The following is a 57671-nucleotide window of genomic DNA, read 5'->3' as shown; positions in this document are numbered from 1 at the left end:
GGCAAATATTCCTGTCCCATTCCTCCTGCAGAGAACGATCTGGAAATTGAAATATTTGCCGGTGTAAAAGCATTTAATAACTATTGATTAGAACGCATATATGGCTGCCAGGATGAAGGAAGCGAGATTGTCTGTAGCCGTAAGGTCCTGATCCAGGAAAACCTCCTCAGAAATGCTATCCAATCTAAATTCAGGTTTTATAATGAGTCCTCCTACCACATAACTTCCGGTTAAAGTAAAATCGAGGGAGCGCACATCTGCTCCGTAAACCGGACCGCCATCTTCAAGTTCCTTAAAATATTCAGCCCGTAGACCCAGACCGAAACTTTCTGTTAAAGCGACTTGAGGGTAAAGGGCCGCTCCGTAAAATCCTGTCCCGTCTGTTGTTTGATAGCTCCCGTTGAAACCTAGATAGAAACTTTCAGATAGATCCCAACCGGTAGTAAGGTCTATTTGAAATAATGCGTCGTTAGATAAAGATTGTTCACCATACAGAAGATTCAAAAAAGCGCTCCCGGAGGCATTGGAATAGCCCAGCTGTCCTCCGAATGAATATTTTCCAATTGGATTGAATTCCGTATAATCTGTGGGATTCATAACAGCCAGCATTCCTGTCCAGTTATCATCGAAGCTAAAATCTGCCTTTAGTCCGGTATGGGAGAAAGGGCCATAGGAGAACAAGTAGGAAGTGCTGTAATTAAAATTGGCAGCAGGTGAGATAACTTCATAGCCCAGAAAGGTATTCCAGTTTCCCAGGGTAAACTTCAGTGCGTCATTCACCTTGTAATAAGCATACAACTGATTAACAATATTGGTGGAAGGAGTGGAAAGAAATACGGCATCTTCACCACGGGGACCAAAAACCAGGTCGGCCACAAAACCAACTTTATCGTCTTCATATCCTAAAATTATGTTTGCCATACCTATGGCGAATCCGGGATCGTTGGCAAACGAAGTTGCCGGGGCTGCAGGAATAAAGGTTGCGGGATCTCCTCCTACAATCTCTTCAGATTTATTTAATCCATTAAAATTGGTTCTGAAATAGGCGTCTACGCTTCCATTAATGGAGAATCTGGAAGAAGGCTCTTCTTCCTGAGAAAATAAAATAGAAGTAGTAAAGGCAACCGGTAGTAAAAACATAATTTTTACTAATTTTGAAAAAGTAATTGCTTTCATAATAAAACTGATTAATGAATTGGTTTAACTTTTAGTTTAGCGACTTGGTTGATCTTTTATTGATCTAATATTAAAAGCTGTTATTTTATACGGAGCGTTCTGCAAAACGCTCCGTTTTTTGTTTAACAGAAAAGGTTTACTAATGCTGATTTAATCCAAAATCTGGATAGGCATCCATCCCATGTTCATGTATGTCCAGGCCTTCGGTCTCTTCTTTCGCAGGAACACGAATTCCAATACTTACCTTGAGAACATAGAAAATAAGGAAAGAACCTACTATGCATATAGCCGCATAACAGGCTACCCCGATTAGTTGCGTTATAAACTGATCGAACCCGGCAAGATTCCCAAATATACCTACCGCAAGTGTTCCCCAAATACCGCAGATCAAATGCACGGCCACAGCTCCCACAGGATCATCCAGCCTTATTCTATCAATCAGGGCTACGCCAAATACAATGATCGCTCCGGCAATACCGCCAATTAGAACGGCATCTGTAGGCGACATCTGGTCTGCACCCGCGGTAATTCCTACCAGTCCTCCTAGAATACCATTTAGGAACATGGTGATGTCATAATTCTTATATCTTAATGAAGAAACTATAAATGATGAGACTCCTCCAGCCGAAGCTGCTAAACAGGTTGTAACCAAAGTGAGTGAAGTTAATTCTGGATCTGCAGATAATACCGAGCCGCCATTAAATCCAAACCAGCCCAACCATAATATTAAAACTCCTGCGGTAGCAAAGGGCATATTGTGACCGGGAAAAGCACCAATTTTTCCATCTTTGAATTTGCCAATTCTTGCACCCAGTAACCAAATGGCTACCAGTGCTGCCCATCCTCCAACTGAGTGGACCAGGGTCGATCCCGCGAAATCATAGAATCCCATTTCATCAAGGAATCCACCGCCCCATTTCCATGATCCTGCGATAGGGTAAACCAGGCCAACATATAACACTACAAAGACCATAAAACTATTCAATTTGATACGTTCTGCTACGGCCCCGGAAACTATAGTGGCAGCAGTGGCTGCGAACATTCCCTGGAATAGGAAATCTGTCCAGTAGGTATAGCCTTCATTGTAAGCGAGGTCTAATGATCCATCTGCGATAGGACTGCTAAGCCCAAAACCGGCAAAGCCAAAAAAGCCGTTAAATTCTCCGGGGTACATTAAATTAAAGCCCAGAAGGCAGTAAAGGAGCAGGCCAACGGTGATAATAAAAAGATTTTTGAATAAGATATTGATTGTGTTCTTTTGCCTGGTTAGACCTATCTCCAATAATGCAAAACCAAGATGCATAAAGAAAACCAGGGCTGTACAGATCATCATCCATACATTATTTACTGTTAGTAATCCTTCCATAATTTTTTCTGTTAGTAGATTCTAATAATTTTACTTTAAGGAGTCTGCGCCCTTTTCTTTGGTTCTTATTCTGTAAGCCTCCTCGATGCTTGAAACGAAGATTTTGCCGTCTCCAACTTTACCGGTATAGGCAGCTTTTAATAATGTTTCCACGGTTTTTTCCAGGAATGAATCGGTCACCACGATTGAGAGATATCGTCTTTGAATATCGGCAGTGCTGTAGGTTACGCCTCTGTAGACATGACCTACTTTCTCATTACCAACCCCGGTAACATCCCAGTAACTAAAAAAAGTCACTCCTATTTCGTGAAGTGCCTCCTTGGTTTCATCGAATTCTGATTTTCGAATGATCGCTTCAATTTTTTTCATGATTTTTGTTTAATTATTGGTTAAATGTATTAAAATCAAGAACCTAACCCCTTAATAAATAGGGTTAATTGTTTATTTTTATCATATAAAAAACAAACACCCCTAAAAAATTAGGGGTGTTTATTTTAAATAAGTGTTTTTTCAGAATTCTATATTCTGAAAAATCTGTTTATAGGTATTTTGATATAATAATGCCGATGAGGATAGCTAGAATTCCTAAAATAAGACTTCCGAAGAAATAAACTGAGAAACTTAAATAGTCGCCTGACTTGATAAGTGAATAATTTTCAAATGAAAAAGTGGAGAATGTGGTAAAGCCACCACAAAAACCGATTCCTAAAAGGATATTTGCAGGACTGTTCAGTGAATTTGTCTTTAAGGCCCATCCTAATAAAATTCCCAGAATTAAGCTTCCGGCAACATTTACCAGAATTGTCCCATAGGGGAGAAGGTGCCCTGCATTCAGATATTTAGTAATGATATACCTTAGGCTGCTGCCCAGGCCTCCACCTATAAATACCAGTATCAGATTCTTGATCATTTAACAGGAGTTTCCTTTTTTAGAGGAATATAGATATGGGTGATCCATTTTGCCGGGTTCGCATTGTCTTTAGGCCCCGTTGCATATACCTCAAAAGCTTGTGCTTCAACGTCTGCCACCAGGCCGTTTTCCTGAATATAGGCGTAAGCAGTATCCCATGCTTCTTTTAAATTGGTATAGTCGCCTTTAAGTGTGATTTTCAAGGTTCTTTGGTTAGGCATAAAACCTGTTAGAACTGAACTTTCTGCCGGAACAATCACCTCACTGGGAGTAAAGAAGCCTGAAGAATAAATGGCTGTGCCCGCCTCTTCGTTCCACTGATTGTATAGTACAAATGGGTTACCCACCTGTTCAATATTATTTTCGGTCATATAGTTATCCACTTCATCGATCATCTTTGGCATCCTTTCTGAAACCTGACTTATTTTACTTGCCGTGGTAACATACATATAATATCCACCACCATGTTGGGTAATCCCGGCTATATTCACAGAATAGGTATCCATTTTTTCGCGAAGTACTTCCTCGAGATTATTGAGGCCTTTTGTGAACATTGGTTGCATCATATCATTAAGACTTTCATCCTGAAATAAAAAGGCGGCTTTTTCCATAAAATTTTGCTCTCCTTTCATTCCCCAGGTGACCAGGGTGCTATCGCCTTCTTTTTGAAATTCCCAGTATATATCACTGGTAGATTCGCCAAAGGGAGTTTTAAAAGTGATGATTTGCTCCAGGTTGGTAAATGGATTGGCTTTGGTTGTTTCAATTTCGCCTTCACCCATTTCTTCACTGCTCCACGAATAGGAAGCTCCTTCACCACTGGTTTTTTCTCCATAGTTAATGATCATATCTGTAGCTTCCTGAGACCATGGTTCCCAGCTCTTCCAGGTTGTAAAATCGTTTACTTCATTGAAAATCACTTCCTGGGGAGCAGCCATCATTTCCTTTTTTTCCACCTGGAATTTGCCGTCTTTGGTGGCAATATATATTGAGGCGCCAATAATAAATATGAGTAAAAGGAAAAGTAGATACTTGAAAATTTTCATGGTTAATTACAATTTGGTAGTGCTAATATAAGTAAATTCAGAAATCGGGCGTAAGTTAATTCCTATGCGACTAGTGGTTGAGTCTGGATTTTATTAGGAAAAGTATAAGGATAAATACAATGAAACCTACCAATACATATATACTTCCTTTGTAATACTTCTGGTGTAATTTAATATCCTTCCTGTAGCTGAAGATCATTATGATAATAAAAGCGATCACAAAAAGACCTGCGAAGATGAGCTGTCCGTTAGAAAACATTTTGACTATTTTTATGCAAAGTTAACTTTTTAATGCTTGAAACAATATGAAGAAAAGAATTGCCGCGGTAAAAGAATTTCATTCGGCTTTTGGTCTTGGAATTAATGAAAAACCGGTCGCTAACCTGGGGGAAGCAAAAAATTTGCTCAGGTTTAATCTAATGAAAGAAGAGAATGAGGAATACCTGGAAGCAGCGAATAGTAATGATCTGGCAGAAGTGGCCGACGCTCTGGGTGATATGCTCTATATACTCTGCGGTACTATCATTGAGCATGGTATGCAACATAAGATCGAGGAAGTATTTGATGAAATCCAGTCCAGTAATATGAGTAAACTTGGAGCAGATGGGAAACCTATTTATCGTGAGGATGGAAAAGTTTTAAAGGGGCCCAATTATTTTAAACCAGATATAGAAAAGATCCTCGAGAGTTAGGCAGTTTATTGTGATAAATTAAATCTTTAAGAGGCTGATTTATAATAAAAAATCCCGGTGCAGACCGGGATTTCTATATTTCTTAAATTGAATACTACTGCTTTACTTCATATCTCCAGCCAAATTTATCCTCGGCTTCGTTATATTGTATCTTCATCAATTTATCCTTAAAGAATTTTGCATATGAATCCTCGATCTTTGGCAGTTCAAATTTTTGATCTTTATGGCCAAAACCGGCGATGGGGTTTATAACCGTTGCGGTTCCTGATCCAAACATTTCTTTAAGCTCTCCTTTTTCAGCAGCTTCAACGATTTCATTAACACTAACCCGGCGAACCTCTGTTTCTATATTAAACTCTTCGGCCAGGGTAAGGACACTTTTTCTGGTAACCCCGTCAAGAATTCTATCGTTGGTAGGAGCGGTTACCAGTTTATCCCCGATTCTGAAGAAAATATTCATAGTACCCGCTTCTTCAAGATAATCGTGTGTATTAGCATCTGTCCATATTATCTGCTGAAAGCCTTCTTCCTTGGCCAGGTTTGTAGGATAGAACTGTGCTCCGTAATTACCGGCAGCTTTGGCAAAACCAACTCCGCCATCTGCAGCACGACTAAATTTTTCTGAAAACTTCACTCTTACCTCACCGCTATAATAAGCCTGGGCGGGGGAACAAATGATCATAAATTTATATTCCCTGGCAGCAGAGGCTGAAACACCGGCCTCGGTAGCAATTACGAACGGTCTTATATATAAACTGTTTCCAAATCCCTGTTTGATCCAATCTTTATCAATTTTTAAAAGCTCTTCCAGAGCATTGAAAAAATACTCTTTTGGAAATTCAGGAATTGCAAGTCTCTTACTGGATTTATTGATCCTTTCAAAGTTCTGGTCTGGTCTAAAGAGCCAGATCTTCTCATCCTTGTCTTTATAGGCCTTCATACCTTCAAATACCGCCTGCCCGTAATGAAAAACCCTCGCAGATGGTTCCAGAGACAGGGGGCCGTATGGCTTAATTTTTGGCGTTTGCCACTCTCCATCTTTATAATCACACTCCATCATATGATCTGTAAAGACCTGCCCGAACACGAGACTATCAAAATTTATATCGTTTATCTTAGAGTTGGGAGATCTTTGTATATCTATCATCGAGGTGAGATTTTTCATAATTTTTTGATTAGACACAAATTTACCATAATAATAGCAGAATCAAAATCTAAAGTTTTGGTAAATTTGATGCTGAAGGCCTTATAATTCCTATATATATGAAAATTTTACTACTAACTGGTTTGCTATTTCTAAGTCTTATCTCCTGCAAGGAAAATTCTTTAAAACAAAATAATGATCTGGCTCAGCTGGAAAACTCTCAGAATGAGTTTGAGAGTTATGGAGAAAAGATCTCGCCAGATAATAGTCTTTCAGCTAAAGAGATGCAGGAAGTTTACCGGTCCCTGAAGCCGGGGGATACTGTAAACGCTAAATTTAGTACAGAGGTTTTAAGCGTTTGTAAAATGAAAGGTTGTTGGATTACCCTGGCTTTGCCCGGAGAAGATGAAGACCCTATGGTGAAATTTAAAAATTATGGTTTTTTTGTGCCGAAGGATATTGCTGGTAAGGAGGTAATCGTAGAGGGTATAGCATTTATAGAAGAAACAAGTGTTGAAGATCGCAGGCACTTTGCACAGGATGCAGGGAAATCTGCCGGGGAAGTAGAGGCAATAACAGAACCATCCATATCTATGGGTTTTCTGGCTAATGGAGTTCTAATAAAAAAATAGTTTGGAAAGAAAGATTATAAAGACCGGTGATGGCTCGGTTACCATACACCTGCCTGAATGGGACGAACAGTATCATTCCAAACACGGAGCGGTGCAGGAAGCACGGCATGTATTTTTGAAAATGGGATTACATTACTTTCTGGAGTTTAACCAGACCTTGAATGTCTCCATTCTCGAGATTGGGTTTGGTACAGGTTTGAATGCTTTTCTAAGCTTTCTGGAAGCTGAAAAATCAGACCTGAAAGTCAATTATACTGGAGTAGAAGCTTATCCTGTGTCCTCAGAAGAAGTATTACAATTAAATTATCCTGAGGCTTCTGAAGCCGGTGATAAAACTACATATTTTAAAAAGATCCATGATATACCGTGGGAAAAAGCCGGTGAGATAAGTCCTTCCTTTAAATTAACCAAACAGCAAAAGAAATTCGATGAGATAATTGATGATAATTTGTATGATATCATCTATTTCGATGCCTTTGGGGCACGGGTTCAACCCGAATTATGGACAGAGGAGATATTCGCGATTATGTACCGGGCGTTGAAAGATAATGGCGTTCTCGTAACTTATGCTGCAAAAGGTAGTGTACGCAGGGCTATGCTGGCCACCGGATTCCTGGTGGAGAAGTTGCCGGGCCCACCAGGAAAAAGAGAAATGTTAAGGGCTGTTAAAAAAATGAGTTAAACTCGTTAAACCTCTTATAAAATCAAGCATTGCCATAATGTCTTATGTATCTTAACAGGAAAAACTTATGCGGGTATTAATTACAGGGGCAACAGGTCTTATTGGCTCAAAATTGAGTGAGTTATGCCGGGATAAAGGAATCAAAGTGAATTACCTCACCACTAGTAAATCCAAGATAGAAAAGAAAGAAGGTTACCAGGGCTTTTATTGGGATCCCAACCGTGGAGAATTGGAAAAGGGTTGTCTGGAAGGAGTGAAAACGATAGTTCATCTTGCCGGTGCCAGTATCGCTGAGCCATGGTCTGAATCTTATAAACGGAAAATTATCAAAAGCCGAACCGAAACGGCGGGGCTACTGTTTGAAACTCTTAAGAAAGATCCTATGCAGGTTGAAAATTTTATTTCTGCCAGCGCTATAGGAGTCTATCCCAGCTCGCTGGAGAAATTATACTTTGAAGATAATACAGATATCGCTGATAATTTTGTAGGCGAAGTAGTTAGAAAATGGGAGAATGCAGCAGATCAGTTTGAAAATTTAGGCCTGGATGTGGCCAAAATCAGAGTTGGTCTGGTTCTGGCTGAAGACGGTGGTATGCTGGAAAAAATCAAAAAACCTATATCGATGAATATGGGCGCAGCTCTGGGTAGTGGTAAACAATGGCAGTCGTGGATACATATTGAAGACCTGGCCGGTATCTTCCTGTATGCCATAGAGAATGATCTTACCGGCACCTATAATGCTGTTGCGCCAAATCCGGTTACCAATAAGGAGCTTACCGATGAACTGGCCCGGCAAATGGGGAAATCTGTATGGTTGCCTAATGTCCCGAAATTTGCTTTAAAGACTTTGCTGGGGGAAATGTCCCAGATCGTTCTTTCGAGTCAATTGGTAAGTAGTAAAAAAATAGAAGAGGTAGGTTATAATTTTGAATATACAAATCTATCGCGCGCTTTGGGAGATCTTACCTGATCGCAAAAAAAAAGGCTGCCAAAAAGCAGCCTTTTTTTAAAATTCAAATACAAACTAGGCCTTACTTGCGGTAAGGTTTATTTTTAAAGCTACATCGTCATTGATGAATTTATCACCCAGTCCGTCAAATACAGATTTAGAACCGTAGTTCACATTCCATTTAGTACGGTCTATAGTAAATTCTTCACTTTTAATGCTAATAGTTTCTCCTTCTCTGGAAATACTAACCGGGAAAGCGATATTTTTAGTCTCACCTTTAAGAGTAAGATTTCCCTGTAACATAGCCTGTCCTGCTTCTTCGGTAATTCCGGTTACTTCAAAAGTAGCTTCAGGATATTCATTTACATTGAAGAAATCACCTTCCTGTCCTTCCACAGTTCCTTTTAGGTGAGCTTCAAGATTGCTTTTTTGATCACCTTCAAGATCTGTAACCTCTATAGATTTCATGTCGATTACAAAAGTTCCGCTTTCAATAACACTGTCATTAGCTTTAAAGCTTCCATTAGCAACCTTAATTACTCCGGTATGAGTGCCGGTAGGTTTTTCACCTTGCCACTCGATCACAGATTCTGAAGTATTCACATTAAAAAGCATCGCTTCTTCCTGAGCAGTAGCTACTTCTTTCTCTTCAGCAACTTCTGCTTCATTATTATTGTCCTTACATCCGGTTACCGCCAGGCCAAGACCCGCGATCACAAATGCATTTAGAAAAATTCTTTTCATTTGATTATAATTAATTAAAAAGTTTAGCCGCAAAAATATGAGCTTTATTATTCGTCATTTCATAAATATTTCCTAAAATAAATCTTGTGACATTTTGACATTTTTAAAGAATTGGCAGTGAATTTGACCTGTTGTGGACGTAAGTAAAATTATAAGTAATGAGTCGAAAAGAAGATAAGATAAAAGACACTAATAAGGATATCAAAGACCAGATGGAAGAAGCGATAGATAATGCTATCGATGAGGTTGATGGAAAGGATGAAAACACAGAGGAGCAAGTGGATACAAAAGAACAGGAGCTTACCGAAGAAGAGCTGTTAAAAGAGGATCTTCAGAAGGAAAAGGATAAGTTTCTGAGACTTTTCGCCGAATTTGAAAATTATAAAAGGCGTACCTCAAAAGAAAGATTGGAACTGTTTAAAACAGCTAATCAGGAAGTAATGACAGCTATGTTGCCCGTCATGGACGATTTTGACAGGGCGATGAACGAATTGCAAAAATCTGGCGATAAAAACCTGCTGAAGGGAATAGAGCTTATTCACAATAAACTCAGGGAAACCCTCAAGGCTAAAGGCTTGGAAAGAATGGAGGTTGAACAGGGAAGTGATTTTGATTCAGAGATCCACGAGGCGATAACCCAGGTGCCGGCACCTTCAGATAAACTTAAAGGCAAGATTGTTGATGTAGTGGAGCCTGGATATAAGTTAGGAGAAAGGATTATTCGATATCCAAAAGTGGTGACAGGAAAATAAGAATCGCTTTTACAAAATTTGTAAAAACCCAACATGAAAGAAGATTATTACGAAATATTAGGCGTTAGCAAGGACGCTTCGGCAGCAGAGATTAAGAAGGCATATAGAAAAATGGCTTTAAAGCATCATCCTGATAAGAATCCGGGAGATCCTAAGGCAGAAGATATGTTTAAAAAATCTGCTGAAGCTTATGAAGTTCTGGGAAACCAGGAAAAAAGAGCCAAATATGATCGTTTTGGTCACCAGGCCTTTGAAGGTGGTGGCTTCGGCGGCGGCGGAGGTATGAACATGGATGACATTTTTAGTCAGTTCGGTGATATCTTTGGCGGTGGCTTCGGCGGCGGATTTTCAGGCTTTGGCGGTGGCTTTGGCGGCGGTCAGCGTCGTGCTAAAGGCAGCAATTTAAGAATCAGAGTAAGCCTTAATCTTGAAGAGATCGCCAATGGATGCGAGAAAAAGATCAAGGTAAAACGTAAAGTTCAGGCTTCAGGGACCACTTATAAGACCTGTAGTACCTGTAATGGATCAGGTCAGGTTACCCGGGTGACGAATACTATTCTTGGTAGAATGCAAACTGCATCTCCCTGTACTACCTGCGGAGGTAGTGGCCAGATGATAGATAGAAAACCGGAAGGTTCAGATGCTCAGGGACTTGTTTTGAAAGAGGAAACCGTTTCGATAAAAATTCCAGCGGGAGTTGAAGACGGAATGCAATTGAAGGTTTCTGGTAAAGGAAATGATGCTCCTGGTAATGGTATTGCCGGTGATTTATTGGTTGCTATCGAAGAAAAGGAACATCCGAGCTTACAAAGAGAAGGGGATAACCTACATTATGATCTTTACATAAGTTATTCTGAGGCAGCTCTTGGATCATCCAGAGAGATCGATACCGTAACCGGCAAAGTTCGCATTAAGATCGAAGAAGGGGTACAGTCTGGAAAAATTCTGAGATTAAGAGGAAAAGGTATAAGCAACATAAACGGCTATGGTAAAGGGGATTTACTGGTTCATGTAAATGTATGGACTCCGAAAACCCTGTCCAGAGAGCAGAAAGAATTTTTTGAAAGAATGGCCGAAGATGAAAATTTCCAGCCAAATCCTGAGAAAAGCGATAAATCGTTCTTTGAGAAAGTAAAAGATATGTTTTCTTAAAAAAACCCGTTTTAAGAAAAAATTTATATATTTGAGTATCACTAAGTCTATTAGTGATAATTTTTCTTTTTCATAGCAATTTTTTTCCCATCCTTAATTTTATTAAGGGTGGGTTTTGTTTTTAGGACCATTTTGTAATTTATAAAATCTTCTTAATGCCCTTTAACTCTCTCTGTATTTCTATATCTTTAACATTACTCAAATGACTATATGGAAAATCTTTTGGTTGCGGAGAATATCTACAAACGCTTCGGAAATTTTACTGCACTCAACAATGTTTCAATAAATATTCCCAAAGAAAGTATTTTTGGTTTACTTGGTCCCAATGGTGCCGGTAAAACCACGCTTCTTCGTATCATAAATCAAATCACCATGCCAGATGAGGGAATGGTTTACCTTGATGGCAGACCGTTGCACCCTGATGATATTGCTCACATAGGTTATCTTCCGGAAGAGCGCGGACTTTACAAATCCATGAAAGTGGGAGAACAGGCGTTGTATTTGGCGAGATTAAAGGGTTTGAGTAAAGCTGAAGCAAAAGAAAGACTTAATTATTGGTTTAAGAAGCTGAATATTGAAGAGTGGTGGGATAAAAAGATACAGGAGCTTTCTAAAGGAATGGCTCAAAAAGTACAATTTGTAATCACCGTTTTACACCGCCCAAAATTGCTGATCTTCGATGAACCTTTTAGTGGTTTTGATCCTGTGAATGCAAACCTGATCAAAGATGAAATTCTTCAGTTAAGGGAAGAAGGTGCTACCATATTATTTTCAACCCATAGAATGGAAAGTGTTGAGGAGTTATGTGATTATATTGCCCTAATCCATAAGTCCAATAAATTGCTGGACGGTAAAGTTTCAGAGATAAAGAAAGAATATAAGTCTAATACTTTTGAAGTTGGCCTGGATGCGATTAACGAGCCGGTACTGCTAAAAGAGCTGAAAGACAGGTTTCAAACCGGTCCTGCAAAATTTAAGAGTATCCAGGAGGATTTGAAGTTGAGCATTAAATTAAAGGATCATGAAAACTCTAATGATCTTATTCAATTTTTGTTGCCCCGGGCCACGATCAATCATTTTGTCGAGGTCATTCCTTCTGTAAACGATATTTTTATTAAAACTGTCACTCAAAATGCGTAACCTCAGGCTAATCATCAACCGGGAATATATGGCCAGGGTCAGGAACAGGACCTTTATCGTCATGACCTTTTTAAGCCCGCTCATTTTTGTGGGTATGATCATGCTTATTGCCTATTTGAGCATGCTGAACAGCACAGAACAAAAGATCATTGGTATACATGATGAAAGCGGACTTTTCGCTGAAGAATTCAAGGACGGTGCACAGGTACAATATCTCAACTATTCAGATAAATCACTGGTGTCTGCCCGGCAGGAAGTGCTGGAAAATGAATATTTTGGCTTAATCCATATTTCTGAGGTCGATAAGGATTTTGGGAAACCCGCGGTTGAATTCTTTGGTAAGGATACCCCCGGTTTTGGAACAATAGAGAATATTGAAAAAACCATTTCAGATAAATTAACCCGTGAACAGCTTATAGCCAAAGGCATAGATGTATCAGAAATAGACAAGGCACGCAGAAATGTGAGTGTGGAGATCCAGAACTTCGCCGGCGAACAGAGTTCTAAAATGTCTAATTATATTAAAATGTTCTTTGGAGGTGCTGCGGGTTACTTGCTAATGATGTTCATAATTATCTATGGAAACATGGTGATGCGCAGTGTTATTGAGGAAAAAACTAATCGTATCATCGAGATCATTGTGTCCTCGGTCAAACCTTTTCAGTTGTTACTGGGGAAAGTTTTAGGAACCTCTCTTGCCGGGATTACCCAATTTAGTGTCTGGATCATTCTGGGGAGTATCCTATTATTTGGAGTGTCTTCATTTTTAGGGATTGACCCATCCAACGCCCAGACCCCGGCAACAGCAGCCATAAACGGTGCTTCCCAGCCTGAGATCAATCAACTTGTTATAGACATACTTAAATTACCTTATGCCACTTTGATAAGTTTCTTTGTGGTATACTTTTTAGGAGGATATTTTCTTTACAGTGCGATTTATGCCGCAATAGGAGCAGCTGTAGATAGTGAGACAGATACCCAACAATTCATGTTTCCTATTATCCTGCCTTTAATATTAGGTATATACGTTGGATTCTTTTCTGTAGTTGAAAACCCACACGGGACAGTTTCTACAATATTTTCAATGATCCCCCTTACTTCGCCTATAGTAATGTTAATGCGTATTCCTTTTGGAGTACCATGGTGGGAAATTGCCATTTCACTTACACTTCTACTGGCGACAAATTTTGCCGTTCTTTGGATATCGGCTAAAATATACAGAGTAGGGATTTTAATGTATGGTAAAAAACCTACGTACAAGGAATTGTACAAATGGCTTAAATATTAGGTATGCAGGACGATCAAACCACTAAAGAGAAAGTTACTGAAGTGATCGAGCAGGATATCTGGGGCCTTATAAAGGAGATCTGGAATGCCGGTTTTAGCTATTCAATAGGTGGAGAGGAAATAGAGATCACGGTAGGACTGATGGTTCTTATTATCCTGGCATTTTTAGTAACCAGTGTGGTCTTAAGGATCGTTAGATCATTTATTACTTCTAAGCTGATGGAGGAGGACAAAATGAAATTCATTTCTGTCTTTAAATTCATCAAGTACTTTGTGTATGTTGTGGTGATCCTGATTACCCTTAGCTCTACCGGGATAGATGTAACCATTCTTCTTACAGCCTCGGCAGCGTTGTTTGTTGGTCTGGGTCTCGCCTTACAGGAATTATTTCAGGATGTGATTGGAGGTATCTTTATAATTCTGGATAAATCTCTTTTAGTGGGAGATGTGATCGAAATGGATGGAAGGGTTGCCAGGGTATTCGAAATAAAACTCAGGACTACCAGGGCATTGACCAGGGATGACAAAGTAATGATCATTCCAAATCATAAATTCATTAGTGATACCGTTTTTAATTACACCCAGAACCATAAAACTACCCGGGAAGCAGTTAAGGTTGGAGTATCTTATGGTAGTGATGTGGAAAAGGTGAGAGAAGTATTGCTGGAATGTGCCCGGGAACAAAAAGGGATTTTAAAAAAACCGGAACCTTTCGTTCTTTTTGAAGATTTTGGAGATTCTGCTCTGCTTTTTGGTTTACATTTTTATGTTTCAGATAGCTTTGTGGATCCAAAAGTAAAGAGTGAACTAAGGTTCAAGGTTAATAACAAGTTCAGGTTGAACAATATTACCATTCCTTTCCCGCAAAGAGATGTACATATGTTCTATCCCCGGGGAATTCAGGATACAGATGAACTGCAGAGTGATGATGAAGCATAAAATAATTTTTATAAGCCTGGTGATTTTTGGTTGCCTGGGTATGACCGCCCAGCAGACCGATCTGTTTAGATTTGAGTATACCTATTTCCCTCAGAAAAATTCAGATAATTCCTTCAGGCGTGCCCGGGCTATTGGGGCATTTCCTATAAAGCTGAAGAAAGAGGGAACTTACCTGGTGCCCAGTCTTGAATACAGAAATGTGAATTTTAAATATGAAGATCCTGAAGCCTTCGATACCAGTGAGCTGGATAGGTTTCAATCATTTACTGCTACGCTGGGTTATACTTTTAAGATCGGGGAGCACTGGCGGTTCGGTGCAGAAACGGGAGTAAAGATAGCATCTAATTTTTCTACTGGTGATGTAATAAGTGATGATCTTATTTATACGGGTACGGTCGTATTCGTCAAAACCAGGGAAGACCTTTTAACCGATGATGCAACTAGGTGGATTCTCGGTTTGCGCTATTCTACTACGGCCGGTTTCCCGTTTCCCCTGCCAATAGTGAATTATTATAAGCGCTGGGATGAAAAATGGTCTTTCGCACTGGGGACACCTAAATCCAATTTAAAGTATTATTTTAACTCAAAACATGAGATCCAGGCTTTTGTAACGCTGGATGGATTTTTCGCCAATATTCAAGAGAATTTTGATGCAACCCCATCAAATGCAGGTAATGATAACATTGCCGAGAATATTTCAATGACCATTGTGCTCAGTGGTATAGGTTATGAATATAGCCTTACAGATCATCTCAAGTTCTATATTTATGGAGGGCACACCATAAGAAATGATATCCGATTACGTGATGGTAATATGGATGATGTTTTACAAATAAATGAGACTAATACCTTTTATGGTAGAAGCGGAATAAAATTTACAATTTTCTAAATGGCAAAAATATTACTGATAGAAGACGAAGCATCTATAAGAAGAGTGCTGAATAAAATATTAAGCGAAGAGAGTAAGGACTATGAAGTTGCCGAAGCAGAAGACGGTCTGGCCGGAATGGAACTGGTTAAGAATGAAGATTTTGACCTGATCTTGTGTGATATTAAAATGCCGAAGATGGACGGGGTGGAAGTTCTGGAAGCGGTTAAAAAGATCAAGCCCGAAATTCCGGTTGTTATGATCTCGGGGCATGGCGATCTGGATACAGCGGTGAATACCATGAAACTCGGTGCTTTTGACTATATCTCGAAACCACCAGACCTGAACAGGCTGCTTAATACTGTAAGAAACGCACTGGATCGTAAGGAGCTGGTGGTGGAAAATACCAGGCTTAAAAAGAAGGTAAGTAAGAATTACCAAATGGTTGGTGAGTCTGAAGCTATCCATAATATCAAGGATATGATAGAAAAGGTGGCGCATACAGATGCACGGGTTCTTATTACCGGTCCCAATGGAACCGGAAAAGAGCTGGTGGCGCACTGGTTGCATCAGAAAAGTGATCGTTCCAAAGGTCCTATGATCGAGGTGAATTGTGCTGCCATTCCTTCAGAACTTATAGAAAGTGAATTGTTTGGGCATGTTAAAGGAGCATTTACTTCTGCCAATAAAGACAGAGCGGGTAAATTTGAAGCGGCTAATAAAGGAACTATCTTTCTGGATGAGATCGGGGATATGAGTCTCTCTGCTCAGGCTAAGGTTTTGAGAGCTTTACAGGAAAATAAAATTTCCAGGGTAGGTAGTGACAAGGATATCAAAGTTGACGTTCGCGTTGTGGCCGCCACCAATAAAGATCTCAAAAAAGAGATCGAAGAAAATAATTTCAGAGAGGATCTTTATCACCGCTTAGCTGTGATTCTGATAGAAGTACCGGCTCTAAAAGATCGCAAGGATGATATCCCGTTACTGGTAGATTATTTTAGTGAGAAAGTCGCTAAAGAACAGGGTACTCATAAAAAAGAATTTACTCCCGAGGCAATTGAGGTTCTCAAAAACAGCGAATGGCGAGGTAATGTAAGGGAACTGCGTAATGTGGTAGAACGCTTATTCATTCTGGGTGGTAAAGAGATCACCGAGGATGATGTAAAACTTTTTGGCAGCAGGTTTTAAGGCCTGTAATTTCTCGGATTTTTAGGGTCGTATTTCAGAAAGTACATAGTATCTCCACTGGGATGGTCCCATTCATGAAAAAGTTCAAAACCTACCCGTTGATAAACGACCGCATTCGTTCTTCCGCGGGTTTCTGCATATAAGGGTAAGCCGGTATCATGAGCCGTTCTAAAGAATACATCTTTCATTTCCTTTCCTACCTGAGTGTCTGCCCCGCGATATTCCTTGAGTATTCCCCAAAACCAGCAGTAGAGGTATTCACCTTCCTGTGGCCGCTGATTTTTTATATACTTCTGAGTTTTTAAGATATTTAAAGCATTTTTAACTCCGGTGACATTAAACACAAGTTTTAGCTCGGTCCATAGATCTTTCCAAAGATTATCATCTTTTTTGCTGGTCTTAAAAAGGATCGCAATTCCCTGTCCATTTTCAGAAACTATAAGGGCATCTTTAGCAATAGCCTTATCAACCATATGAGTCGCCAGGTATTTAAATCTGGCATCACGATTACCTCCTTTTTTTACGACATCCATGGAAGATGGAATCTCCTTAAGCAGAATGGTAACCTTATCAATGATATCTTTTCTTTCTATTGTCTCCAAGCTGATTGTATTTTGTTGCGAATATAAAAAAAATTAACTCTTACAAAGATTGTATATTTAACTATACAAACACTTAATATGAAGCAAATAGATACCTCCGGATTTAGAGTTACTTCAAAGATTGAACTTACCAAAGTAAAGACCAGGATCGACTTGGGTGTTCCCGAGGATAAAGTTAAGAAAGAGCTCAAAAAGATTCGTAAGGATCTTGGTGATTGGCAGGACACCCTTTATGCTTATGGTAAATGTTCAGTATTGATCTGCCTGCAGGGTATGGACACGGCCGGAAAGGACAGCCTTATCAGGGAAGTATTTAAGGATTTTAATAGTAGGGGAGTAGTTGTGCATAGTTTTAAGGTTCCATCTGAAAAGGAATTAAAACATGATTTTCTCTGGAGACACTATATAGCTCTTCCCGAAAGAGGGAAATTTGGTGTTTTTAACCGAACCCATTATGAAAATGTCCTGGTTACCAGGGTGCATCCGGAATATATTCTCAATGAAAACCTGCCGGGAATTAAAAAGAAAGAAGACATTAATAGCAATTTCTGGGAGCAGCGGTTTGAAAATATACGCCAGTTTGAAGATCATATCGCCGATAACGGAATGATAATATTTAAATTTTTCCTGCATCTTTCCAAAGAGGAACAGCGTCAGCGTCTTCTCAGGAGGCTGGATAAACCGAATAAGAACTGGAAATTCTCCCCGAGAGATCTTGAGGAACGTAAACTCTGGAATAAATATCAGGAATGCTACCAGGAGGCTATCAACAAAACTTCTACAGAAAAGGCTCCATGGTATATCATTCCCGCAGATGATAAATCAACGGCCCGGTATCTCGTAGCAAAAATACTGCACGATCAATTAACCAGATATCAGGATATACAGGAGCCTGAACTGGCTCCGGAAATCAAAAAAAATATTGCCGATTATCGTGAACAACTCACAAAAGAGGAGAATTAAAACGATCAATTCGTATAAATAAAAAAATAGCTGTTATTTAGCGCCAAAAGAAATTTTAATGAGATCAATTTATATAGCTGTCACCTTCTTTTGTATAGGGATAATGGCTTCTGCACAAACCTCTTCTTCAGACGATTCCCTTAACATCAGGAAGATCTATGATATGTCACTATTAAATGGTAAAAGCTATGAATGGCTGGATCATTTATCCAATGATATTGGTAGTCGCTTATCTGGTTCTTATGGTGCAGAGCAGGCGGTTAAATATACTAAAGCAGAGCTGGAGAAACTAGGCCTTGATAAGGTATGGTTGCAGCCGGTAATGGTTCCTAAATGGACCAGGGGAGAAAGAGAATTTGCTTATGTACAAACAGGACCGGGAGAAACCAGGAATATAAATATTACAGCCCTGGGTGGTTCTATTGCTACTCCGGCAGGCGGAATTAAAGCCGGGGTTCTGGAGGTTGAAGGGATCGAACAGCTCAAAGAATATGGACGCGAAAATATAGAAGGTAAGATCGTTTTTTTTAACCGGCCCATGCAGGCAGATCTTATTCAAACCTTTGAAGCCTATGGAGGATGCGTAGATCAAAGATATTCCGGTGCCCGGGAAGCGGCAAATTATGGCGCAGTTGGAGTGATAGTGCGATCAATGAATTTAAGACTGGATGATTTTCCACATACCGGTTCCATGAGTTACGGTGATCTCCCAGAAGACAAAAGAATACCTGCAGCCGCGGTTTCTACAAATGATGCTGAATACCTGAGTTCAATTTTAAAGATACAGAACGATCTTGAGCTTTATTATAAAATGAATTGTGAACAACATGAAGATGTTGAGTCTTATAATGTAATTGGAGAAATAACTGGTTCTGAATATCCCGGGGAGATCATGGTGGTTGGTGGTCACCTGGATTCATGGGATTTGGGAGATGGTTCGCATGATGATGGTGCGGGAGTGGTTCAATCACTGGAGGTTTTAAGACTTATAAAAGAAATAGGTTATCAGCCAAAAAGGACCATTAGAGTAGTACTTTTTATAAATGAAGAAAACGGTTTGAGAGGCGGTAACAAGTATGCTGAGGTTGCCAGGTCTAATTCTGAAAACCATGTGTTTGCCTTGGAAAGTGATGCAGGAGGTTTCACCCCCAGAGGTTTTGGAATTACGGCCACAGATGCTCAATTCAAGAAAATATTGTCCTGGAAAAATTTATTTAAACCATACCTTATTCATTATTTTGAAAAAGGTGGTGGCGGTGCAGACATCAATCCATTAAAAGGAGGGGATATGGTGCTGGCCGGGTTGAGACCTGATTCACAGAGATACTTTGATTACCATCATGCGGCGAATGATACTTTTGATAAAGTGAATAAAAGGGAGTTGGAGCTTGGAGCCGCTACCATGACCTCGCTTATGTATCTTGTGGACAAATACGGGCTGGATAATATTAGTAAAACCAATACTGAACTTGCCGATTAAGCAGTCTTCACCTGAAGAATTTAGATTTTATCCCTTTCAAAGAAATCTAAAGAGGCTACCTTTGCAGACTTAAAAAAATAGTTTTTGCAACTTTCGGCTTATACCAGAGAATTCGGAAAAAATCTTAACATCGCCTACCCGGTGATGCTGGGGCAGTTAGGTCACGTAATGGTTGGCCTGGTTGACAACCTGATGATAGGAAGGCTGGGTGCAGCTCCACTGGCTGCGGTTTCCCTGGGAAATGCCCTTGTATTTATCGCCATGTCTATGGGAATTGGTTTTTCCTTCGCCATAACTCCTTTGATCGCAGAAGCCGATGGAGCGAATGACCTCGAAGGCGGCCGTAGTTACTTTCATCACGGGCTTATTTTGAGTACGATCAATGGATTACTGCTGTTCATTCTTTTACTGGTGGCAAAACCCATCCTGTATTATTTGGATCAGCCGCCAGAAGTAGTGGAATTAGCTATTCCATATCTCAACATCGTTGCACTTTCAATGCTGCCGTTAATGGCCTTCCAGGCATTTAAACAATTTGCCGACGGGCTTTCCCAAACCAGATATGCTATGTATGCTACTTTACTGGCTAACGTGGTAAATGTTGTTTTTAATTACCTGCTTATTTACGGGATCTGGATTTTTCCTAGACTCGAACTGGAAGGTGCCGCCTGGGGAACCCTTATTTCACGATTTTTTATGCTTTGGTTCGTGTGGGAAATCCTGAGAAGGAAAACCAAGTTTGCTGAATATTTCAAGTGGTCCAAAAAGGAAATGCTTAAATGGGCCATCTTTAAAAGGTTGCTTTCCCTTGGATTGCCAACGGCCTTACAAATGTTATTTGAAGTGGCCATCTTTACCGCTACCGTATTTCTAGCCGGTAACCTCGGTACCAATCCACAGGCCGCAAACCAGATAGCACTTAACCTTGCTTCCATGACATTTATGATCGCCGTAGGCCTTGGTGTAACCGCCACAATAAGAGTGGGAAACCAGGTGGGTTTAAAACAATACCGGGAACTAAGAAGGATTGGATACTCCATATTTTTGCTGGTATTTCTAATCGAGGCGGTCTTTGCTATTCTTTTTATCCTGTTAAAAGATATACTTCCGGTTTTTTATATAGACAATATAGAAGTGATCTCACTGGCGGCACAACTGCTTATTATCGCAGCTTTATTCCAGTTAAGCGACGGTGTTCAGGTGGTTATCCTGGGGGCATTGCGTGGCCTGCAGGATGTAAAGATCCCAACCGTGATCTGTTTTATTTCTTACTGGATCATTGGTTTTCCGGTAAGTTATTATTTTGGTCAGGCAGATAAATTGGGGAGTATGGGAATTTGGCTTGGCCTGCTGGCAGGGTTGACCTCCTCGGCATTATTATTATATTTCCGGTTCAATTATCTTAGCCGGAAATTAATCAGAACTAAAGAATCAATACTAATTAATTAAATATATGGAGCTTCCAAAATTTATATTAGGGGATAATACAGATCATCCAGAATCTATTTATGTAATTCATACCGAATTCCCAAGATTTATCATTGATCTTAAAGACGATGAAGTAGAGTGGCTGGAAGATTTTGATAAGGAAGATGAGAAAGAACTTTCAAGCGAAACTGAAGGTCTTATTCTACAGGCCAGCGAATTTTATGACCGGGAGGTAAATCGTTACGAGGAGGATTAAATGGAAAAACTGGCCGAATTAGACAGGGAGCTGTTTTTATTTCTTAATAACCTGGGTACGGAAAACTGGGACTGGTTATGGATTGCCATCAGCGATAAATGGATGGCTATTCCTTTATATGCTCTTTTACTCTATCTTATATTCAGGAAATTCGGCTGGAAACCAACTCTTATTACGATGCTCGTTGTCGCCTTATTGATCACCGCTACAGACCAGTTGGCAAATCTTTTTAAACACGGTTATGAAAGACCAAGGCCCTGCCGGCAGGAAGGCGTTATGGAATATGCCCGCTATGTAGCTGAGAGGTGCGGGAGGTTTGGTTATTTTTCTGCCCACGCAGCAAACTCTACCGGGGTTGCGGTATTTTTAAGTTTACTCTTCAGAAAGCATTATCCCAAACTTTTAGTTTTTCTTCTATTCTGGGCGGTGGTCGTTTCTTACAGCAGGATATACCTGGGAGTGCACTATCCGGGAGATGTTTTAACCGGGATGGCCATTGGAGCTGTATTTGGTTATTTATTTCACCTGTTGAGAAAATATCTCAGCAAAAGATTATTACCAAAGGATCTAAGCGAGGCTTAATAAATATTTCGCCGCGGCGAAAGCAGTGGTTTTGTTATTCTCGATTAGTTCAAGTTGTTCCTTTAATGCAGCCCGTATCTCTGGTTTCTCATAGAACCTGCTTTTTAAATGATCATTTACGGTTTGGTACAGCCAGAATTTATTTTGCTCCAGCCGGTTATGTTTAAAATACCCATTCTCATCAACCTTAGACTTAAAATCTGAAATCATTTCCCAGATATCTTCCACACCTTCATTATAAATTGCACTGCATAATTTCACCTCCGGTTTCCATTCGCTTTCCTTAGCAGGATATAGCTGCAGGGCTCTGCGGAACTCAAGTTTTGCATCCCGTGCCGCTTTCCTATTTTCGCCGTCGGCCTTATTGATCACGATCGCGTCAGCCATTTCCACGATCCCCCTTTTAATTCCCTGAAGTTCATCTCCGGCACCGGCAAGTTTTAGCAGCAGAAAAAAATCGGTCATACTATGTACCGTAGTTTCACTCTGGCCCACTCCCACAGTTTCAATTAGAATTACATTAAATCCTGCGGCTTCACACAAAAGAATGCTTTCCCTCGTTTTACGGGCTACTCCGCCCAGGGAATCACCGCTGGGGGAAGGTCTTATAAAAGCGTTGGGTTTGGTCACCAGATTTTCCATCCTGGTTTTATCTCCCAGGATACTTCCGTGGGAAACAGAGCTGCTTGGATCTACCGCGAGCACGGCTACTTTTTTTCCTTTTTCGATAAGATAGGAGCCAAAGCTTTCTATAAAAGTGCTCTTTCCCACGCCCGGCACACCGGTTATTCCAATTCTCATGGATTTGTGCGCGTAAGGCAAAGCACCTTCAATCAGGAATTCTGCCTGATTCCTATGAGCTGGTTGATTACTTTCTATAAGCGTTATTCCGCGGCTCAAGGCTGTCTTATTCCCATTCAGCAGATCCTTCAGCAGGTCTTGTTCAGAAAATTTATTTTTCCTGAAATTTCTGATCTTTTTGGCAGATTCCGGGCTCACGTTTCCCGATGCAGGTTTGTTTCCAGACTCGCTTAAGGCTGATTTTTGCTGGTCTTTACTCAAAGTTAACTTGAATATTTATGACAAATTTATGAATTGCGGTTTCAGGCATCCTCAAATGCATGCTATATTGAGAAAAACTAAATTACTTAAATTATTTCACGCAATGAAGAATTTGTATAAAACTAAAGTTACTACACATGCCGGTCGTAATGGTCATACACGCAGTGAAGATGGTGTTTTAGACATGGAATTAAGAATGCCGAAAGAACTTGGCGGCGAAGGAGGAGATTATTCAAATCCTGAGCAGTTATTTGCAGCCGGTTATTCTTCCTGTTATGGAAGCGCACTGGAAGTAGTGGCAAAAAAGCATAAAGTAGATCTTGGGGATTATAGTGTTACCGCAACAATCAAGCTGGGTAAGACTGAATCTGGTAACCTGCAGTTATCTGCCATTCTGGATACTTATATTCCTGAGGTAGATGTGGAAACCGGAGAAAAACTTGTTAATGAGGCGCATGAAATCTGTCCTTATTCAAGAGCTACCAGGGATAATATAGACGTTACTCTAAATTTGCTTTTAGACGAGTAAAGTATATATACCACTAGTCTAAAGAGGTGCCAGTAGGCGCCTCTTTTTCTTTTATTGGGATATTGATAAGAGTATCATCCCAGGCCAGACTCATAAAAATAAACTCACCAGATGCCTCGAAGGCAATAGTGAACTGTTCATATACCATCCCGGTCTGTTGAACAGGTCTTTCCAACACAAGCTCGTCAAATCTAGGGTCACGGTAGGCTTGTTTGTCCATATTTATTCCCCAGGGATACATTTTTGAATTGAACATTATTTTCCAGCTGTTTTCCATAGGAATTGTCCATAGCGTATATTTTCCGGCTTTCAGGAGACTTCCGTCAACCTGTAAATCCTTATTCGTTTCAAAGGTAGTTGCTTCATTTGCACCGGTCCTCCACACTTCATTATAAGGAACAAGTTTTCCAAAGATGTCGCGATCTCGCTTATAGGGACGGTTATAAAAAACTTCAATTTCCAGGTCCTCTTTGGTATATACCACCGTATCCTCCGGGCTATGCGCTTTTGTAGTATATCTGAATATCAGGGCGATCACCAATGCGAGAAAGATAATAATACCTCCAATTTTCAAAATAAGCCTGGTATTTCTGCTCATAATGTTTTTTTGAAATTGCTTTTCAATTATTTGGCCAGAACGATTATATCCCGGCATTATTGCTATTAAATGTATGAATATGAATTGAATCTGGAATTTTTTTCCGAATTTTTGCAACGCGGGATTTTTTGTCTCGTCTTTAAAATGAACTAACCCATCAAAAACCAATAAAATTGATACAGCATAAGCTAATAGAAGCTTGTAAACAAAACAGCCGCAGGGCTCAACTCAAGCTGTATAACAAGTATTGCGACGGGATGTATTATGTAGCGCTGAGATTCATGAAAGATTCGATGGAAGCAGAAGATGCGATGCAGGAAGCTTTTGTAAAAGCATTTGAAAAATTACATCAGTTTAACGGTGAGGTCTCCTTCGGGGCCTGGTTAAAAAGGATCGTCATCAATAAATGTTTAGACAAACTAAAGGCCAGAAAACTTGAGCTTGTAGCTATAAATGAGCAAACCCTGGGTACGGTAGAAGAAGAAAATAACTGGCAGGTTGAAGACGGAATTGGAGTCGAGGAGGTAAAGGAAAAGATGGAGAACCTGCCCGAAAAATATAAATATCCTCTGATGTTATATCTCATAGAGGGTTACGATCATGAAGAGATCAGTGAGATCCTGGATATATCCCAGGTGGCCTCACGAACACTTGTACACAGAGGCAAGAAAAAATTACAGGAAGAACTTAAAACATTGCACAATGGGACAGGATATTAGAGAAATGTTTCGAAATGAGAAACATACAGATAGAAAAAAGTTGCGAGAAGGACATCAGCAGAGATTTGAAGCGAGGCTTGATAAGGCCCTGCCGGTTCAAAGCAAGAAAAAGAACCTGGGCAGTCTTCTCCAGATAGCAGCGGTGATCGTGGTGGCGTTGGGGATTGGTGGTTTCTTCCTTTTCAATAATGGAGAGAATCCTGTTCAGAATACCAATGGTATCGTGGAAACTCCGGTAAAGGAAGCATCTGAAGAAAAAACTGACCGGGAAACAGATTACAGACTGAGTGATGTGTCGCCTGAATTTAAAAAAATAGAAGATTATTATATGGCCAGTGTAAATCTGCAACTAGCCAAACTGGAGCTTACTCCCGGAAATAAAGAACTTATAGATGCATTTATGAAGAAGCTGGAAACCCTGAATGAAGAATATATCGCTTTGAATGCGGAAATTCAGGAGACCGGTATTAATGAAGAAACAGTGGAAGCGATGATCGCGAACTTACAGCTAAGACTGGATCTTCTCAAAAAACTGAAAACAAAATTAAACGAAATTGAACAATCAAAAGACAACAGATATGAGAACTATCAGGCTTAAATATGTGATCTTATCACTGCTATTTATCACAGCGGGAAGTTTTGCTCAAACCAGGAAAATGAGTAAAACCTATAAGACTTCGCCAAACGTGAAGGTAGAACTCGATTCCCGTCATACCAACATCATCATCGAAAACTGGGACAGGAATGAGGTACAGATCGAGGCTTATCTCGAGGGAGATACGGGTGACAAAGAGATGACCAAAAAATTACTGGCATCCTGGAACCTGGAAACTTCAGGAAATAGCGACCGTGTTACCATAGAATCTTCGGGTGGCAGCGGTAAATGGAAAATGGATATGGATATAGATATGACCGCGCTGGAAGGTTCATTATCAGAATTACCGGACATGTTGGGACCTTTAATGGAAAATCTCGTAGGCCCAATATTATCAAATATCGCCGAGAATCCGCTTCCACCTGGTTTTGCAGATGACATGAAGGGAATGAAATTCGATTATGACGCTTATAAGAAAGACGGAGATAAATATCTCAGGAAATGGGAGGCTGAATTTGAGAACAAATTCGGGAAGAAGTACGAGATGAAGATGGAGAAGTGGGCCGAGAAAATGGAAAAGAATTCTGAAAAGTGGGAGAAAGATTATGAAATGAAAATGGAAGCCTGGGGCAAGGATCTTGAAAAAGACATGGAAGCCTGGGGTGAGGAATTTGGTAAAAGGATGGAAGCCTGGGGAGAAGAATTTGGGAAGAAGTTTGAAGCCCAAATGGAAAATCGTAGAGGTCCTGCCTTTATCATGGAAAATGGTAAAGCTGTAAATTCTAAGAAAACGATTAAACTTAAAATACCTAAAGACGCGAAACTGGAACTCAATGTTCGCCACGGGGAGCTGAAATTAGGAAACCATATTAAAAACCTTAAAGCCGACCTTTCTCACAGTCGGCTTTCTGCCAACAGGATCTCGGGAAAAAATACGAACATCAGTGCTGCCTATTCCCCGGTAAAAGTAGCTTTTTGGGAATATGGAGTACTTTCCACCCAATTTGTGAAGAGCTGTAAGCTAGATAAAGTGGTAAGTATCAAGCTGGATTCCAATTCCAGTGATGTGGTGATCAATGAGCTGGAGAGCACCGGTGTATTGACGGGTTCTTTTGGAAAACTTCAGATTAATGATCTTGGATCGGGGTTTGAGACTCTCAATATTAGTCTGGAAAACAGCGACCTTGAATTAAATGTTCCAGACACGGCCTTTAATTTCAGCTTCAATGGCATGCAAAGTTCAATTAAGCATCCCTCCGGCCTTAAATTAAAGTCAACAAAATCTTATGATAATGAGATCCTTAATGGGTACAATAAATCCAGAACAGGGAATTCCAATATCACTATAAAGGCAAATTTTAGTGATGTATTGATAAATTAAAACTAAGCCATTACATTTGGCTTTATGAAGCCAAATCACACCCAGGATTTTCCTGATTTTATTTATGATTTAACCCCGGGATTCACTCCGGTTATTGGAGGTGATTATCTTAAAGAGGATTATGTTTTTATAGACCTTTCTGCAAATAACAGGGATCTGTTAAGACTTGAGGTTGCTTCTTCAGAAGCATTTTCCATGTTTATTGACGAGTTCCTTAAGAATAGAAACGCGAAAGCAGCCTATGGGGGTTATAATGAGTTAAGAACTTTATATAACCGCAGTGAATTGTTCAATAATAACAAGGAAGCCAACCGAAACATCCACATAGGTCTTGATATCTGGGTGCCTGCTTATACAGATATTTTGAGTCCCCTGGATGGAAGTATTCATAGTTTCAGGGATAATGATAATTTTGGCGACTACGGTCCTACAATCATTTTAGAGCATTCTCAAAACGACAGAACTTTTTATACCCTTTACGGTCATCTTTCGCGTGCTTCACTGGAGACGCTTGCTGTTGGCGATAGGGTGAGAGCAGGGGATAAGATCGCAGAATTAGGTGATTTTCATGAAAATGGTGATTACGCCCCGCACCTGCATTTTCAGATCATGGAAAGCATGCAGGGAAATATTGGAGATTATCCCGGAGTAATAAAAAAAGAAGATCAGGACAATTACCTACAGAACTGCCCTGATCCAAATTTGTTGTTGAAGATTTAGTAATGTGTCATTCCGACGCAGGAGGAATCTATATAGATGCACGATAGAATTTGTATAGATTCTTCGCTTCACTTCGTTCCCCTATGCATGGCATCCTTTTGTCATTCCGACGCAGGAGGAATCTCAAATTTCATTATTGAGAAATCTCCATTCAGAATTAAAATTAGTTATTAATTCATCTTTCTTTTGTCTTGACCAGCCTTTGATAGTTTTCTCCCATTTTATCGCAGATTCAATTTCCTGAAAGATTTCGAAATATATTAGATAGAAACATCTATACTTTGCAGTAAATGCCTTCGTAAGGTTTTCAGGATTCTGATGTTGGTATAATCTAGTATTCAGATCATTAGTAACTCCGGTATATAAAACAGTTTTATTTTTATTAGTAAGTATGTATACATAGTAATTATGTGTTCCTAGAGTTTTCATTTCTTTCCTTTAGTTCTCTTTACTCTGAATAACATTTTATTGTCAATCCGACGCAGGAGGAATCTCTTTGTGTTTGCAGTATAACCGATTGAGTTTCTTCGCTTCACTTCGTTCCGCTCTGAATGACATGTTGGTGTCATTCCGACAAAGGAGGAATCTATATGGTTTGCAGTATTACCGATTGAGTTTCTTCGCTTCACTTCGTTCCGCTCTGAATGACAGTGTTTATTGTCATTCCGACGTAGAAGGAATCTCTATGTGTTTGCAGTATGACCGATTGAGATTCTTCGCTTCACTTCGTTCCGCTCTGAATGACAGGTGTTACTTCTTCGTCCTCACAAAAAACGCCACTACCGCAGAGGTAACCACCCCCACAACTAAAGCAAAAAAGAATGACTGGATGATGTATGAGGTCAGATTAAAATATTCTTCGGCATCTTCCCTTTTCATCACCCCGCTCTCTACAGAATAGTCTATCACATTGGTGAAATAATCTGGTGTGATAAAATTATGAGTAATATACATGGCAACAGGAGAGAGGATAGCGACTACGATGCTGATCACTATTCCAGATATAAATCCCTGGCTCCAGGTCATGTGGCCGTTGTAGAAATTCTTTCGCTTATCCAGCAAGGCCAGAACATAGATGACAATTGCGACGATAGCAAACAAGTTGGTATAGATCGCATGTTGAGCGATATTCTCATCATGCCAGCCCAGTATTTTTTCAAGGAATACCCAGGCCAGAGAAATGAGGCTGAAAATTATACCCCACTTGATTTCAATTGCGAATTTTTTCATTGGTTGGTTTGATTGGTTCAGGGTTAAAATTAGTGAAATTCTTTTAGCCACCTTTATAAATGAAAAATCCCGGATAGATAATCCGGGATGTGATGATTTTCAAATAATAAAAGATCTAAGCATCTTCATTTAGTTTTTTCGTCGCGAAAAACCCCGCGAAAAGACCAAGACCGGCCAGAAGAAATATCGTGCCGGGGTAGGCTACATCCTCCTCCACTCCCAGGTTGATCGCCAGGAGATTTGCCAGGAAGATCCCTAAACCAATACCAGCAAGCAACAAAGCGAGATTGATCACGATCACTTTCCAGACGGGGGTGACCCGTTTTTTCTTGCTATAAAAGATGCTTGCGTCTGCTCCTTTGTCTATAAGCGCCAGGCGTTCGCGGTTTCTGGCAGAAATATATAAGTAAAACATTCCGAATACTGTTCCGAAGATAACAGGTAATACAATGACTTCAGATCCCATAAATTTTGATTTTTAATTGTGAAAATAATGTTCGTTTTCTATTAGGACGCCAAGATTGAAAGTCCGGTTACAAAAAAATGTAAATTTATTTTTTAAACTTTTGTAACTGAAAGTGAAATATTGTCGTCATATTTAATAATGATCAAAAAAACCGACCAGGAATTGATAGATTTAATCCTTAATGGCGATACAAATGCCTTTGGGGAGCTGGTTGATCGCTATCAGAATTATGTGTTTACGATTGCCATCAGAATTATAAAGGTTAGAGAAGAGGCTGAAGAAATTGCCCAGGATAGTTTTATCAAGGCTTTTGACTCCTTAGGCAGCTTTAGGGGAGAGTCGAAATTTTCGACCTGGTTATACCGAATCGTATATCACAAAAGCCTTGACCAGATAAAGAAGAATTCCCGGCATAAGACCATCGAGATCATTGATGAGATCACAGAGGACAGGTTGGCTGATATTGAGAATGGGCTGGAATTTATGCTTAGTAAGGAGAGGAGTGAAACAGTTAAAAAATGCATAGCTAAATTGCCGGCAGAGGATGCCGCCATCATCACTTTATTTTATTTTGATGAACAATCTGTCAAAGGGATCTCTCAAATTACCGATCTTACAGAAGACAATATTAAAATAAAACTGTATCGTAGCAGAAAGAAGTTATTTTCCTTATTAGAAACCTATATACAACCCGAAATATCAATAAGAAATGAAAAAGCAATTTAACAGGGAAGACAGATTGATGAAGAATTTGCTGGATGAGGCCGGAGTTGAAAAACCCTCTGTGAATTTCAGGGATCGTATTATGAAAACAGTCGAGGCCCGTGGGGCAGAAATTCAGCCTTATAAACCACTTATCTCTGCGCGGGGTTGGTGGAGTGTTGCTGCATTCAGTATTATTATTTTTAGCGGACTATTATCTCTTTATTCAGGAATCTCATTCAGCGGCATGTTGAGTCTTGAGATCCTGCATTTCCCTGATTTTCCAAAGATTGATCTTTCCAGGACCATGCAATATGCAATCGCTTTTATTGCTTTATTCTTCCTGGAGGTGCCTTTTCTCAAAAGGTTTTTGGATAGGGAGTACCGTTTATAATATGCTCGGGGTGAGATGAGATTTCTCCCTTCGCTCGAAATGACAAGTCGTTTAATTCAATAAGACCTATATAGCTAGCTGACGTCACTTTGTCCCGAAGTGTCAGGAATATTCCTAGATCATATTAAAAGACGCTGAAACTCCCGATGCTTCGGGACAGCAGGACCAAGTGGAAATTTGAGAAGAAGCGTCACCCTGAACTTGTTTTAGGGTCTTAATTTTCCATATAGATGCTGAAACTCCCGATACTTCAGAACAGCAGGACGTATAAAACAAAAAATCCTGAAGCAATCTACTTCAGGATTTTTAATTAATCTAACGATTAAGGTCTATTCATCTACCAGCACCCATTCACCTTTATCCAGCAACGGAATCGCCTGTTTGAATTTCATGGTCTTATTTTCACCACTCATCACATGCTTGATCGTAACCTTATCGTTACGGCCAATTTTAGGACGATCTCTCACTATAGTTTCCGTGATTTCTGGTTGACGTTGCGTATTGCCGGCAGCTCTGCTCTGTGCCGCACGCTCATCCAGGTTAGGAATGTCCTCTTTCTTGGTTTCAACTTTTTCTTTCTGTCTCGTCTGCCGGGCTTCGTGAATATTTGGTGCTCCACTGGAAGGTATTTCTCCTTTGAAAAGGAAAGACATCACGTCTCTATTCACATTATCCAGCATGGCCTTGAATAATTCAAAAGCCTCGAACTTATAGATCAATAACGGATCTTTCTGCTCATGCACCGCCAGCTGAACACTTTGCTTCAACTCATCCATTTTTCGAAGATGCGTTTTCCAGGCATCATCAATTATGGCAAGGGTAATATTCTTTTCGAAATCCTTGATCAGTTGTTTTCCTTCAGTTTCATAAGCTTTCTGAAGATTGGTAACTACCTGCAGGGTTTTCGTGCCATCAGTAAATGGTACCGAGATCCTTTCAAAGTTGTTTCTCTCATCTTCATGAACCTGCTTGATCACCGGGAAAGCGCGTTCGGCATTATGCGACATCTTTTCGTCGTAATGCTTATAAGCAGTTTTATAAACTTCGCCCGCCAGCTTCTGCACATTCATTTTCTTGAATTCTTCTTCGGTAACCGGAGAACTCATGGAGAAATTCCTGATCAGTTCGAATTCAAAATTCTTAAAGTCTTCTGCCGCTTTATTGGTTTCCGCGATAGCTTCAGAAATATCAAAGATCATATTCGCCAGATCTACTTTAAGTCTTTCTCCAAAGAGGGCATGGTATCTACGTTTGTAGATCACTTCACGCTGGGCGTTCATTACATCATCATATTCCAGCAATCTCTTACGAACTCCAAAGTTATTTTCCTCAACTTTCTTCTGTGCCCTTTCGATAGATTTCGAGATCATGGAATGCTGAATTACTTCACCTTCTTCCAGACCCATACGGTCCATCAGCTTGGCGATCCTTTCTGAACCGAATAATCGCATCAGGTTATCTTCAAGGGAAACATAGAACTGTGAGCTTCCCGGATCTCCCTGACGACCAGCACGACCTCTTAACTGCCTGTCCACTCGTCTGGAGTCATGGCGCTCTGTACCTACAATGGCGAGACCTCCGGCATCCTTAACTTCCTTGCTCAGCTTAATATCGGTACCACGACCCGCCATGTTGGTAGCGATGGTCACGATCCCCGATTTACCGGCTTCAGCAACGATATCAGCCTCTTTCTTATGCATTTTCGCGTTAAGAACATTATGAGGTACATTTCTAAGTTTCAGCATACGACTCAGTAATTCTGAGATCTCTACTGAAGTTGTACCAATTAGCACCGGTCTTCCCTTACCGGAAAGGTCTGATACATGGTCTATAACTGCATTATATTTTTCACGTTTGGTCTTATATACCAGGTCTTCTTTATCATGCCTGGCGATAGGCCTGTTGGTAGGAATTTCCACCACATCCAGCTTATAGATCTCCCAGAATTCACCGGCTTCGGTAACCGCAGTACCCGTCATACCAGATAATTTCCGGTACATTCTAAAGTAGTTCTGAAGGGTTACCGTAGCAAAGGTTTGCGTGGCATCCTCGATCTTCACGTTCTCTTTCGCTTCGATCGCCTGGTGTAATCCGTCACTATAACGACGCCCTTCCATGATACGACCGGTCTGCTCATCAACGATCTTAACCTTATTGTCCATGACCACATACTCGGTGTCTTTTTCGAAAAGGGTATAAGATTTAAGCAGTTGTCTCAAGGTGTGAATACGCTCACTCTTAACGCTATATTCTCTGAAAAGTTCTTCTTTCTTTTCCGCTTCTTCTTCCGGTGGAAGTCCTTCATTCTCGATTTTGGAAATTTCCATTCCAATCTCGGGCATTACAAAGAAATCCGGATCATCTTTCCCTGAAAGGAATTCAATCCCTTTATCGGTAAGGTCTATCTGGTTGTTCTTTTCTTCAATGGTAAAGTACAATTCGGCATCAACCTTAGGCATTTCGCGGTTGTTGTCCTGCATGTAGTGATTCTCGGTCTTCTGCAATAACTGCTTAACACCTTCTTCACTTAAGAATTTAATAAGGGCTTTATTCTTTGGTAATCCACGGTAAACTCTCAATAACTGAAATCCACCTTCCTTGGTATCACCTTCCTTAATAAGTCTCTTTGCATCGGCAAGGACCTTAACCAGGTATTTACGCTGTGCCTCAACGATATTCGCAATTGCTGGTTTGAGCTCCATGAATTCGTGGGTATCTCCTTTAGGAACAGGTCCCGAGATGATCAGCGGCGTACGGGCGTCATCGATCAAAACCGAATCCACCTCATCCACGATCGCGTAATTATGTGGTCTCTGTACAAGATCATCAGGCGAATGAGACATATTATCCCTCAGGTAGTCAAATCCGAATTCGTTATTGGTTCCGTAGGTAATATCTGCGTTATAAGCCTTTCTACGGGCAGCAGAATTAGGGCGGTGATAATCTATACAATCCACGCTTAACCCGTGAAACTGGAAGATAGGAGCCATCCAGGCACTATCCCTTTTAGCCAGGTAATCGTTTACCGTAACCAGGTGCACCCCGTTTCCGGTAAGGGCATTAAGGTACATAGGTAAAGTGGCCACCAGGGTTTTACCTTCCCCGGTTTGCATCTCGGCAATCTTTCCCTGGTGCATGGCCACACCACCAATAAGCTGAACATCATAATGTATCATGTCCCAGGTTACCGGTTTACCGGCAGCATCCCATGAATTGCTCCAAATGGCGTGATCACCATCCAGAGTAACATATTCTTTTTCTGCGGAAATTTCGCGATCAAAGGCAGAAGCCTTTACTTTAAGTTCAGTGTTATGTACAAAACGCTTCGCCGTTTCTTTAACCGTGGCAAATGCCTCGGGTAAGATCTCGTTAAGGACCGCTTCAGAAATCTCGTAAGATTTATCTTTAAGAGCATCTATTTCAGCATAGATATCTTCCTTTCTGGTGATATCATCAGTCTCATCTGCCTCTGTATTTAAAGATTCGATCTTATCCTTAACCTCTTTGGTAGCTTCGGTGATCTTAGATTTAAATTCAGTGGTCTTAGCTCTAAGTTCATCAAGGCTGAGGGCCTCAAATTCAGATTCAAGAGCTTTTATTTTATTTACTATGGGTTGTATTTCTTTGACGTCTTTCTTAGACTTATCGCCTACGAAAGCTTTTAATACAGAATTTAAAAAACTCATATTGGTTTTTTTGTTTAACGGGGTTCAAATTTAAGCAAAAAAAAAGCCTCATGAATGAGACTTTTCCCTATTTTTTGCTGTTGTTATTTAATATTCATCCTCATTCCAGAGGTAGTCTTCATCGGTTGGATAATCTGGCCAGATCTCCTCGATAGAATCATAAGAGTCACCCTCATCTTCAATGGCCTGAAGATTTTCTACAACCTCCAGCGGTGCTCCGGTTCTAATTGCGTAGTCTATTAACTCGTCTTTTGTGGCCGGCCAGGGGGCATCACTTAAATAGGATGCTAATTCTAAAGTCCAATACATTGATTAATCGGGTTTTAAATTTTGGCAAAAATAAATTTTTTGACTTAATAGCCAAGAAAAAAATCTATTATTTATACAATAATATAAAGAACATAATAATTCATCAAATTCTTTGCATTATTCGCAATAAAAATTTTAATGATCTGGAAGTATTCAGGATCTTTGCGGAATCCATTGAATTTCTTCAGCTTTCAATTGTTTAGACAACATCCGTGCCAGCACGAACAGATAGTCTGAAAGTCGGTTAAGGAAGATAAGAACCTTGTCATCAAAAGCCTCAATGTCATATAAAGCACTGGAAAGTCTTTCGGCACGACGGCATACACATCGGGCGATGTGACAGAATGACACGCTTTGGTGACCTCCGGGAAGGATAAAGTGAGTCATCGTGGGTAGATTTTCATTCATCCTATCCATGGCCTTCTCCAGCTTTTCGATATCCTCATTGGTTAATTTGGGAATATTTAAACGATCCTGCCCATTCTTAAGTTTCTCTTTAGAGGGTTCTGTGGCCAGGATAGATCCTATGGTAAAAAGCCGGTCCTGGATCTCTTCCAGCAATGCTTTCGTTTCTTTATCTGTGTCCTGATCTCGTAAAAGACCTATATGGGAGTTGAGTTCATCTACGGTACCGTAACTTTCAATTCTTATATGGTGTTTTGGAACACGGGTTCCTCCAAATAAGGAAGTTGTTCCTTTATCACCTGTTTTGGTGTAAATTTTCATGCTATTTTTTTAGAAGCTTAAAGTTACAAAGAATAGCACGCCCACAAAAGGCTTTAGGTGAAATTGAAAATATTGGAAATTATTTTAGAACAGAATCAGATTCCTTTTCTTTTTTTCTTTCCAAATACCTTCTTCTGAAATTCCTGTTCTTGCGTTGCTTTTTCAGATTGCTGGATCTTTTAGAGCTCCAGATAAAATAAGCCAGAAAAACAGCAATAATGGTAAGATAAATCCAGGTTTCCTGGTCAAGCTTGATCATCTTAAATGACTTAGTTAATACAAGATAAAAAAGATTCTCAAAAGTTCAAAAGTTTGTAGTTAAGGTTTTGTGTACATGGTTCGCTGTTCAGAGTTCGAGAGAAGCAGATTTGAGATTGCTTCGTGGTCATAGCGAAAAAATAAATATCATTAATAATCTGAAGTGGTACCTCTAAGATCTTCGACTGCGCTCAGATTGACATTTTCTGAAAATTCATTAGGAGCTTATAGTAGATTTTTCAATCTTTTACTCACTACTCACTACTCACTGCGACAGTTTTCCTTTCATCGGTTTCCACCATTCCATCTTTTAAGCGGATGATCCTGTGGGCATGGGCAGCGATATCTTCTTCGTGAGTTACCAGGATAACCGTATTTCCGGCAGCATGAATATCATCGAAAAGGTTCATAATTTCCAGGGATGTTTTGGAATCCAGGTTACCGGTGGGCTCATCGGCAAGTATGATCGAAGGTTTATTAACCAGGGCTCTTCCTACGGCTACTCTTTGACGCTGACCACCCGATAGCTGGTTCGGTTTATGGTCCATTCTGTCGCCCAGGCCTACACTTCTCAGAACTTCTTCAGCTCTTTCCTTGCGCTCATTTTTTGAAGCGCCCGCGTAGATCATGGGTAGCGCTACATTATCTAGGGCGGTAGTTCTGGGTAAAAGGTTAAATGTCTGAAAAACGAAACCTATCTCCTTGTTCCTGATCTCGGCCAGTTCGTCATCACTCATCTTGCTTACATCTTTCCCGTTTAGGATATAGGAACCTGAAGTTGGCGTATCCAGGCATCCGAGGAGGTTCATCAAAGTAGATTTTCCGGAACCAGAAGGTCCCATAAAAGCAACATACTCTCCGCGATCTATATCCAGATCTATACCTTTTAATACTTTTACTACTTCCTGTCCCAAAGGAAAATCCCTGGTGATATCGCGAATCTCGATTACTTTGCTCATTCAGAATAAATTTTCAACTGTATGACGGGAATTTAGTTTTTTTGTTACAAAATCAACTATTTAATAATTTCAAATGTTGATTTTTTTGCCTGTACTTTTCTTCGACTGTATCCAGAAATATAAAAAAGTCGAAGCTTAAAGAATCTAAGCTGAATTTATCGTTCTGCTTCTTAATTACAAGAGTATACCTTGCGTAATTAGCTTGAAATTTAAGTTAGCTTTCACTCAAAGCAAATATTTGGTAGGGTGATTTCTAAATGGGGGATCTTTAAACTCTGATGTTGAAATGTTGTTTGACCTGTTCTTTTCTGAAAAATACAAGTCCCCATTGAAAAGTATCTATGGTCACCTGAACCTTAGGGTGTTTTTTGATTTCCTCCCAGGCTTCTTCCATTTCCGAAGACCAGTGGATGTCATCAAAAATAAAAACCGAATCGTTATGAGCAGTGGGGAGCAATTGGTTGAAATAATCTAAAGTGGCTTGCTTCTGATGATTTCCATCGAAATAAATCAGATCGAACTTTTGGTTCTCCTGAATCAGAGCATCCATTTCCGCGTCAAATTTATTCACGCGAAGCTCAATATTATTTAAATCAAATTTTTCAAACTGCTGACCGGCTATTTTTGCTGTTTTTGGGCAGCCTTCGATGGTGATCAATTTGGTGTTCTTTTTAGCGGCGATGGCCGAAGAGGCAATTCCCAGTGAAGTGCCTAATTCTAAAGCGGTATCCACTTTAAGATAATTAGTTAACCTGTAAAGTAATTTCGCCCGGTGTAAAGTGATCCCGGCATTTTTGGCAATGGAGAATACCGGTCTCTCGTTCGACCTAAAAACCCGGCTCCCAGCGCCAAAATCGGTAACGCTAATTCTGTTCTTGTTGCCTAAAAGATTATTCCGATAATCTTTAATGAGCTTATATGCTTTATGCTCGTTTTTGTTATAGAAACATTTTGTAACCAGGTCATAGACAAAAGGGGAGTGGAGGCCATGTTGGTTTTGGCTTTTTAGTAAGAAGTTGAAGTAGGATTTGAGCTGAAAGAGCATTGTTGATGTCGGTTATAGGTTGTCGGTTATTTGAGATGTAGGGGAAAGCGGAGAATGGGATTTCAATTGAAAAAGCATTTTAGTTATCTGTTATCTGTTATCGGTTTTTTGAGATGTAGGGAAAAGAGGAAAGAGAAGAGTGGAAAGTGAGATTTTTAATAGGATAGTTTAATTCGTTTATTGTTCAGAGTTTATTGTTTATGGTTTTTTGTAATAATTACAAAATTTCATCTTTATCTGGCTTTTTGAACTTAATTCCTTTAAGATCAGATTTTCTAAGATAGAACATAAATGCGCCTAATTTATTTTCTAGCTTACAACATTCTTTTATAAGTAGTTCGAAATCTGAATCCTTCATCAGGTTTTTGTCTTTAGAACGGTAACATTGAGATTTTAATTCAGAAGTTGAACCTTTAGAAAAACTTAGGAAATTGTGGAATTCTGCATTGCCTCCCCGACCAAATCCCTCAGCAATATTATCCATTATAGAACCGGAACTTCTTTCCATTTGGTTAGCGAGAGCATAGTTTCTACCTAAAGGGGTTTCATTTAGGAGTTTGTCAACTATGTTACAAATATTCCTTGCTAATTGCCAAACCTCAAGATCTTCAAACTTTTCAACCTTTCCCATCCGCTGAATTTAAAAATTTAAAATTGATTTTTACAACAAACAACAAATAACAAACAACAAACAACAAACAACAAACACCAAACAACAAACCCCAAACACTAAACATTAACCAACAAACTACGAATGGACAACTCACAACCTAACCCTCCATCTTCTCAAGCAGTTCAAACCACCTTTCAGTTTTCGCATCTATATCGTCTTCAATCTGCTTTAGTTTCATGGAATTTTCTGCGATCTCTTCAGCATCTAATTCCTGAAGGAAAGACTGCTGTAATTTTTCTTTTTTTGCTTCCAGTTTGGCGATCTCCTTTTCCAGTTTGCTGTATTCCTTCTTTTCGGCGAAGCTTAAGGAAGGACCGGAGCTATTCGATTTATATTCTTTCTTTTCCTTTTTTGTTGGTGAATCTGTATTTGCCGATGCTTCAGGCTTTGGTTTCGAAGATTCGTATTCGCGGTAATCTGTATAGTTGCCCGGGAAATCGGTGACTTCACCTTCACCTTTGAATACGAAAAGATGATCGGTTATCTTATCCATAAAATACCTGTCGTGAGAAACCACTATTATACATCCGGGAAAGTCGAGTAAGAAGTTTTCCAGGACGTTCAGGGTTAAAACATCCAGGTCATTGGTAGGCTCATCCAGGATAAGAAAATTAGGATTCTGAATTAACACGGTACAGAGGTAAAGGCGTTTCTTTTCACCACCACTCAGTTTCTCTACGAAGTCATATTGCTTTTTACGGCTGAATAAAAATCGCTCCAGCAATTGTTCTGCAGAGATCTGCCGGCCTTTTTTCAGCGGGATATAATCACCAAATTCCTTGATGACCTCAATTACCTTCTGACCCGGTTTAATTTTAATGCCTTTTTGCGTGTAATAACCGAATTTGACCGTTTCCCCGATCACGATCTTGCCAGTGTCGGGCTGGAGGTTTCCGGTAAGCATATTCAGGAAAGTGGATTTTCCGGTTCCGTTCTTACCAATGATACCAAGGCGTTCACCTTTCTGAAAATTATAACTAAAGCCTTCGATCAGGTTTTTACCGCCTAACTTCTTGGAGATATTATGTAACTCCACGATCTTGCTACCCAGTCGCTCCATGTTAAGTTCCAGCTGCACCTTATGATCCTGTCTTCTCTGACTCGCGCGATGTTTTATATCGTGGAAATCTTCAATGCGGGATTTAGATTTGGTGGTACGTGCTTTGGGTTGTCGGCGCATCCACTCCAGTTCCTTTTTATATAATTGCTGCGCCTTCCCCGTATTGGTGTCTTCCAGCTGATGTCTTTCTTCTTTCTTGTCGAGGTAATAGGAGTAATTTCCTTTATAGGTATACAATTTTCCGTCTTCGAGTTCTATGATCTCATTGCACACCCTTTCCAGGAAATATCGGTCGTGAGTGACCATGAAAATCGTAAAATCCTGCTTTCTAAAATACTCTTCCAGCCATTCGATCATATCCAGGTCCAGGTGGTTGGTAGGCTCATCCAGGATAATAAAATCTGGTTTTTTAAGCAGCATCCGGGCCAGGGCCAGTCGTTTCTTCTGTCCTCCGGAAAGGTTTTTAACCACTGCCTGCAGATCCTGCAGGTTCAGTTTGAAAAGGATCTGCTTGAATTCTGTTTCAAAATCCCAGGCGTTATTTGCTTCCATGGCATCCATGGCTTTTTGCAGGGCATCTGCATCTTCGGGATTTTGCATGGCCTTTTCATATTGCGCCACCACCTTCAGCGTTGGGTTTTCGCTGGTAAAGATGCTTTGTTCGATGGTAAGCTCAGGATCCAGATCGGGTTCCTGGGAAAGGAAAGCTACCCGGATATCATTGCGGTAGATCACCTGCCCTTCATCTGGAGAATCGGTACATGCCAGGATATTCAATAAACTGGTTTTTCCGGTCCCATTCTTGGCAACAAAACCTACTTTTTGATCCTTATTTATTCCAAAACTGATACTGTCAAAAAGCTCGCGCTCGCCGTATGATTTGGCTATATTTTCTACTGAAAGATAATTCATGTTTTATTTAGTCTTTAGACTTTAGACGCTTGTCTGTAGTATGATGGCAAAAGTACGAAGTAACGATGAACAATTATCAATAAACAGTTATCAGTTATAAGTTGGGGATTCTGTGACTGTAAGAGATGCTGAAACTCCCGATTTCTCGGGATAGCATGACGCTTAATTATGAACGTCACCCTGAATTTATTTCAGGGTCTTAATGTTCAAAATTCGATTTTGTCATTTCGACCTTATAAGGAGATTTCTTCAATGCCAATAATAGCTTATTACTTATAAGTTTTGTGTTGTAAGCAGAGATGCTGAAACGAGTTCAGCATGACACTTCCTATTGGCTAAGCATTCGTCACCCTGAATTTAATTCAGGGTCTTAATGTTCAAATTTCGATTTAGTCATTTCGATACGGAGGGGTCGGAAAAAATTCTCACTGGGTTATAAATCTTCAAAACTGCAATGAACCTAAATGGATTTAAAAATCAGATTTCTCAGTCGCTATACTCCTTCGAAATGACAATAAGTAAAAAAGGTCGATTTTACCATGGGGAGAAGTCTTTTCAGTTAGCAATCACCATTGGAGGGTTTTTATAGCCGTTGAGTGAGAATTATTGTGCGGTGTCATTTCGACCGGAGGGAGAAATCTCTTTTATCCCAATTTCTAAAGTCAATTAATAGCATCTAAATTAAAATTCAACCTGTTACCGCTAAGAGTCAGTTTCTCTTCAAAATGGTATATTATATAATTTCAAATTTATCCGCTTTCTTTTTCCCATCGCCGGATCCTTCGACTGCGCTCAGGAGAAACAAAAAGGGCTAGGCTTACGAAAGTTTCCCTGATTCTATTGTTCGAGATCTAAATTTTATGAACTCGCCGTCTGATATTTATTTACCTAAAATTGCAAATTATCGTTACGGCTCAAACAGCATAAAATTTTACGATCACTTCACTTCAAAATCTAAGGGAAACTTTTGGTAGGCCGAATTACTTAGGTTTTAATATAAATATTAGGGTTTTGAGTTGAAATTATATTGTAAAAGATTTCTAATTATCTTCATAGTAATAGGTTTTTTTAAATGGTAAATAAATTCGGATTATGAATGATCGTTTTAGAATATCTGATAGCTTTTAACAGACAACAGACAACAGACAACAGACAACAGACAACAGACAACAAACAACAAACAACAAACAACAAACAACATACAACAAACAACAAACTGCAAAAAACAAGCAACAAAAAACTCCCAAACATGAACTTTTCTCTCTCCACTCTCCACTCTCCACTTACAACCTGGAACATCAACCCCGGCATAACCTTCAACCCGCAACAAACAACAAACAACAGACAACTCTCAAACAAGAACTTTCCACTCTCCACTTTCCACTGCCGCCACTAACCCCAAACCATGAACCCCAAACCACAAACTACATACAACCCACAACCCACAACCCACAACAGACAACAGACAGCAAACAACCAACAACATAATTCCACCCTAAAGTTTTGATATTTCCCCGTAAAAACTATATTTGTTAAAACTATGTGAAGTCCCCCTATGCGATTCAAATCTTTCTTGTTTTTATTCGCTTCCCTACTAGCTTTAACGTCCTGCGTATCAACTAAGCAGATGTCTTACCTTCAGGAATATGATCAGGAAGTAGATAGCCTTATACAGGTGCAGCGAATGCGTAAGCCTTACCGAATTCAGGTAGGGGATCTGTTAAGTATACGGGTGAAGGCTTTGGATCAGGACATAGTGGGCATGTTTAACCCAATAGGCAGTGAGAACCCAAATGCCACTACCGAGGAAGCTGTATACTTTGATGGGTTTACCGTAGACGACCATGGAAATATTCGTGTGCCTACTATGGGTGAGATTAATGTACTTGGATTTACCGAAAAAGAAGTTCGGGAGAAAATAGAAAAGAAATTACTTGAAGAATATTTTAAAGAGGAGGCGAATATATTCGTGACCGTAAAACTAGCAGGTATTCGCTATACCACTTTGGGAGAAATAGGTCAGGGAAGCCAGGTTGTATACAAAGATCAGGTTACCATCATGGAAGCGATTGCTAATGCAGGAGGTATCAATGATTATGGAGATAGGGAGAATGTACAGATCATAAGGCAATATCCGCAAGGTGAAGAAGTTCATGAAGTAGATGTTACTAATATAGACATAATGAAGAGTCCTTATTATTATATCCAGCCAAATGATATGATTATAGTAAATCCTTTGCCTCAAAAAGCTTTGGGTGTAGGGACCACTGGTTTGGAGGTGTTTAGTACTATCGTTAGTATGGTCACATTGCTTACATCAATTGTAATTTTAGCTACCAGATAATGGCTCAGGAAGAAGATCACATATCAGATGTAGGGTCCACCTTCGATTTTAAAGGGTTTATACTTAAAGTTATTAGTTACTGGAAGTTAATTCTCCTTTCGGTGGGAATCAGCCTGGCTGTCGCATATTACAATAATGTTAGAAAATTACCAGTATATAGGCTTGGCAATACAATTTCAATAAAGGACGATCAGAATCCATTTTTTACCTCTAATACAAGTCTAACTTTTAATTGGGGAGGAACTTCAGATAAGGTGAGTACTGCTATCACTATCCTAAGGTCTCGTTCTCATAATGAGGAAGTTGTGGAGAAACTTCAATTTTATATTAATTACCAGGAGCAAGGGGAGTATCAAAGAGTGGACGCCTATGGTAAAACACCTTTTAAAATTGTTGCCGATTCCTCAGCATTTCAGGCGAATAATGTTACAATGGAAATTCGGTTTAAAAGTGATACCGTTTTTAATATGCAAGCCAGAATTCCTGCAAATTTATCAAGGACAAACTATAAATCTAAAGAAACCGATAACCGGCAGGTTGAGCCTATTGATTTTAACCGAAATTTCAAAGTAGGGGAATATATTAAATTACCGTTTTTTACCGGGATTTTTCATAGGACCTCTAATCCCTTACAAATAGATAAAGTTTTTTATATAAGTTTTGGCGGTTTTAACGGTTCTGTAGGTAGATACCGAAATGTTAGTATTCAGCCCAGCAGCCAGGGAGCCTCTGTTTTAAATTTAAGCCAGGTAGGATTAAATAAAGCAAGAATAGTAGATTACCTGAATGGCTCTGTAGCCGTTTTGAGTAAAAATATGTTGGAACGAAAGAACCTTTTCGCAACTAAAACTATCCGTTTTATTGATAGTAGTTTAAATGTTCAATCAAGAGAGCTAAAGTTAGTAGAAGACGAATTAAATGACTTTAGAAATGAGAATGCTATTTTAAGTATTTCTACTGAGAGCGGAGAATTGTCGGCGCGACTTGCAAAACTTGATATAAGAAAAGAGGAAATAAGACGGCAGATTGCTTATTACGATAACCTAAGAAACTATTTAGAGACCAGAACAGATTATTCTAATGTCCCGGCTCCTACCGTAGCAGGAATTTCAGAAGGTAGTATTGTAAATGGTGTAGGAAAAATTATTCAATTAGCAGAAGAACGCAGTAATTATCAATATACTTTAAAAGAAAACTCTCCCGTATTTGATGATATCGATAGGCAGATCAATTCGGTGAAATCAATTTTATTAGAAAATCTTAATTCGTCCAAAAATTTGTTAAGTCGTGAATTGGGAGATCTTAATCGCAGGATTGCAAGCTATGAAGCAGAAGTAAGAAAATTACCCCAGGAGGAGCAGGATCTTCTAAAAATTCAAAGGAAGTATGCCATAAATGAGCGAACCTACAATATGTTTCTTGAAAAGCGTAGTGAAGCTGGATTGATTAAGGCTGCTAATGTTAGTGATGTTCTAATTATAGACGAAGCTAAAGATACCGGTGGAGGAAGAATAGGCCCCGATACACAGTTGAATTATGTTATGGCGGTAATGGTTGGTGGATTAATCCCGCTGACCTTCGTATTCCTATTGGTGTTCTTAAATACTAACATCCATAATGCTCAGGAAATAACGCGACTTTCTCCTATTCCAATACTCGGTTTAATTGGAAAAAATAAAATGGATGGTAACCTGGCTGTCTTTCAGTCGCCAAAATCTTCCATTGCTGAAAGCTTCAGGGGATTAAGATCCAGTTTACAGTTCATGTATAAACGTCAGGGGGTTACCGGTTCAAAAACAGTTTTAATCACTTCTTCAGTTTCTGGGGAAGGTAAGACCTTTTGTGCCATGAACCTGGCCACGGTATTTGCTTTAAGTGAAAAGAAAACAGTTTTAGTTGGTGTCGATCTTCGAAAACCGAAGATTTTTGATGATTTCGAACTAAATAATGATCTTGGAATAGTGAACTTCTTAATAGATCAGGCAAGTTCCGAAGAAATAATTCAACAAAGTAAAATTCCATATCTTGATGTAATCACTTCGGGCCCGGTTCCACCGAATCCATCTGAACTTCTATTATCTAAAAAGATGGATGTTTTGATTGAAGAGTTAAAGAATAAATATGACTATATAGTTCTGGACACTCCTCCTATTGGAATGGTTGCAGATGCTCTCAATCTAATAAAATTTGCCGATGCTACCTTGTATCTAGTAAGACAGGATTATACCAAAAGAGGGATGCTTGAGACCATTAATCAGAAATATGCCAAAGAGGAAATCAAAAATATCAGTTTTGTACTAAATCATTTTGTTCACAGTGCAAAGTATGGCTATGGCTATGGTTATGGTTACGGCTATGGCTATGGTTATGGTTATAACAAATATGCAAAAGGTTATTATGGTGCAGCTCCTACAAAAATATCGCAACTTAGGGCGTCCTGGAAAAAGTTTATGAGGAATTTTGAATAAATGGGTAAAACGAATCACAATGACTGGCTATATGAAATAACTCCTAAACGAAAATTAATTGATCTGAATTTCGGAGAGATTTGGAGGTACAGGGATCTTCTAATATTGTTTGTGAAGAGAAATATAGTCACAGTTTATAAACAAACTATTCTTGGACCGCTTTGGTATTTTATTCAACCCCTATTTACTGCAATAACCTTTACCTTAGTTTTTAATAATATAGCAGATATTCCCACGGGTAAAATTCCACCATTTCTATTTAATCTAACTGGAATCACCGCCTGGAATTATTTTTCACAATGTCTAACGGGAACCTCCAATACGTTTAGGGCTAATGCCGGGATCTTTGGAAAAGTTTATTTTCCAAGGGTCATCATGCCTCTTTCTAATGTAATTACGAACTTATTTAAATTCGGAATTCAACTAACAATTTTAGTTATTATTTACCTTTACGTTATTTGGACGGGAGTAGAGATTGGTCCGAATTTCAATCTAATCCTTTTCCCGGTTTATATTCTTATGATGGCTCTGTTAGGTTTAGGATTAGGAATGACTATTTCAGCCTTTACGACAAAGTATCGCGATCTAACTGTTTTGGTTGGTTTTGCAACTTCTTTACTGGTATATATATCGGCCGTACCTTATCCATTAAGTGAAGTTTCAGAGAAAATGCCAGAGTGGGCCTGGCTTGTTAAGTACAATCCCTTGACACAAATTATTGAAGGTTTTAGATTTATGATCCTGGATACCGGTATTTTTACTTGGTTTGGATTCTTTTATACCCTTTTCATATCGATATTGTTATTTCTTTTTGGTTTGATCATTTTTAACAGGACCGAAAAGAATTTTATCGATACCGTTTAAGGGTGGATAAATAGAGCGTAAAACTGAACTTGTTTCTGCTTCTCGCCTTTATAATTAATAAACAGCAGATAATTAAATATGCCTGAGTCTAAGAAAATATCCCTTTTCTGGTGGAGTGAGCCTCGACTATTAGGAAAGAAAAAAGAGAATTATGGAGACCTGTTATCTAAATATTTAGTTGAAAAAATTTCTGGTGTTTCAGTAAACTGGATACAGCCTAAAAAACAAAAATGGTATTCATTTAATAAGACCCATATTCTTGGGGCGGGAAGCATTATTCATCACGCTACTAAACACAGTGTAGTATGGGGAAGTGGTATTATAGATGAAAATCAGAAAATTGCTCCGGCAACTTTTAAGGTTGTACGAGGCCCCGAAACAAGAAAATACCTCATGAATTATGGTTATAATTGTCCGGAGATCTACGGTGATCCGGCCTTACTATTACCTGATTACTATAATCCAAACATTAAGAAAAAATATAAAATAGGGATTATCCCACATTATACAGATTTTGAGGTAATTTCTAATCTTTATTCTAACATTGAAGGAGTTAAAGTTATTGATATTATGACTCTGGATATTGAGGGGAAAACCGATGAAATCCTGGAATGTGAAAGGATCGTTTCATCTTCCTTACACGGAGTTATCGTACCACATGCGTTTGGTATTCCAGCTTTATGGATTCCTTTTTCTCAGAAACCATTTGGAAACGGAATAAAATATTACGATTATTTGAATTCCGTTCAAATCAAGGATTATACACCTACTGAATTTAATGCAAATATAAGTATAGAAGAACTATTAAGTCATTTTGATAAATATGAAGCTTTGCCCAAAAGTGAAGTAATTAATCAATTAAAACAGGGATTAATCTTAAATTGCCCTTTTATTTCTTAGAAGGTCTAATGCGAACAATAGAGAGCGATCAAAATATTGAAAAGAACAAGAAGCATTATGATAAGCTTTATGCCAACTATCCTATTGGAAATATTCTATACTGGATAAATAATCTTGATAATTTTTTAGAGACTGCCATAACCACAGAGACAAGTTGGTTTGCTTTGTACCAGGGAAATTTCAGGGATAGACTGCGAGGCAGTAAAGTAGTGGAGATGGGATGTGGAGATTGTGTGAATGTTGGCATTATGGCAGCTCTTGGTGCCCAGGTCTTTGCCAATGATATATCTTCTGAAAGTGGAAAAATTGTTGCTAAGCTTAATCAAGCTTGTGACTTTGACTATCCTATTACCTTTATTGAAGGTGATTTTTTGAAAAATGAACTACCTGAAAATACTTTTGATTTTGTGATTGGTAAAGCTTTCTTACATCACTTAAGTTTATCATTAGAGAATGAGTTTCTGGAAGAAACTCATCGGTTGCTCAAAAAAGGTGGAGAGGCTAGATTTTTTGAACCTGCCGTAAATTCTAAATTTTTGGATGCCATGAGATGGATGATACCTATAGGTGAAAGACCATCTAGTTTAAAAAGGCGGGCCTTTAAAGAGTGGAAAAGAAATGATCCTCATCCAGATAGAACCTTTAGTTCACGGCATTTTAAGAAAACAGGGGAAAAATATTTTAAATCGGTGGAAATCATTCCTGTGGGAACTTTGGAGAGATTCAGTAGGTTATTTAAATGGGGAGAACAAAAGAATCGATTTAGACGATGGGCCCTGGAGAATGAAAAAAGGTTGCCTTTGTGGGTGAATAAAACTTTTACCAGAAGTCAACTTATAATATACAAGAACCTGTAGTTTCTAATTTTAATCAAAATGGGAGTAAAAAACAGGCTAAAAAATATTCTAAAAAAAGGCGGCAAGAATAATGACCCAAAAAGGTTTGAACCTTTAAAGATGGATTTCAGAGGGAATACACTATATGTGCATGATATAGCATCATTTAAATTAGGCCAAAAGGAGCTTTTTGAAAAAGAACCTTATTTATTTGAAAGTGAAAAGCCAAACCCTCTCATTATTGACTGTGGAGCAAACCTCGGAATGAGTGTTATTTATTTTAAAGAGTTGTATCCCGAAGCAGAAATCATTGCATTCGAGGCAGATCCATATATTTTTAGTTTTTTAGAAAAAAATATTTCCTCATTTCGTTTCACTAAGGTAGAGATTATTAACAAAGCATTATGGGATAGAGAGGAAACCCTTTTCTTTTATGATGAAGGCGGTGCCGGGGGGAGAATCGAAGAAAGAAAAGACGGCAAAAAATATAAGAAACTGGAAACAATTAGCCTGGCACCTTATTTAGAAGATAAGGAGGTCGATTTTTTAAAAATAGATATTGAAGGAGCAGAATTTAAAGTTCTTGAGAATTGCCGGCATTTATTAAAAAACGTGCAACATCTTTTTATAGAATATCATAGCTTTCCAGGGGAAGAACAAAAATTACATAAGATCCTGGATTGGGTGCAACAAGCAGGATTCAGGTATCATATTAAGGAAGCCTTTACCAGGCAAAAACCTTTCGTTTCCCGAAAGACGAATGTAGGAATGGATCTGCAGTTAAACATTTTTTGCTATAGAAGAGATATTAATTAATTATTTTAATTCCAGAATGAGTAGTATTTTAAAAGCAGAGAATATATCTAAACAATACCGTTTAGGGCTTGTGGGTACAGGTACTATTAGTGATGATTTAAAACGCTGGTGGTATAATATTCGTGGAAAGGAAGATCCCTTTTTAAAAGTGGGAGCTGTAAATGATCGCGGAGCAAAGGCTAGAGAAGACTATGTATGGGCGCTTAAGGATATAAATTTTGAAGTAAAACCCGGCGAGGTTCTGGGAATTATTGGTAAGAATGGGGCAGGAAAATCTACTCTTTTGAAAATTCTTTCCCGGGTGACATCTCCAACCACCGGAAGTATTAAAACCAAAGGGCGAATAGCTTCTTTACTCGAAGTAGGTACCGGTTTTCATGGTGAACTTACCGGTAGGGAAAATATATATTTAAATGGTGCGATCCTGGGGATGACCAAACCAGAAATAAACTCCAAGATAGACGAGATCATAGACTTTTCTGGTTGTGAAATGTATATAGATACCCCTGTTAAACGCTATAGTAGCGGGATGACGGTAAGATTAGGTTTTGCGGTTGCCGCACACCTGGAACCTGAAATTTTAGTTGTGGATGAAGTACTGGCCGTTGGAGATGCTGAGTTCCAGAAAAAAGCTATAGGTAAGATGCAGGACCTATCAACTGGAGAAGGAAGAACTGTACTTTTTGTTAGTCATAACATGAATAGTGTTCAGAGTCTTTGTACAAGTGCCATGCTTTTAGAGAGGGGAATTGTTTCGTATTGTGGTGATACCCATATTGCTATATCAAAATATCTGTCCGGAGGCGAAATATCCATTTCAGATTTTTCAAATTTAGAGGATAGATCTGGAAATGGGGATATTAAGTTCAAAAAATTGGAATTGGTAAACCAATGTTTAAATACTAATGTCTTTAAATTAGGGGACGAACTTAAATTTAATTTCCATTTAATAATAGGAAAACAAGTGTTTGAAAAAATTAGATTTCTAGTTGGTATTTATAATGAAAGAGGTGAAGGTATTCTGAGATTTGATAGTGACTCTCAATTGGATCTAAATTTAAATTCAGGAAATTTAGGAAAGGATTTATATATTACCTGTTCTGTTAAAGAAAAGCTGAACATTATACCCGGAAGATATTCAGTAAACATTGCAGTATTTACTGGATCAACACTTCAAGACCATATAGCTAATAAGATATTTTTTGATGTTGTGAATGATAACTACCTTGGAAGTAACAAAACTATGGATAGTCATAATTTGGCGAAGGTAATATATAAGACCTCTTGGGTATCTCAAAATTTTGATCATTAAATGTGCTTAAATAAAGAAGAGATAAATAATGCACCTTATTTGTTTGATATTTCTAGTAGGATAATTTTAAAAAACAACAAGGTTTACAGAATTATAGAAAATAAAGAAAAAATTTTTGATCTCAAAAGTTTGTTGGAAGATAAGATTTTGAAAAATCTATATGATGCTGGATTAGTGAACAGTGAAATTATTTATAATGATAAAGAATATATGGTAGTAGAACATGAGACTATACCATTTATTTTACATCCATGTGAATATACTGATCTCATGTTTTGGAAAGCTGCTAAGATGTTTGTCAATCTAAATTTGGAGCTTTATAAAAGTGGTTTTATAACCCATGATTCACATCCTTGGAATATCAGTTTCTTTGGTAAGAAACCTGTATTTTATGATTTAGGATCAATTCTTAGAGGGAATGAAGTAAGTATGGGTTGGTTTAATGAGTTTTTTTACTTTTTTATGGTGCCCATTACGTTGGCAAGTAAGAAAAGAACGAGGAAATTTTCTAAAGAATATCGCCGAGAACATAAAATTGGTTTTGGGCGAACACTTTTTAAATCAAAAAAAATAGAAGATATTTTTTTTCGTAGATCGAGGTCTATATCCAAATTTAGGTCAAATCCTGAGACTTTTTTTAAAGAATTGTTGGATTGGCTGGAAAGCCATAAGCCAATCAAGCCTTTACCGAAATATTGGTCCAATTATTATCAACCTTCTGGTATGGATTTCAAGATCCCAAAGACCATTAAAGAAAAATTTGTATATAAAATTTTAAAAAATGAAATGCCTGAAAATGTTCTTGATTTGGCTTCAAACAAAGGTTACTTTGCTTACTTAGCTGCGTCTATGGGGGCTAATGTGCTTGCTATGGATTATGAAGATGAAGTCGTAGATTCTATTTTAGAAGCGAATGACTTCTCAGCAAAAGTTACACCTGTACATATGAATTTTAACGAGCCAACACCCTCTTTAGGCCCGGCATTGGCATGGGGTAATTCATTTCAAAGATTCTCCTCTGATATTGTAATCGCAATTGGATTGATACATCATATATGTATTACGCAACAAATCCCTGTATTTTTATTTTGTCAGACTATAATGAAGTATGCAGAAAAAGGTATTATTTTAGAATTTGTAGATCCTGAAGATAAACATGTTAAATCTTGGAAAAAAAGTATACCAAAAGATTATGACATTGAGACAATAAAGTATTTTTTGAAAAATAAATTTCCTAATTCGAAAATTAAAGAAACAAGTAAAGAAGATGGAGTAAATAGGACTTTCATATATTTTTCAAAAAATTTGTAGTATAGGTATGATAAAATATATTAAGAAAGTAATTAAATCATTTATCCGACTAGAATTTGACAAATTGAGAAGATCTAGTAGTCAAGAGATGGAAAATATTTTGTTTCAAAATGGAAAGCTTTGGGCAGCGTTATTACCAAAGGATTTTCCAGTTCCTTTACAAAATACTGAATTTAAGGTTTTCTCTCAATGGGGAGATGATGGCATCATACAATATCTAATTAATTACCTTTCAATTGAAAATAAAACGTTTGTAGAATTTGGTGTAGAAGATTACCTGGAATCGAATACGCGCTTTTTGTTAATGAATAATAATTGGTCTGGTCTAATTCTCGACGGATCAAAAAGCAATATAGACAAGATCAAAAGATCTACTATTTACTGGAAATACGATTTAATTGCAAAACATGCATTTGTTACCACCGAGAATATTAATGAATTAATAAAGGATGAAGGCATTGAAGGTGAAATAGGATTATTACATATCGATATTGATGGGAATGATTACTGGATCTGGAAAGCTTTAGAAGTTGTGGATCCCATTATAATGATTGTTGAATATAATAGCATATATGGAAGCAAAAGAGCTATTACAATTCCTTATTCAGAAGATTTTTATAGATTCAAAGCACATTATAGTGGTTTATATGCCGGAGCTTCTCTAAAGGCCATGTGTAAATTGGCTGAAAAAAAAGATTATAATTTTATTGGTTGTAATAGTGCCGGTAACAACGCATATTTTGTAAAGAAAGGATATAGTAAGGATTTGAAAATTTTGGATCCGGAAACTGGATATATAGAATCTAGATTTCGAGAGTCTAGAGATGCAAACGGGCATTTAAATTATAAAAGAGCAGGAGACAGAATTGAGGTAATAAAGGATTTGCTCATTTATAATACAGATACTAACCAAATGGAAAAAATATAATGGGAGAATTAAAATATCCAGTTTACCAGCCCAATTTAAATGGTAATGAAAAAAAATATGTGAATGAATGTTTAGACTCTACGTGGATTTCGGGTAAAGGTAAGTTTATTGACAAATTTGAAAATGATTTTGCAAAATACATTGGTGTTAATCATGCAACCGGTGTTTGTAATGGCACAGTAGCATTACATCTTGCTCTTGAAGCACTGGGTATAGGAGAAGGAGATGAAGTAATTGTCCCTACGCTAACTTACGTTGCCTCAGTAAATGCTATTACCTACACCGGTGCCAAACCTGTTTTCGTAGATTCTTTAGAAAGCACCTGGCAATTAGATCCTGAAGATGTTATAACAAAAATCACCTCAAAAACTAAAGCAGTTCTTTGTGTTCATTTATATGGCCATCCATGTGAAATGAAAAGTCTTGTGGTAATATGCGAAAAACATGGCCTATTTTTAGTAGAAGATTGCGCAGAAGCCATAGGTTCACGATATGATGGGGAGCACGTTGGGGTCTTTGGAGATGTTGCTACTTTCAGCTTTTATGGAAATAAAACTATTACCACCGGAGAAGGAGGTATGGTAACAACAAATGATGAAACTCTTTATGAGCGAATTATTCATTTAAAAGGTCAGGGTCTTGCTAAATATAGAGAGTACTGGCATGATGCCATTGGTTATAATTACCGTATGACGAATATATGTGCCGCTATTGGCCTTGCTCAGTTAGAACGTATAAACACCATAATTGAGGATAAAATAGAAATCGCTAATTGGTACCGAGAGGAATTCAAAGAAAGTAATTTTGAATTTCATACAGAAACCGAAAATGTAGTTCATTCTTACTGGATGTGTACTATTTTACTGCCCGTGGAGATTGACAGGCGTGAATTGAAAGAATACTTGTTAAATAATGGAATTGAAACCCGGCCTATGTTCTATCCAGTACATACCATGCCGATTTATGCACAAAAGTATGAGAAGCATAGAGTGGCTGAATATTTAGCTAGAAGAGGGATAAATCTTCCTAGTTATCCAGGTCTAACACAGACAGATATTCAAAAGATAGTACATTCTTTATTTTCCTATCAAACCTTAAAAAATGGACAATAAGGTTTCTGTTATTGGTTCAGGTGGACACAGTAGATCTGTAATAGCTCTTTTAAAAGATCAGGGGTTTGAAGTTGACAGGATTTATGATAATTCTTATAAAGAAGGGGAGAATGAGGTAATAAATACAGTAAGGCTGGTTGGTAAGATTCAAGATAGTATTGGTAGTTATAGGCTAGTTCTCGCCATTGGAGATAATAAGAAGAGAAAGGAATTATTTAATGATTTTCCGAAACAGGTTTATTCTGGTAATATATTTCACTCCTGTTGTTTTCTCGAAAGTTCTTCAATATTAGGTGCCTCCAATTTAGTATTTGGAAACGTCCTGATAAATGCTAATGTCGGAATTGGGGATAATAATATAATAAACACAGGAGCCATTCTGGAACATGAAGTCCAAATTGGATCCCATAATCATATTTCTGTGGGCTCAATTATATGTGGCAGAGTAAAGATTGGGAACGATTGTTTCATAGGTGCTGGAGCGGTTATAAATGATCAAGTTTCTATTTGTGATGGAGTAACCATAGGTTCAAATTCTGTAGTAATAAATTCTATAGAAGAACCAGGAATATATGTGGGTAACCCCGTTCGTAAAGTCAAAAAAACTGAAAAATAAATGAGTAATATATTAATAAACATTCCAGATATTAATAAAGAATATGGTGGGGTTTATCAATATTCGATTGCCCTCATTAAAATTTTAGCAAAGGGAAATTTGCCACACCAATTTTTTATTTTTTGTAATAATCCTGAACCATCTTTAATAGAAATAATTAGTGATTACAATAATTTCCATTTTGCAAAACCAGAAAAGATTGAATTATCAAGAACTAAAATAGTTTTTACTAAAATCCTAAATTTCATATTTTGGAAACTGGGGTCTAAAAAAAGATTAGTTGCATCAGACTGTTATGATAAAGTTATAAAAAGCTTAAATATTGACATAATTCATACTCCTTATCAGCATAATGTAGAGAAGAAAGGTGTGAAAAGTGTGACTACCCTACACGATGTTCAAGAATTGCATTTTCCTGAATTTTTTAATTCAGGTCAAAGAGCTTATCGTGCTGTTAATTACAAGAAAGCCATTGATGGAGCAGATGCAGTGGTAGTCAGTTATAACCATGTTAAAAAGGATATTTTAAAATACTTTAAGAAACCAGAAGAAAAAGTTTTCACCGTTCTCTTGGATATGCAAAATTTATGGTTGGAGATAGCCTCCCCAACTATTAAACTCAGTCTCCTTGAGAAATATTCACTTCCTCCTAATTTCATTTTATACCCAGCATCGACTTGGGAACATAAGAATCATATAAAATTATGTGAAGCGATGAAGGTCATAAAGAATGAAGATATATACCTTGTATGTACTGGGAATAGAACTCCCTATTATTATAATAAAATTCTTCCTTTTATTGAAAACGAAAACCTTTCCAAGAAAATTTTATTTTTAGGGATAGTTTCTGATAATGAATTGCTAGGGCTCTATAAGGCATGTCGCGCTGTAATTGTTCCCACATTATACGAAGCAGGAAGTTTTCCACTTATGGAAAGTATTTTACTTGGTATTCCAGTAGTATGTTCAAATGTTACTTCCCTACCTGAAACTATTGGTGACGACAGGTTTATATTTGATCCAATGAACGCGCATGAAATTTCAGAAAAAATAATGATGATTTGCCGGAATAATTCATTTAGAGAAAAAAATCTGAAAATTATTAAAGAGCAGGCAAAAAAATTAAGGTTTAATAATGCAGCATTAAAATTCGCCGAGATATACAATTCTATTTTAAAAAATTAGGATTAGTTTATTTTAAGCCAAATTATTAATTTCTATAAATTCAGTGATTTGATGGAAATCAACTTTTTTTAAAATTGTAAAGCTGTAAGATTGAATTACAATAGAATAGAATTTTGAAAGTAAATAATTGTAATAATTTCATTTAATAAAGGGATTTCAGATTAGCAAAATTAAAGAAACTATAAAATCGTTTTACTCAAGAACTAGGTTCTTTACATATTTATACAATTAATCAAAAACAAATGAAGAAAGCCCTTATTACAGGAATCACTGGCCAGGATGGAGCATATTTAGCTGAGCTTTTGCTAAGTAAGGGCTATGAGGTACATGGCATTAAGCGTAGAAGTTCTTCTTTTAATACTAACAGGGTGGACCATCTTTACCAGGATCCCCATGAGAAAGACGTACGTTTTAAACTGCATTATGGCGACCTGAGTGACTCTATGAACCTAACCCGCATCATCCAGGAGGTACAACCGGATGAGATCTATAACCTGGGGGCGATGTCTCATGTTAAAGTGAGTTTTGAAACTCCTGAATATACAGGTAATGTAGACGGTTTGGGAACTTTAAGAGTCTTGGAGGCAGTTCGATTACTTGGTCTTACGCAAAAAACAAAGATCTACCAGGCATCTACCTCAGAGCTTTATGGAAAGGTACAAGAGGTCCCGCAAAATGAAAATACCCCTTTTTATCCTAGAAGCCCTTATGGAGTTGCTAAATTATATGCCTACTGGATCACGGTAAATTACAGGGAAGCATATAATATGTTTGCTTGTAATGGAATTTTATTCAACCACGAATCGCCTATTAGGGGTGAGACATTTGTAACCCGAAAGATAACCAGGGCTGCGGCAAGAATAGCACTGGGAATGCAGGATTGTCTGTATCTTGGTAATCTGGATGCAAAAAGAGATTGGGGGCATGCTAAGGATTATGTAGAAGCTATGTGGCTAATGTTACAGCAGGAAGAACCGGATGATTATGTAATCGCTACTGGTGTCACCACTTCTGTTCGAGACCTGGTGATCATGGCTTTTAATGAATTGGGAATAGAGCTTGAATTTATAGGAAAAGGATTAGATGAAATAGGAGTGGTTATTTCCTGTTCCAATGCTGATTATACTGTAGAGGTAGGCAAAGAAATAGTGAAGATTGATCCTGATTATCATAGACCTACCGAAGTTGATCTCTTGGTAGGAGATGCAAGCAAGTGTAAAAATAATCTCAATTGGACTCCAAAACATAGTCTTCCTCAGTTGGTCAGGGAAATGGTGGAAGCTGATTTACATCTTTTTCAAAAAGAGAAATATCTCAGAGATGGTGGACATGATACTTTGAATTATTTTGAATAATTCATAATGGGCCGTCATGCTGTCCCGAAGCATCGGGAGTTTCAGCATCTCTCAATTAAAATATAGAAATTAAAATTTGGAAAAAGATTCTAAAATATATGTAGCAGGGCATAAAGGTATGGTGGGATCTGCCCTAGTTCGAAAATTAAAAAAAGAAGGGTTTTTTAATCTGGTATTAATGCCTTCTGAAGAATTGGATCTAAAGGACCAGAGTGCAGTGGGTGAATTTTTTGAATCTGAAAAACCTGAATATGTATTCCTGGCAGCGGCTAAAGTTGGAGGGATTGAGGCTAATAATACCTACAGGGGTCAATTTCTTTTTGAAAACCTAATGATACAGACTAATGTAATACATCAGAGTTATGTGCATAAGGTGAAAAAATTATTATTTCTTGCCTCGTCCTGTATTTATCCAAAATTGGCTCCACAGCCAATAAAAGAAGAATATCTGCTTAGCGGTAAACTAGAACCAACCAATGAGCCTTACGCCATTGCTAAAATAGCCGGAGTGAAAATGTGCGAAAACTATAACCGGCAATATGGTTGTAATTTTATTTCTGTGATGCCTACAAATCTTTATGGCCCAAACGATAACTATGATTTAAAGACATCGCATGTGTTACCAGCCTTGTTAAGAAAATTTCATGAAGCAAAGAAAAAAATGGAAAAAACTGGACAAAAAGAAACTGTAAAACTTTGGGGTACGGGTAAGCCAAAAAGGGAGTTTCTACACGTCGATGATCTTGCAGAAGCTTGTTATCATCTAATGTTAAAGTATGAAGGCAACCTTAGTGTGAACATTGGAACTGGAAAAGATATTTCTATAAAGGAACTGGCAAACCTAATTCAAAGACTCGTTGGGTTTCAAGGTGAAATAATTTGGGATGCATCAATGCCGGACGGAACGCCTAGAAAACTCCTTGATGTCTCACTTTTACATCGATTAGGTTGGTCACATAAAATCGAACTGGAAGAGGGAATAAAAAAAATTTATAAAGAAAATTTTCCTTTAGAGAATGTCTGAACCGCTTAAAATCTCAATTATTACGGTTAACCTGAATAATAAAGAAGGTTTACAGCGGACAATTAAAAGTGTTCTTAATCAAACCTGGAAGGATTTTGAATATATAGTTATTGATGGAGCATCTATTGATGGTAGTATTGGTGTATTAGAAGATAATAGCGCAAAACTTAGTTATTGGATAAGTGAAAAGGATAATGGTATCTACTCAGCAATGAATAAGGGAATAAATATTGCTCGAGGTGAATATTTACTTTTTATCAATAGCGGGGACGAATTATATCATCCAAAGGTTTTACAGGAAAATATCGATAAAATAAGTGATTACGATATCATTTATTTTAATATTTGTCTGGTAAAAAACGGAGAAAAACACATTCATCAATATCCTAAAGCCATTGATTATAAGTATATGATGAAGGCATCACTTGGTCATCCTTCGACTTTTATAAAAAAAAACTTATTTGATAGGTTGGGCCTATACGATGAATCATTAAGCATAGTTGCTGACTGGAAATTCTTTTTTAATTCGATTATAAGGATGAGGTGTACGTATATGAAAATTGATTCCGTATTATCTGTATTTTACATGGATGGTATA

At 38.4% G+C, this 57671-nt stretch carries 61 protein-coding genes (2 of these 61 cut by a window edge); 39 read left to right on the top strand and 22 right to left on the bottom strand.

What is annotated here, in order from left to right; all coding sequences use genetic code 11:
• On the top strand, positions 1 to 87 hold the 3' portion of the coding sequence (locus tag FGM01_RS10745) for a DUF1684 domain-containing protein (RefSeq protein ID WP_143411175.1). Its footprint begins 531 nt before the window's first position; the window shows 87 of its 618 coding nt (coding positions 532–618); its start codon lies beyond the left edge, outside the window; it ends in the stop codon at positions 85 to 87.
• Here FGM01_RS10745 and FGM01_RS10740 read toward each other — a convergent pair whose 3' ends face one another.
• From FGM01_RS10740 to FGM01_RS10715, 6 genes are all read right to left on the bottom strand, one after another.
• Positions 88 to 1176, bottom strand: coding sequence for a porin (locus FGM01_RS10740; RefSeq protein WP_143411174.1), 1089 nt, complete (start codon positions 1174 to 1176; stop codon positions 88 to 90).
• A gap of 139 nt (positions 1177 to 1315) precedes the next feature.
• Positions 1316 to 2542: an ammonium transporter gene (locus FGM01_RS10735; protein WP_143411173.1), complete on the bottom strand. Its 1227-nt coding sequence runs from the start codon at positions 2540 to 2542 to the stop codon at positions 1316 to 1318.
• Between the two features lie 30 nt (positions 2543 to 2572).
• Positions 2573 to 2911 (bottom strand): P-II family nitrogen regulator, encoded by a 339-nt coding sequence (locus FGM01_RS10730; protein WP_143411172.1) that lies wholly within the window; start codon positions 2909 to 2911, stop codon positions 2573 to 2575.
• A gap of 169 nt (positions 2912 to 3080) precedes the next feature.
• On the bottom strand, positions 3081 to 3452 hold the full coding sequence (gene crcB / locus FGM01_RS10725) for a fluoride efflux transporter CrcB (protein ID WP_143411171.1): 372 nt from the start codon (positions 3450 to 3452) through the stop codon (positions 3081 to 3083).
• A complete protein-coding gene (locus FGM01_RS10720; protein WP_143411170.1) occupies positions 3449 to 4498 on the bottom strand; it encodes an SRPBCC family protein in 1050 nt (349 codons plus the stop codon). The genes crcB and FGM01_RS10720 overlap by 4 nt, the downstream gene beginning before the upstream one ends.
• A 70-nt stretch (positions 4499 to 4568) precedes the next feature.
• On the bottom strand, positions 4569 to 4757 hold the full coding sequence (locus FGM01_RS10715) for a hypothetical protein (protein ID WP_143411169.1): 189 nt from the start codon (positions 4755 to 4757) through the stop codon (positions 4569 to 4571).
• 46 nt (positions 4758 to 4803) lie between these two features.
• Here FGM01_RS10715 and FGM01_RS10710 point away from each other — a divergent pair, with 46 nt between their 5' ends.
• The gene (locus FGM01_RS10710) at positions 4804 to 5190 is read left to right on the top strand and encodes a pyrophosphohydrolase domain-containing protein (protein WP_143411168.1); all 387 of its coding nucleotides are present in this window, start codon (positions 4804 to 4806) and stop codon (positions 5188 to 5190) included.
• A gap of 94 nt (positions 5191 to 5284) precedes the next feature.
• On the opposite strand, the gene FGM01_RS10705 is transcribed toward FGM01_RS10710, so the two are convergent.
• Positions 5285 to 6355: a branched-chain amino acid aminotransferase gene (locus FGM01_RS10705; RefSeq protein WP_166435218.1), complete on the bottom strand. Its 1071-nt coding sequence runs from the start codon at positions 6353 to 6355 to the stop codon at positions 5285 to 5287.
• A gap of 98 nt (positions 6356 to 6453) precedes the next feature.
• Here FGM01_RS10705 and FGM01_RS10700 point away from each other — a divergent pair, with 98 nt between their 5' ends.
• From FGM01_RS10700 to FGM01_RS10690, 3 genes are all read left to right on the top strand, one after another.
• A complete protein-coding gene (locus FGM01_RS10700; RefSeq protein WP_143411167.1) occupies positions 6454 to 6966 on the top strand; it encodes a DUF4920 domain-containing protein in 513 nt (170 codons plus the stop codon).
• Between the two features lies 1 nt (position 6967).
• On the top strand, positions 6968 to 7648 hold the full coding sequence (gene mnmC2, locus FGM01_RS10695) for a tRNA (5-methylaminomethyl-2-thiouridine)(34)-methyltransferase MnmC2 (RefSeq protein ID WP_143411166.1): 681 nt from the start codon (positions 6968 to 6970) through the stop codon (positions 7646 to 7648).
• Between the two features lie 67 nt (positions 7649 to 7715).
• Positions 7716 to 8618 carry a TIGR01777 family oxidoreductase gene (locus FGM01_RS10690; RefSeq protein ID WP_143411165.1) on the top strand — a complete coding sequence of 301 codons (903 nt, stop codon included), beginning with the start codon at positions 7716 to 7718 and terminating at the stop codon, positions 8616 to 8618.
• 54 nt (positions 8619 to 8672) lie between these two features.
• Here the strand turns inward: FGM01_RS10690 and FGM01_RS10685 are convergent, their stop codons facing one another.
• Positions 8673 to 9341 carry a YceI family protein gene (locus FGM01_RS10685; protein ID WP_143411164.1) on the bottom strand — a complete coding sequence of 223 codons (669 nt, stop codon included), beginning with the start codon at positions 9339 to 9341 and terminating at the stop codon, positions 8673 to 8675.
• A gap of 158 nt (positions 9342 to 9499) precedes the next feature.
• On the opposite strand from FGM01_RS10685, the gene FGM01_RS10680 reads away from it, so the two are divergent.
• The 7 genes from FGM01_RS10680 (at position 9500) to FGM01_RS10650 (ending at position 16667) form a co-directional block, all read left to right on the top strand.
• Complete coding sequence (locus tag FGM01_RS10680; RefSeq protein ID WP_143411163.1) at positions 9500 to 10093, top strand: nucleotide exchange factor GrpE; 594 nt, start codon at positions 9500 to 9502, stop codon at positions 10091 to 10093.
• A 33-nt stretch (positions 10094 to 10126) separates the two neighbouring features.
• On the top strand, positions 10127 to 11245 hold the full coding sequence (gene dnaJ / locus FGM01_RS10675; protein WP_143411162.1) for a molecular chaperone DnaJ: 1119 nt from the start codon (positions 10127 to 10129) through the stop codon (positions 11243 to 11245).
• A gap of 210 nt (positions 11246 to 11455) precedes the next feature.
• Positions 11456 to 12385 carry an ABC transporter ATP-binding protein gene (locus tag FGM01_RS10670; protein WP_143411161.1) on the top strand — a complete coding sequence of 310 codons (930 nt, stop codon included), beginning with the start codon at positions 11456 to 11458 and terminating at the stop codon, positions 12383 to 12385.
• Positions 12378 to 13673, top strand: coding sequence for an ABC transporter permease (locus FGM01_RS10665; protein WP_143411160.1), 1296 nt, complete (start codon positions 12378 to 12380; stop codon positions 13671 to 13673). Before FGM01_RS10670 ends, FGM01_RS10665 begins: the two co-directional genes overlap by 8 nt.
• 2 nt (positions 13674 to 13675) lie before the next feature.
• Positions 13676 to 14611, top strand: a complete 936-nt coding sequence (locus tag FGM01_RS10660; protein WP_143411159.1) for a mechanosensitive ion channel family protein — start codon at positions 13676 to 13678, stop codon at positions 14609 to 14611.
• Positions 14598 to 15500 (top strand): DUF6268 family outer membrane beta-barrel protein, encoded by a 903-nt coding sequence (locus tag FGM01_RS10655; RefSeq protein ID WP_341478033.1) that lies wholly within the window; start codon positions 14598 to 14600, stop codon positions 15498 to 15500. Before FGM01_RS10660 ends, FGM01_RS10655 begins: the two co-directional genes overlap by 14 nt.
• Positions 15501 to 16667, top strand: a complete 1167-nt coding sequence (locus FGM01_RS10650) for a sigma-54-dependent transcriptional regulator (RefSeq protein ID WP_143411158.1) — start codon at positions 15501 to 15503, stop codon at positions 16665 to 16667. It begins immediately after the preceding gene.
• On the opposite strand, the gene FGM01_RS10645 is transcribed toward FGM01_RS10650, so the two are convergent.
• Complete coding sequence (locus FGM01_RS10645) at positions 16664 to 17269, bottom strand: hypothetical protein (RefSeq protein WP_143411157.1); 606 nt, start codon at positions 17267 to 17269, stop codon at positions 16664 to 16666. The genes FGM01_RS10650 and FGM01_RS10645 overlap by 4 nt on opposite strands.
• Positions 17270 to 17347: 78 nt before the next feature.
• Here FGM01_RS10645 and FGM01_RS10640 point away from each other — a divergent pair, with 78 nt between their 5' ends.
• The 5 genes from FGM01_RS10640 (at position 17348) to FGM01_RS10620 (ending at position 21978) form a co-directional block, all read left to right on the top strand.
• Positions 17348 to 18232, top strand: a complete 885-nt coding sequence (locus tag FGM01_RS10640; protein ID WP_143411156.1) for a PPK2 family polyphosphate kinase — start codon at positions 17348 to 17350, stop codon at positions 18230 to 18232.
• A gap of 58 nt (positions 18233 to 18290) precedes the next feature.
• A complete protein-coding gene (locus FGM01_RS10635) occupies positions 18291 to 19712 on the top strand; it encodes a M20/M25/M40 family metallo-hydrolase (protein ID WP_143411155.1) in 1422 nt (473 codons plus the stop codon).
• Positions 19713 to 19796: 84 nt separating this feature from the next.
• Entirely contained in the window at positions 19797 to 21161 is a 1365-nt protein-coding gene (locus FGM01_RS10630) for an MATE family efflux transporter (RefSeq protein WP_143411154.1), read from the top strand.
• Between the two features lie 4 nt (positions 21162 to 21165).
• Positions 21166 to 21396 carry a hypothetical protein gene (locus tag FGM01_RS10625; RefSeq protein WP_143411153.1) on the top strand — a complete coding sequence of 77 codons (231 nt, stop codon included), beginning with the start codon at positions 21166 to 21168 and terminating at the stop codon, positions 21394 to 21396.
• A complete protein-coding gene (locus FGM01_RS10620) occupies positions 21397 to 21978 on the top strand; it encodes a phosphatase PAP2 family protein (RefSeq protein ID WP_143411152.1) in 582 nt (193 codons plus the stop codon).
• Here the strand turns inward: FGM01_RS10620 and meaB are convergent.
• Positions 21964 to 23040: a methylmalonyl Co-A mutase-associated GTPase MeaB gene (gene meaB / locus FGM01_RS10615; RefSeq protein ID WP_143411151.1), complete on the bottom strand. Its 1077-nt coding sequence runs from the start codon at positions 23038 to 23040 to the stop codon at positions 21964 to 21966. The genes FGM01_RS10620 and meaB overlap by 15 nt on opposite strands.
• A 103-nt stretch (positions 23041 to 23143) precedes the next feature.
• Between meaB and FGM01_RS10610 the strand changes: the two genes are divergently transcribed.
• The gene (locus FGM01_RS10610) at positions 23144 to 23569 is read left to right on the top strand and encodes an organic hydroperoxide resistance protein (protein WP_143411150.1); all 426 of its coding nucleotides are present in this window, start codon (positions 23144 to 23146) and stop codon (positions 23567 to 23569) included.
• A gap of 13 nt (positions 23570 to 23582) precedes the next feature.
• Here the strand turns inward: FGM01_RS10610 and FGM01_RS10605 are convergent, their stop codons facing one another.
• A complete protein-coding gene (locus FGM01_RS10605; RefSeq protein ID WP_143411149.1) occupies positions 23583 to 24167 on the bottom strand; it encodes a DUF2911 domain-containing protein in 585 nt (194 codons plus the stop codon).
• Between the two features lie 173 nt (positions 24168 to 24340).
• Here FGM01_RS10605 and FGM01_RS10600 point away from each other — a divergent pair, with 173 nt between their 5' ends.
• From FGM01_RS10600 to FGM01_RS10585, 4 genes are read left to right on the top strand one after another with little or no spacing between them, the layout of a single operon-like run.
• Complete coding sequence (locus FGM01_RS10600) at positions 24341 to 24886, top strand: RNA polymerase sigma factor (protein WP_143411148.1); 546 nt, start codon at positions 24341 to 24343, stop codon at positions 24884 to 24886.
• Positions 24870 to 25484: a hypothetical protein gene (locus tag FGM01_RS10595; RefSeq protein WP_143411147.1), complete on the top strand. Its 615-nt coding sequence runs from the start codon at positions 24870 to 24872 to the stop codon at positions 25482 to 25484. The genes FGM01_RS10600 and FGM01_RS10595 overlap by 17 nt, the downstream gene beginning before the upstream one ends.
• Positions 25465 to 26862 carry a hypothetical protein gene (locus tag FGM01_RS10590; protein WP_143411146.1) on the top strand — a complete coding sequence of 466 codons (1398 nt, stop codon included), beginning with the start codon at positions 25465 to 25467 and terminating at the stop codon, positions 26860 to 26862. Before FGM01_RS10595 ends, FGM01_RS10590 begins: the two co-directional genes overlap by 20 nt.
• Positions 26863 to 26886: 24 nt before the next feature.
• Positions 26887 to 27582 carry a peptidoglycan DD-metalloendopeptidase family protein gene (locus FGM01_RS10585; RefSeq protein WP_143411145.1) on the top strand — a complete coding sequence of 232 codons (696 nt, stop codon included), beginning with the start codon at positions 26887 to 26889 and terminating at the stop codon, positions 27580 to 27582.
• A gap of 123 nt (positions 27583 to 27705) precedes the next feature.
• Here FGM01_RS10585 and FGM01_RS10580 read toward each other — a convergent pair whose 3' ends face one another.
• From FGM01_RS10580 to FGM01_RS10570, 3 genes are all read right to left on the bottom strand, one after another.
• Positions 27706 to 28011: a GIY-YIG nuclease family protein gene (locus FGM01_RS10580; RefSeq protein WP_143411144.1), complete on the bottom strand. Its 306-nt coding sequence runs from the start codon at positions 28009 to 28011 to the stop codon at positions 27706 to 27708.
• Positions 28012 to 28332: 321 nt separating this feature from the next.
• A complete protein-coding gene (locus FGM01_RS10575; RefSeq protein WP_143411143.1) occupies positions 28333 to 28812 on the bottom strand; it encodes a DUF4199 domain-containing protein in 480 nt (159 codons plus the stop codon).
• A 115-nt stretch (positions 28813 to 28927) separates the two neighbouring features.
• A complete protein-coding gene (locus FGM01_RS10570; protein ID WP_143411142.1) occupies positions 28928 to 29278 on the bottom strand; it encodes a DUF6249 domain-containing protein in 351 nt (116 codons plus the stop codon).
• A 138-nt stretch (positions 29279 to 29416) separates the two neighbouring features.
• Between FGM01_RS10570 and FGM01_RS10565 the strand changes: the two genes are divergently transcribed.
• A complete protein-coding gene (locus FGM01_RS10565; protein ID WP_143411141.1) occupies positions 29417 to 30004 on the top strand; it encodes an RNA polymerase sigma factor in 588 nt (195 codons plus the stop codon).
• Complete coding sequence (locus FGM01_RS10560) at positions 29988 to 30374, top strand: hypothetical protein (RefSeq protein WP_143411140.1); 387 nt, start codon at positions 29988 to 29990, stop codon at positions 30372 to 30374. The genes FGM01_RS10565 and FGM01_RS10560 overlap by 17 nt, the downstream gene beginning before the upstream one ends.
• A 329-nt stretch (positions 30375 to 30703) precedes the next feature.
• Here the strand turns inward: FGM01_RS10560 and secA are convergent, their stop codons facing one another.
• The 8 genes from secA to FGM01_RS10520 form a co-directional block, all read right to left on the bottom strand.
• Positions 30704 to 34060 (bottom strand): preprotein translocase subunit SecA, encoded by a 3357-nt coding sequence (gene secA, locus FGM01_RS10555; protein WP_143411139.1) that lies wholly within the window; start codon positions 34058 to 34060, stop codon positions 30704 to 30706.
• Between the two features lie 87 nt (positions 34061 to 34147).
• Positions 34148 to 34369: a DUF2795 domain-containing protein gene (locus FGM01_RS10550; protein WP_008272287.1), complete on the bottom strand. Its 222-nt coding sequence runs from the start codon at positions 34367 to 34369 to the stop codon at positions 34148 to 34150.
• Between the two features lie 153 nt (positions 34370 to 34522).
• On the bottom strand, positions 34523 to 35095 hold the full coding sequence (locus FGM01_RS10545) for a cob(I)yrinic acid a,c-diamide adenosyltransferase (RefSeq protein ID WP_143411138.1): 573 nt from the start codon (positions 35093 to 35095) through the stop codon (positions 34523 to 34525).
• Positions 35096 to 35174: 79 nt separating this feature from the next.
• Entirely contained in the window at positions 35175 to 35354 is a 180-nt protein-coding gene (locus FGM01_RS10540) for a hypothetical protein (protein WP_143411137.1), read from the bottom strand.
• A gap of 253 nt (positions 35355 to 35607) precedes the next feature.
• Positions 35608 to 36312, bottom strand: coding sequence for an ABC transporter ATP-binding protein (locus tag FGM01_RS10535; protein WP_143411136.1), 705 nt, complete (start codon positions 36310 to 36312; stop codon positions 35608 to 35610).
• A 268-nt stretch (positions 36313 to 36580) separates the two neighbouring features.
• Positions 36581 to 37357: an O-methyltransferase gene (locus FGM01_RS10530; protein ID WP_143411135.1), complete on the bottom strand. Its 777-nt coding sequence runs from the start codon at positions 37355 to 37357 to the stop codon at positions 36581 to 36583.
• A gap of 217 nt (positions 37358 to 37574) precedes the next feature.
• A complete protein-coding gene (locus FGM01_RS10525; protein ID WP_143411134.1) occupies positions 37575 to 37988 on the bottom strand; it encodes a four helix bundle protein in 414 nt (137 codons plus the stop codon).
• A gap of 139 nt (positions 37989 to 38127) precedes the next feature.
• Positions 38128 to 40002, bottom strand: coding sequence for an ABC-F family ATP-binding cassette domain-containing protein (locus tag FGM01_RS10520; protein ID WP_143411133.1), 1875 nt, complete (start codon positions 40000 to 40002; stop codon positions 38128 to 38130).
• 1555 nt (positions 40003 to 41557) lie between these two features.
• Between FGM01_RS10520 and FGM01_RS10510 the strand changes: the two genes are divergently transcribed.
• The 15 genes from FGM01_RS10510 to FGM01_RS10440 all read left to right on the top strand — a co-directional run.
• A complete protein-coding gene (locus FGM01_RS10510; protein ID WP_143411131.1) occupies positions 41558 to 42346 on the top strand; it encodes a polysaccharide biosynthesis/export family protein in 789 nt (262 codons plus the stop codon).
• Entirely contained in the window at positions 42346 to 44814 is a 2469-nt protein-coding gene (locus tag FGM01_RS10505; protein WP_143411130.1) for a polysaccharide biosynthesis tyrosine autokinase, read from the top strand. The genes FGM01_RS10510 and FGM01_RS10505 overlap by 1 nt, the downstream gene beginning before the upstream one ends.
• Positions 44815 to 45678, top strand: coding sequence for an ABC transporter permease (locus FGM01_RS10500; protein ID WP_143411129.1), 864 nt, complete (start codon positions 44815 to 44817; stop codon positions 45676 to 45678).
• A 78-nt stretch (positions 45679 to 45756) separates the two neighbouring features.
• Positions 45757 to 46578: a polysaccharide pyruvyl transferase family protein gene (locus tag FGM01_RS10495; protein ID WP_143411128.1), complete on the top strand. Its 822-nt coding sequence runs from the start codon at positions 45757 to 45759 to the stop codon at positions 46576 to 46578.
• A gap of 8 nt (positions 46579 to 46586) precedes the next feature.
• Positions 46587 to 47435, top strand: coding sequence for a class I SAM-dependent methyltransferase (locus tag FGM01_RS10490; RefSeq protein ID WP_143411127.1), 849 nt, complete (start codon positions 46587 to 46589; stop codon positions 47433 to 47435).
• A gap of 18 nt (positions 47436 to 47453) precedes the next feature.
• Complete coding sequence (locus FGM01_RS10485; protein WP_143411126.1) at positions 47454 to 48230, top strand: FkbM family methyltransferase; 777 nt, start codon at positions 47454 to 47456, stop codon at positions 48228 to 48230.
• Positions 48231 to 48246: 16 nt separating this feature from the next.
• Positions 48247 to 49542, top strand: coding sequence for an ABC transporter ATP-binding protein (locus FGM01_RS10480; protein ID WP_143411125.1), 1296 nt, complete (start codon positions 48247 to 48249; stop codon positions 49540 to 49542).
• On the top strand, positions 49543 to 50853 hold the full coding sequence (locus FGM01_RS10475) for a class I SAM-dependent methyltransferase (protein WP_143411124.1): 1311 nt from the start codon (positions 49543 to 49545) through the stop codon (positions 50851 to 50853). It begins immediately after the preceding gene.
• Between the two features lie 7 nt (positions 50854 to 50860).
• Entirely contained in the window at positions 50861 to 51781 is a 921-nt protein-coding gene (locus FGM01_RS10470; protein WP_143411123.1) for a hypothetical protein, read from the top strand.
• Positions 51781 to 52893, top strand: coding sequence for a DegT/DnrJ/EryC1/StrS family aminotransferase (locus FGM01_RS10465; RefSeq protein ID WP_143411122.1), 1113 nt, complete (start codon positions 51781 to 51783; stop codon positions 52891 to 52893). The genes FGM01_RS10470 and FGM01_RS10465 overlap by 1 nt, the downstream gene beginning before the upstream one ends.
• Positions 52883 to 53509 (top strand): NeuD/PglB/VioB family sugar acetyltransferase, encoded by a 627-nt coding sequence (locus FGM01_RS10460; protein ID WP_143411121.1) that lies wholly within the window; start codon positions 52883 to 52885, stop codon positions 53507 to 53509. The genes FGM01_RS10465 and FGM01_RS10460 overlap by 11 nt, the downstream gene beginning before the upstream one ends.
• Positions 53510 to 54694, top strand: a complete 1185-nt coding sequence (locus FGM01_RS10455) for a glycosyltransferase family 4 protein (RefSeq protein WP_143411120.1) — start codon at positions 53510 to 53512, stop codon at positions 54692 to 54694. It abuts the gene before it with no gap.
• Positions 54695 to 54936: 242 nt separating this feature from the next.
• Positions 54937 to 56049 carry a GDP-mannose 4,6-dehydratase gene (gmd, locus tag FGM01_RS10450; RefSeq protein WP_143411119.1) on the top strand — a complete coding sequence of 371 codons (1113 nt, stop codon included), beginning with the start codon at positions 54937 to 54939 and terminating at the stop codon, positions 56047 to 56049.
• Positions 56050 to 56125: 76 nt separating this feature from the next.
• Positions 56126 to 57073 (top strand): GDP-L-fucose synthase family protein, encoded by a 948-nt coding sequence (locus tag FGM01_RS10445; RefSeq protein ID WP_143411118.1) that lies wholly within the window; start codon positions 56126 to 56128, stop codon positions 57071 to 57073.
• Positions 57066 to 57671, top strand: partial view of a glycosyltransferase family 2 protein gene (locus FGM01_RS10440; RefSeq protein ID WP_143411117.1) — the 5' portion only. It continues 162 nt past the right edge of the window; 606 of the gene's 768 nt are visible here — the first part of the coding sequence; the start codon lies at positions 57066 to 57068; the stop codon falls past the right edge of the window. Before FGM01_RS10445 ends, FGM01_RS10440 begins: the two co-directional genes overlap by 8 nt.

Origin of the sequence: Christiangramia sabulilitoris (assembly GCF_007050985.1) — a bacterium.
Taxonomy (GTDB): domain Bacteria; phylum Bacteroidota; class Bacteroidia; order Flavobacteriales; family Flavobacteriaceae; genus Christiangramia; species Christiangramia sabulilitoris.
Note: the sequence above shows the minus strand (reverse complement) of the source record. Positions and strands in the feature narration are given on the sequence as shown.

Coding starts and splice junctions, on each gene's coding strand:
- FGM01_RS10545 (WP_143411138.1), bottom strand. CDS start 35,095: ATGAAAATTTACACCAAAACAGGTGATAAAGGAACAACTTCCTTATTT.
- FGM01_RS10650 (WP_143411158.1), top strand. CDS start 15,501: ATGGCAAAAATATTACTGATAGAAGACGAAGCATCTATAAGAAGAGTG.
- FGM01_RS10590 (WP_143411146.1), top strand. CDS start 25,465: ATGAGAACTATCAGGCTTAAATATGTGATCTTATCACTGCTATTTATC.
- FGM01_RS10685 (WP_143411164.1), bottom strand. CDS start 9,341: ATGAAAAGAATTTTTCTAAATGCATTTGTGATCGCGGGTCTTGGCCTG.
- FGM01_RS10565 (WP_143411141.1), top strand. CDS start 29,417: ATGATCAAAAAAACCGACCAGGAATTGATAGATTTAATCCTTAATGGC.
- FGM01_RS10505 (WP_143411130.1), top strand. CDS start 42,346: ATGGCTCAGGAAGAAGATCACATATCAGATGTAGGGTCCACCTTCGAT.
- FGM01_RS10700 (WP_143411167.1), top strand. CDS start 6,454: ATGAAAATTTTACTACTAACTGGTTTGCTATTTCTAAGTCTTATCTCC.
- FGM01_RS10580 (WP_143411144.1), bottom strand. CDS start 28,011: ATGAAAACTCTAGGAACACATAATTACTATGTATACATACTTACTAAT.
- FGM01_RS10585 (WP_143411145.1), top strand. CDS start 26,887: ATGAAGCCAAATCACACCCAGGATTTTCCTGATTTTATTTATGATTTA.
- FGM01_RS10690 (WP_143411165.1), top strand. CDS start 7,716: ATGCGGGTATTAATTACAGGGGCAACAGGTCTTATTGGCTCAAAATTG.
- secA (WP_143411139.1), bottom strand. CDS start 34,060: ATGAGTTTTTTAAATTCTGTATTAAAAGCTTTCGTAGGCGATAAGTCT.
- FGM01_RS10665 (WP_143411160.1), top strand. CDS start 12,378: ATGCGTAACCTCAGGCTAATCATCAACCGGGAATATATGGCCAGGGTC.
- FGM01_RS10625 (WP_143411153.1), top strand. CDS start 21,166: ATGGAGCTTCCAAAATTTATATTAGGGGATAATACAGATCATCCAGAA.
- FGM01_RS10485 (WP_143411126.1), top strand. CDS start 47,454: ATGGGAGTAAAAAACAGGCTAAAAAATATTCTAAAAAAAGGCGGCAAG.
- FGM01_RS10570 (WP_143411142.1), bottom strand. CDS start 29,278: ATGGGATCTGAAGTCATTGTATTACCTGTTATCTTCGGAACAGTATTC.
- gmd (WP_143411119.1), top strand. CDS start 54,937: ATGAAGAAAGCCCTTATTACAGGAATCACTGGCCAGGATGGAGCATAT.
- FGM01_RS10455 (WP_143411120.1), top strand. CDS start 53,510: ATGAGTAATATATTAATAAACATTCCAGATATTAATAAAGAATATGGT.
- FGM01_RS10680 (WP_143411163.1), top strand. CDS start 9,500: ATGAGTCGAAAAGAAGATAAGATAAAAGACACTAATAAGGATATCAAA.
- FGM01_RS10640 (WP_143411156.1), top strand. CDS start 17,348: ATGAAGCAAATAGATACCTCCGGATTTAGAGTTACTTCAAAGATTGAA.
- FGM01_RS10550 (WP_008272287.1), bottom strand. CDS start 34,369: ATGTATTGGACTTTAGAATTAGCATCCTATTTAAGTGATGCCCCCTGG.
- FGM01_RS10495 (WP_143411128.1), top strand. CDS start 45,757: ATGCCTGAGTCTAAGAAAATATCCCTTTTCTGGTGGAGTGAGCCTCGA.
- FGM01_RS10530 (WP_143411135.1), bottom strand. CDS start 37,357: ATGCTCTTTCAGCTCAAATCCTACTTCAACTTCTTACTAAAAAGCCAA.
- FGM01_RS10465 (WP_143411122.1), top strand. CDS start 51,781: ATGGGAGAATTAAAATATCCAGTTTACCAGCCCAATTTAAATGGTAAT.
- FGM01_RS10460 (WP_143411121.1), top strand. CDS start 52,883: ATGGACAATAAGGTTTCTGTTATTGGTTCAGGTGGACACAGTAGATCT.
- FGM01_RS10660 (WP_143411159.1), top strand. CDS start 13,676: ATGCAGGACGATCAAACCACTAAAGAGAAAGTTACTGAAGTGATCGAG.
- FGM01_RS10540 (WP_143411137.1), bottom strand. CDS start 35,354: ATGATCAAGCTTGACCAGGAAACCTGGATTTATCTTACCATTATTGCT.
- FGM01_RS10560 (WP_143411140.1), top strand. CDS start 29,988: ATGAAAAAGCAATTTAACAGGGAAGACAGATTGATGAAGAATTTGCTG.
- FGM01_RS10595 (WP_143411147.1), top strand. CDS start 24,870: ATGGGACAGGATATTAGAGAAATGTTTCGAAATGAGAAACATACAGAT.
- FGM01_RS10635 (WP_143411155.1), top strand. CDS start 18,291: ATGAGATCAATTTATATAGCTGTCACCTTCTTTTGTATAGGGATAATG.
- FGM01_RS10490 (WP_143411127.1), top strand. CDS start 46,587: ATGCGAACAATAGAGAGCGATCAAAATATTGAAAAGAACAAGAAGCAT.
- crcB (WP_143411171.1), bottom strand. CDS start 3,452: ATGATCAAGAATCTGATACTGGTATTTATAGGTGGAGGCCTGGGCAGC.
- FGM01_RS10735 (WP_143411173.1), bottom strand. CDS start 2,542: ATGGAAGGATTACTAACAGTAAATAATGTATGGATGATGATCTGTACA.
- FGM01_RS10470 (WP_143411123.1), top strand. CDS start 50,861: ATGATAAAATATATTAAGAAAGTAATTAAATCATTTATCCGACTAGAA.
- FGM01_RS10620 (WP_143411152.1), top strand. CDS start 21,397: ATGGAAAAACTGGCCGAATTAGACAGGGAGCTGTTTTTATTTCTTAAT.
- dnaJ (WP_143411162.1), top strand. CDS start 10,127: ATGAAAGAAGATTATTACGAAATATTAGGCGTTAGCAAGGACGCTTCG.
- FGM01_RS10475 (WP_143411124.1), top strand. CDS start 49,543: ATGTGCTTAAATAAAGAAGAGATAAATAATGCACCTTATTTGTTTGAT.
- FGM01_RS10740 (WP_143411174.1), bottom strand. CDS start 1,176: ATGAAAGCAATTACTTTTTCAAAATTAGTAAAAATTATGTTTTTACTA.
- FGM01_RS10670 (WP_143411161.1), top strand. CDS start 11,456: ATGGAAAATCTTTTGGTTGCGGAGAATATCTACAAACGCTTCGGAAAT.
- FGM01_RS10520 (WP_143411133.1), bottom strand. CDS start 40,002: ATGAATTATCTTTCAGTAGAAAATATAGCCAAATCATACGGCGAGCGC.
- FGM01_RS10710 (WP_143411168.1), top strand. CDS start 4,804: ATGAAGAAAAGAATTGCCGCGGTAAAAGAATTTCATTCGGCTTTTGGT.
- FGM01_RS10705 (WP_166435218.1), bottom strand. CDS start 6,355: ATGAAAAATCTCACCTCGATGATAGATATACAAAGATCTCCCAACTCT.
- FGM01_RS10480 (WP_143411125.1), top strand. CDS start 48,247: ATGAGTAGTATTTTAAAAGCAGAGAATATATCTAAACAATACCGTTTA.
- FGM01_RS10510 (WP_143411131.1), top strand. CDS start 41,558: ATGCGATTCAAATCTTTCTTGTTTTTATTCGCTTCCCTACTAGCTTTA.
- FGM01_RS10525 (WP_143411134.1), bottom strand. CDS start 37,988: ATGGGAAAGGTTGAAAAGTTTGAAGATCTTGAGGTTTGGCAATTAGCA.
- FGM01_RS10605 (WP_143411149.1), bottom strand. CDS start 24,167: ATGAGCAGAAATACCAGGCTTATTTTGAAAATTGGAGGTATTATTATC.
- FGM01_RS10720 (WP_143411170.1), bottom strand. CDS start 4,498: ATGAAAATTTTCAAGTATCTACTTTTCCTTTTACTCATATTTATTATT.
- FGM01_RS10535 (WP_143411136.1), bottom strand. CDS start 36,312: ATGAGCAAAGTAATCGAGATTCGCGATATCACCAGGGATTTTCCTTTG.
- FGM01_RS10715 (WP_143411169.1), bottom strand. CDS start 4,757: ATGTTTTCTAACGGACAGCTCATCTTCGCAGGTCTTTTTGTGATCGCT.
- FGM01_RS10655 (WP_341478033.1), top strand. CDS start 14,598: ATGATGAAGCATAAAATAATTTTTATAAGCCTGGTGATTTTTGGTTGC.
- FGM01_RS10575 (WP_143411143.1), bottom strand. CDS start 28,812: ATGAAAAAATTCGCAATTGAAATCAAGTGGGGTATAATTTTCAGCCTC.
- FGM01_RS10610 (WP_143411150.1), top strand. CDS start 23,144: ATGAAGAATTTGTATAAAACTAAAGTTACTACACATGCCGGTCGTAAT.
- FGM01_RS10730 (WP_143411172.1), bottom strand. CDS start 2,911: ATGAAAAAAATTGAAGCGATCATTCGAAAATCAGAATTCGATGAAACC.
- FGM01_RS10500 (WP_143411129.1), top strand. CDS start 44,815: ATGGGTAAAACGAATCACAATGACTGGCTATATGAAATAACTCCTAAA.